Source organism: Pseudonocardia sp. TMWB2A, assembly GCF_017312135.1.
Genome location: NZ_QKQY01000002.1, coordinates 3,064,831 through 3,122,501 on the forward strand (window position 1 = coordinate 3,064,831; position 57,671 = coordinate 3,122,501).

Here is a 57,671-nt window from a genome sequence, read left to right on the forward strand (position 1 = left end):
ACCAGGCCGATGCCCATGCCCGCGGTGAAGAGCATCGCGAACCAGGACACGTTGCCGTACTCCGGCGTCGAGTCCGACGGGCCGAGCTTCACCCGGCCGTACCGCGAGGCCATCAGCACGATCACGAAGACCAGGAAGCCGGTCGCGGAGAAGATGTAGAGCCAGCCGAGCGTGCCGGTGATCCAGGCGTTCACCGACTCCGCGACCGCCCCGAGCGATGCCGGGGAGACGACCCCCCACAGCACGAACGCCACCGCCAGCAGGGCCGAGGTGACGAAGACGGGAGGACTGGTGTGCTCCCGTAGGTATCGGACGATCACTGTTTCCCCCTCGACGTGGATGTGCGACGCCGACACCTATCACGATCCGTGCTTTCCGGTCATATCGGACGAGTGCACGACGAAGGCCCGGACCCGCACGACGGCGGGACCGGGCCTCGGGGGCCGAACGGCCGGGTGGATCAGCGCGCGGCGTCGGCCGCGCCCGCCTCACCCGTGTTGCCCTGCGTGTTCAGCGAACCGTCGGCGTTCTCCAGGTGCGCCCGGACGAACCACTGGTACTGCTCCAGCTCGCCGGCCTGGGCGATGAGCATGTCCTCGGTCACCGGGTCGAGCGCGCCGACCTTCTCGATCTGGGTGCGGTGGTCGGAGATGACCCCGGTGTAGACCACGTCGAGCGCGCCGAGGTGGGCGATCGCCTGGTCGCGGCCGATCGAGTAGTCGTCCCAGGTGCGGTCCTTGACCAGCGCGCCGGGGGTGCCGTTGGGTGAGCCGCCCAGGGTCGCGATGCGCTCGGCGACGTCGTCGACGAACCCGCGGACCGCGTCCACCTGCGGGTCGAGCATCTCGTGCACCGCGATGAAGTTCGGGCCGATGACGTTCCAGTGCACGTGCTTGAGCGTGAGCTGGAGGTCGTTCAGGGCGTGCAGGCGGTGCTGCAGGATGTCGACGACCTGCTCGGCGTCTCCGCGCTCGAGGCCGGGGACGGTGTAACGGATCGTGGCCATGGTTCTGTGCAGTCCTTCCGTGACGGGTGCGTGGCTCAGGACGCCGCAGTGCGCGGGTCGTCGTCCTCGACGGGCTGGGCGGCGAGGTGGACGCCGTCGCCGTCGGGGGTCTCGTCGACCGGGGTGTCGCTCTGCTCGGTCGGGACCGGGCCCTCGTCTCGCTGGTCCTTCTCGGGCGTCGTCATGACATCCGGGTACCCGGTCCGGGGGATTTCATGTCCGGCGTCGGCGGCCCCGGGAACGGGTAGCCGGTGGCGAGCCGCCACCCCGAGGAGCGATGCGATGACCCCCGGAACGACCGTCACCCCGCACGGGCTGCACCACGTCACGGCGATCGCCGGGGACCCGCAGCGCAACGTGGACTTCTACACCACCGTGCTCGGCCTGCGGCTGGTGAAGCGGACGGTGAACTTCGACGCGCCCGAGGTCCACCACCTCTACTACGGCGACGAGGCGGGCCGCCCCGCCACCGTCCTCACGTTCTTCCCGTGGCCCGACGTCGAGCCCGGCCGCCAGGGCGCCGGCCTGACGACCGCCACCGCGTTCGGCGTGCCGCCGGAGTCGCTGGGCTGGTGGCAGACCCACCTCGCCGCGCTCGGCGTCGACGCCGACGACCCCCGCACCCGGGACGCGTCGTCGGGCGCCGAGGAGGTCCTGACCCTGCGCGACCCCGACGGGCTGGTGATCGACCTCGTCGCCGCGCCCGGCGACACCCGCTCGGGCTGGGACGGCGCCGGGAACGTGCCCGCCGAGCACGCGGTGCGCGGCCTGCACGCGGTCACGCTGTCCGAGTCGGACCTCGAACCGACCCAGCGGATGCTCGCCGACCTCGGCATGACCCACACCGGCGACGACGGCGCCCGCAGCCGCTTCCGCACCACCGGGGACGCCGCGACGGCCGTGGACGTGCTCGGCGGCGTCGACGGGCACGGGGTGCAGGCCGGCGGCACGGTGCACCACATCGCGTTCCGGGTGGCGGACCGGGCGACCCAGGAGCAGTGGCGCACCGAGCTGGTGGCCCGCGGCCTGGAGGTCACCGAGATCCTCGACCGGCAGTACTTCACCTCGATCTACTTCCGCGAGCCCGGCGGTGTGCTGTTCGAGATCGCCACCGACGAGCCCGGCTTCACCGTCGACGAGCCGCTGCTCGAGCTCGGCCGCGCGCTGAAGCTGCCGCCGTGGCTGGAGCCGGACCGGGCGACGATCGAGGCGAACCTCCCCGCGCTGCGCGACCGGGGGTGACCGCCGGCCGGCCGCTCAGGTGTCGAGCCGCTGCTCGCGGGCCGGTCCGTCGGCCCCGGTGAGGTGCTCCAGGGTGTTGGTGACGCGCAGCAGCCGCTCCAGCGCACCGGCCCGGTTGTCCAGGTGCAGCTCGACGCCCGCGGCCCGGGTCCGCCTGCGGATCATCAGCAGCGACGACAGGCCGTAGGAGTCGCAGTACTCGATCCCGGCGCAGTCGATCCGCAGCTCGCGCAGGCCGGGCCGGTCCGCCAGCAGCGCGGCGACGGCGTCGGTGAGCGCGTCGGAGGTGGCGTAGTCGAGGTCACCGGCCGGCGCGACCGTCGCGAGGTCCGGCGCGGGGCTGGTCCAGGTGAGGGTCAGCTCTCGCGGGTCGCTCATGCGGGCCTTCCGGTTCGGTGCAGTGTCGTGGAGTCGGCGCCCTCGGCGACGGCGCCGGCCGGGACGGGGGTGTCCGCGCCTCCGGTGAGCGCCGGGGACGTCGTCGCGCGCCGCAGCAGCTCCGACGCCCGGGTGAAGTCGCGCAGCTCGTCGCCGAGCAGGTCCAGGACCGGCCGCAGGACGGCCACCGGCACCGACCGGGCCTCGAGCACCTCGGCGGTCCAGCCGAGGAACTGCTCGAACAGCTCGGCGTCGCCGGTGTAGAGCGCCACGGACAGGAAATCGACGATGTGCCGGACGTCCTCGGCGGTGTGCTGGCGCTGGGCGTCGTCGTAGTCGGCCATCGCCGGGACGCGCTCGGGCAGACGGTCCAGCACCGTCGCGACCAGCCGCGGGGCACTGCGGGTGACCAGCGTGTACTCCTGGTCGGACAGGTGCGGCAGGTCGTCCATCGGCTGGGCGTGCGGGTGCGCCGGGGCGGGCAGCCCGTCGGCGAGCGTCCGCGCGGCGGCCCGCGCGTCCGGGGCCCAGGCGTCGGCGCCGAGCAGGCGGGCGTAGCGGCCGTCCGTACCGAACGCCCGGCCGCCGACGATCACCGGGACACCCGCGGCCTGGCAGGCCGTGATCGTCGCGTGCGCGGTCGGGAGCCGGGTCGCGATCGACGACGACAGCGCCACCGCGTCCGGACCGGTCCGGTGCAGGTGGGTGATCAGGTGCGCCGCGGGGACCTGCGCGCCCAGGTAGTCGACGGTGAACCCGCGCAGCCGCAGCACCTCGGCCAGCAGCCGGGCGGGCAGCGCGTGCCACTCGCCGTCGACGCAGGCCACGGTCACCCGGCCGCGCCCGCCGCCGTGCCGGCCGCTGGTCAGCGACAGCGTGCTGATCACGCGCTCGTTGATCGCGGTGGCGGCGTGCTCCTGGGCCACGGAGATGCGGTTGGCCGCCCACTCGAGCCCGACGCGCTGCTGCACCGCGCCGATCACCTCGAGCAGCACGGCCTCGGGCTCCAGGCCGTCCCGCAGCGCGTCGACGACGACGTCGACCGCGCTGTACTCGTCGCCGCGCAACACCGCGTCCCACAGCAGGTCGGTGTAGTGCCCGGCCGTCATGCGGTGTACCTGCCCCGGCCCGACCCACCCACCGCGGTGAGGTGCCGGCCGCGCGGAGCGGTGACCGCGAGGACGGCCATGTCGTCGTGGGAGTTGCGCCCCACCCACTCGGTGGCGAGCATCTGTACCCGTTCGACGACGGCCTCGGCCGGCATCCCGGCGCACTCGGCGGCCGCGCGGCGCAGGCGCTCCTCGCCGAACTGGTCGCGCCCGAGCGGGCCGCCCTGGGCCTCGGTGATGCCGTCGGTGAACATCAGGCAGGTCTCGCCGGGCCCGAGCCGGGTCTCCCAGGTCGACGCGTGGATCTCGGGCAACGCCCCGATCAGCGTGCCGAGCGTCGCCGCCTCCTCGACGCGGCCGTCGGCGCGGATGATCAGCGGCGGCGGGTGGCCCGCGCAGGTGATCCGCACGCGCACGTCCGCCCCGCTGCGCGACACCGAGGCCAGCACCAGCGTCACGAAGCGGGCGTGGTCGTCGGAGAGCAGCGCGTTGTTGAGCAGGTGCAGCAGCCGCAGGTGGTCGTCGGCCATCGGCAGCAGCGCGTGCACCGCGCTGCGGATCTTGCCGGTGAGCACGGCGGCCTCCAGACCCTTGCCGCACACGTCCCCGAGCACGGCGAGGGTCTCGTCGGAGCCCTCCGCGCCGGGGTGCACGTCGTAGAAGTCGCCGCCGACCCGCTCGGAGTCCTGCGCGGGCCGGTAGCCGCCGGCGAACTCGACCCCGGAGACGTGCTGCAGCGACGGCGGCAGCAGGTCGCGCATCAGGGTCTCGGTGATCGAGGCCTGCTGGGCGAACATGCGGGCCGCGGACATCGCAAGACCGGACCGGGCGGCGAACTCGCGGGCGGTCGCCTCCTCGCCCTCGCTGAACGGCCCGGTGTCGGCGCGGCGCAGCAGCACGATGGCGCCGGCCGGGATGCCGTGCCCCGGCAGCGGGGTCACGACGATCGAGCCGACCTCGCCGAACCCGTCCGGTGTCACCCAGGCGGGGGCGACGGCGGGGTCGATCCAGCGCGAGGGGACCGGCGGGAAGCCCTGCAGGGCCTCGGCCAGGCCGGGGACCTCGTCCGGGTCGATGCGCAGTGCCCGGTGCCGGACGGGGCCGTCGGTGACGGCGTCGACGACCTGGAACTGCCCGCGGGTGCCCGGGGTCATCACGAGCGCCCCGTCGGCCAGCCTGCTCACGGCCAGCTGCGCGGTGACCTCCATGCAGCGGCCCAGATTCAGCGAGCCCAGGAGCGCGGCCGAGGCCTCGGACAGGAACGCGGCGCGGGCCTGCTCCAGGTGCAGCTCGTCGCGGATGGACCGGACGTCGGTGATGTCGATCAGCCACCAGGTGACCGAGCCGTCCTCGTGCCGGACGGGCTGGGCCTCCAGCGCGCGGCCGTCCACGACGTCGGAGAACGCGGTGGGGACGCCGTCGGCGCCACCCGCGGTGGCCAGCCAGGGCGCCACCCGCGACAGAGGGTCCCCGGGACGGGCCCGGGGCAGCAGCGCGCGGGCGGCGGCGTTCGCCTGGCGCACGGTCCCGTCGGCGTCGACGGTGAGCGCGGCACACGGGGCGTCGGCCCAGCGCCGGTCGACCGTGGGCGACGCGTCCGGAAGGACGGTCGCGTCGCCGGTCGTCGGCTCCAGTTCGGTCACATCAGCTCCTGGCCCGGCTGGGCCGGTCGTCGGCGCCCGGAGAACCGGGGCGCGGAACGCCCCACCGTACCGCGTACGCGACAGGCCCTCATCCGGGGCGCGCGGGGCACGTGTCCTTCACCGGGGGTCGCGCACCCGGCGCCACCCGCCGAACCGGACGGGCAGACCGGGTGAGGTCAGGACGCTGTCCGGCGGCCCCGACGGCGGCGGGGCACCGGCCGCGGCGACCAGGTCCTCGTCGAGGTCGAGCAGCTCGGCGTGGTGCAGCGGCCAGCGCGGGTGGTCGTTGCGCCAGCGCACCGTGCCCAGTGGACGCCGGGTGTGCAGCGCCCAGCGCGCGGTGAGGAAGTGCTCCAGGTCGCCCGGCCCGGTCAGCGGGGCGCCGGTGCGCACCCGGGTCCGGGCGTGGGCACCGCGCGGGCCGGGGAAGCGCCGCACCGAGGAGTACGCGATCTCCTCGCCCTCGGCGACCCGGCCCGACACCGTCGACGGCGACCAGTCGTAGGGCAGCGCCGCGACACCCCGCGCGGCGAGCACGGGCAGCATCCGGTCGGCGTCGAGCGACCGGAACACCACACCGCGGCGGCCCTCGTCGTCCACCGAGTAGAGCCGGACGTTGGTCTCGGCGAAGCTGCCGAGCCAGGGCAGGCCGGGCAGCGGGCCGAAGCTGAGCCGTCGCATCCGGAAGTGGACGAGCCCGATCCAGGTGACGCCGTCGTGGACGTCGGGACGGGTCCGGGGCGGCAGCAGCGGCGCCACCGCGGCGGGATCGGCCCGCCAGTGCAGGAACACCACGTCGGCCCAGTACTGGTGCAGCAGCGGGTGCCGGACCGGTGCGGGCGGGTCCGGGGTGACCGGCTCGGGCGCGACTCCGGCCGGCACCGGCGCGGTGCCCCGGTCCGGTGTCGTCCGGCCCGTGGTCACGCCCCTGTGCCGCCGCGCTCGGTGCGGGCCTTCCACGCGTCGCGGCGATCACCGGTGTCGCGGATCGCGTCGACCTCGGCCAGCATGCGGCGCTGCTCCACGGTGCCACCGCCGTTCGCGACGAGCCGCTCGGCGTCGGCCAGCGAGCGGGCCGCGGCGATGTCGGCGGCGCCGTGCGGCAGCCGCTGGTCGCGGTCGTCGCCGCCCTGCGCGTCGACGTCGTGCTTCTGCTCGGCGGCGTAGGGGCTGTCCGCGGGCAGCCGCCCGCTGAACCGGCCGTAGGCGCCCAACACCAGCATCACCAGGCCCACGAGCAGGCTGAACACGACGTTCGGCATCCGGAACGCCAGCAAATTGTACGGCGTGCCGATGAGCAGCACGTTGACCACGCCGGACAGCAGGAACAGCACGCCGACGGTGACGCTGACCGTCGAGGCGAGCCGGCCGCCCCGGACGGCGGCGCCGACCAGCACCGCGCCGACGACCACCGAGACGGTCGACAGCAGCAGGTTCGTGGACAGCCCCAGCACCGGGGACCCGGTGGTGGAGAAGAAGTCGAGGTTGTTCGTGAAGCCCAGCACCCCGAACACCAGGAGCATGATCCCGACGAGCAGGCTGCTGACCCGGTGCAACCCGTTCAGTCGGCGTGCGTCGGACCCGATCGATGACATGACGTCGTCCTCCGTTCGTCGAGCGAGGCACCCCGGGGATAGCCGGTCGCCTTCCCGGACAAACCGCGCTGACCTGCGAAGGTGTGCCGTGTCTCGAAACCCGGATCCGGGTTGCGGATCAGACCGGGCCGGGGAGCGCGACGGGACCGGGGCCCTCGCCGCGCAGCGGCCGCGCCGAACGCGGGTCCAGCGGGTCGACGGTGCCGGCGTCACGCAGCGTCCCGTCGCCGGGCCGGCGCAGTGAGCGGACACCGGCGTCGGCGAGGGTCACCAGCGGCACCGCGAGCAGGGCCCCGGGCACCCCGCCGACGATCAGTCCGGCACTGATCGGCAGCACCACCGCGAGCGGGTGCAGCCGCACCGACCGGCCCAGCAGCAGCGGCTGCAGGATGTAGCCCTCGACGTTCTGCACGATCAGGAGCAGGCCGATCACGAGCAGCGCGTCCACCCAGCCGCCGGACGCGAGCGCGACGAGCACCGCCACGATCCCGGTGACGACGGCGCCGATGGTCGGGACGAACGCGCCGAAGAAGATCAGCGTGGCCAGCGGGACGACCAGCGGGACCCCGATCACCCACAGGCCGATCGCGGCGGTCACCGCGTCGACCGCGGCGACGACGACCGTCGCCCGGGTGTAGCCGACCAGCGACGCGAACGCCCGCCGACCCGCGACGTCGGCCCGCCGCCGCACGTGCTGCGGCACCGCGCCGAGGACGAACCGCCAGATCCGCGCTCCGTCGTGGATCAGGAAGATCAGCACGAACAGCATGAGCAGGGTCTCGGCGGCCAGCTCGCCCGCGGTCCCCAGGGCGCCGATCACGTTGTTCGCCAGCGCGGCCTGGTTGCGCTGCAGGGTGTCGAGCAGCGACTGGAAGACGGCCGCGAGCTGGGTGTCGTCGAGCCGGAACGGCGGCCCGGCCAGCCGGTCCCGCAGCGCGACGACCGTCTCCCCGATGCTCGCCGACAGGCTCGGCAGCCCGTCGAGGAACGCCGCGACCGCCCACCACAGCACCCCGACCGCCACCGCCAGCCCGCCCGCGACGACGACACCCGTCGCCACACCGCGCGGCACCAGCGGCACCCGGTTCACGATCCGGGCGAGCGGCGCGAGCAGCGCGGTCAGGATCAGCGCGAGCACCACCGGCACGACCAGCACCGCGAGCTGCGCGATCAGCCACAGCACGACGGCGACGGCGGTCGCGACGAGCAGACCGCGCCAGGCCAGGCTCGACGCGATCACCAGACCCCGGGGGATCCGCGGTTCCTCGGTCACCGCGGCCTCCCGGATCGGACGGTGTCGGACTGACGGTTGCGTGACGTCACGACGGTAGTCCGCCGGGGCCGTCCGGGCCCGTCACGGGCAGGGTGAGGACGAAGGTGGCGCCGTCGTCGTCGGGCGGGCAGGTGAGGTCGCCGCCGTGCGCGCGGGCCAGGCCGCGGGCGATCGCGAGGCCGAGCCCGGCGCCGCCGCTGTCCCGGTCGCGGGCGTCCTGGAGCCGGACGAGCCGGTCGAAGACGCGCTCGCGGTCGCCGTCGGCGATCGGGGTACCGGTGTTGCGCACCGAGACCGACACGGTCCCGGCCGCCCGGTCGGTCCGGGTGACGACCTCGATCCGCCCGCCGTCGGGGGTGTGGCGGCGGGCGTTGTCGAGCAGGTTGGCGAGGATGCGCGACACGGCCTGCGGGTCGGCGCGCACCGCGGCGGGCTCCCCGTGACCGTCGACGGTCAGCCCGGGCGCGAGGACCGCGGCCCGGTGGGTCTCGGCGCGGGCGATCCCGGCGACGTCGACCTCCCGTGGCGCCACCGCGGTGCCGCCGTCGATGCGGGCCAGGTCGAGCATGTCGGTGACCAGCCGCCCGGCCCGGCGCGTCTCGCCGAGCAGCAGCTCCAGGCGCCGGGTGCGGCGGGCGGGGTCGGCGTCGGGCCCGGACCGCTCCAGCGTCTCGGCGACGGCGGTGATCCCGGACAGCGGTGTCCGCAGCTCGTGCGCGGCGTCGGCGAGGAACACCCGGGTCCGCTCGGCCTCCTCCCAGGAGCGCCGCTCGGCGTCGGTGAGGGCGTCGAGCATGCCGTCCATCGCCGCCGCCGCGGTGCCGAGATCGGTGTGCGGGCGGTCGGGCCGGAGCCGCGCGTCGCGCTCGCCCGCGGTGATCCGCCCGGCGAGCGCGGTCATCCGGTCCAGGGGGCGCAGCGCCGTCCGCACGACGAACGACACCGCACCGAGCGCGACGAGCAGGGTCACCAGCACCGATCCGGCCAGCACCGCGCGCAGGCCGTTGCGGACCTGGGTGACGTCGGAGGCGTCGGCGACGAGCTCGACCTTCGCACCGTCGCCGGCGTCGAGGGTCACGGTGCGGCTGCCGGTGTCCGGCGGGACGGGTGGGCGTCCGCCCGGGACCGGGGCGGCAGGTGGGCTGCTCGGGTCGTCGGTGCGGTCACCACCGGGGCCGCGGTCCGGCCGACCGGCGGGCGGCGGGGTCCCGGGCGGGTTCAGTCCGGGGTCGCCCATCACCTCCCCGTCGGCGGTGGTCACCTTGATCCGGATCTGCTGGCCGGACAGCCCGGTGACCAGCTCCTCCGGGGTGGCGCCCGCCGCGATCAGCTGCTGGGCCTGCACCACGCGGTCCCGCAGCCGGGAGTCGAGATCGGACTCCAGGCGGGCCCCGAGCAGGACGTCGACGAGCACCACCACCAGGACCAGCAGCACCGCCACCACCCCGAGCACCGCGGCGGTGACCCGGCGGCGCAGCGACGGGGTGGCGGTGCGGGCCTGCGCGGCGGAGCTCACGACGGCCCGCGCAGCGAGTAGCCGAGGCCCCGCACGGTGTGCAGCAGCCGGGGGCCGTGCGCCTCCAGCTTGCGGCGCAGCGCCGACACGTGGACCTCGACGAGGTTGGGGTCGTAGGCGTCGTAGCCCCAGACCGAGCGCAGGATCTGCGCCTTGGACACGGTGCGTCCGCGCTGCTCGGCGAGGTAGGTGAGCAGCCGCAGCTCGGTCGCGGACAGCTCCAGCACCGTCCCCCCGCGGGAGGCGACGGCGGCGTCCGGGTCGAGGACGAGGTCGCCCACCTGCACCGCGGACGGCAGCCTGCCCCGGCGGCGCAGCACCGCCGCGACCCGGGCGACGAGCTCGTCGAGCGCGAACGGCTTGAGGACGTAGTCGTCGGCGCCGGCGTCGAGCCCGCGGAGCCGGTCGGCCAGCGCGTCGCGCGCGGTGAGCATGACGATCCCGGCGTCCCCGTGCCCGCGCACGACGTCGATGAGGTCGAACCCGTCGCGCCCGCCGGGCAGCATCACGTCCAGGACGACGAGGTCCGGCCGGAACGCGGCGAGCCGCTCCTCGAACGCGACGCCGTCGACGACGCCCTCGGTCACGTGCCCGGCGTCGGCCAGCGCGTCCACGACGGACTCGCGGATGGCGTCGGAGTCCTCGAGCACCAGGACCCGGGTCGTGGGGCCGCGGCTGTCGTCGTCCTGGCGTGTGCTCACGGGGACAAGGGTGCGCCGCGAGGCTGAGGGGGAGCTGAAGGACCCGCCGGTTTCAGGTCCGTCTCAGGTACCGCGGGCACTGTCGTGTCAGACACCGAGACGACGGGCCGCCCGGCCCGCGGCGCGGAGAGGAAGAGATGACCCTGCTCGACGTGATCGTCCTGATCATCGTGGTGGCCGCCGCGATCGGCGGGTTCCGCCGCCTCGGCGGCGTGGCCCGGGCCGGGCGCCTGCTCGGCCTCGTGGTCGGTGCCGGCCTCGGCGCGGCCTGGGGCTCGAACCTGGCCCGCTACGGCGACACCCCCGACTCGGCCTGGTTGTGGGGCCTGGTCGGGGTGATCGCCGGTCTGCTGCTGGGCTCGCTGGTCGGCGGGTTCCTCGGCGGACTGGTCAGCCGGGTGCTCGCCCGCGGCAAGCTGTCCTTCCTGGACCGCATCGTCGGCGCCGTCACCGGTGCCGTGACCGCACTGCTGGTGATCTGGCTGGTCTCGTGGGTGGTCCCCGCGGTCGTGAGCGCCGAGGCGCTCGCCCCCGTGACGACGCTCGCGCAGTCCCTGGGCGGCAGCCGGATCGTCGACTCGGTGTCGGAGCTGCTGCCCGCGACGACGTCCGCCGCCCGCGACGTCGTCGACGCCGCGCGGCCTCCCGCCGGCTGATCCCACCCGACCCCCAGCGGTCCGCCGTCCGGCGGTCCGCGACCCGCCGCTGCCCTCTTCCGGGCACGGCACTGTCCGAGGAGAACCATGAACGACGAGAACCGCACCCCCCGCGACGACGACGACCGTCCCACCGACCGGCAGCCCCCGGTCCCCGCCGACGAGACCCCCACCGCCCACACCCCGACCCCGCACGTCCGGGACGGCGTGCACGGCGGGGGGACGGTGGCCGCCGCCTCCGACGCGGGTGACCCTCCGCGACGACGCCGGTTCGCCGCCCTGCGACGCCGGTCCGCGCTGCCCGCGGTCGCGGCCGGCGTGATCGGCCTGGTCGTCGGGGCCACCGCGAGCGGCCTGATCGTCGGGACCGCGTTCGCCGGACCGGGCGACGGCCCCGCCCGCACGGCGGTCGCCGCCGACGGCCGCGGCCCCGGTGGTCCCGGCGGACCCGATGGCTCCGGTGGCCCCGGTGGTGAGGCCGGTGGTCCGGGCCGCGGACCCGACGGTGCCGGTCCCGGTGGCCCCGGTGGCCCCGGTGCCTGCGGTCCGGCCGGTGGTCCGGGTCGTGACGGCGCGACTCCGCCCGCGCCGCCCGCCGGGGCCCCGACGCCGCCCGCTCCGGGCGCCGCCCCGGCCGCCCCGGGTGCCACGGCCCCGGGTGCGACGGCTCCGCGCCAGGGCGGTGCCGCTGCTCCGGCCGCTCCCGCGGCCCCTGCTGCTCCCGCGGCTCCGGGGTCGTCCGCCGCTCCCGCGGCGCCCGCGGCTCCGGCCGCTCCCGCCGCTCCGTGACCCCGTACGCGCGGCGACGCCGACCGGTGTCGCCGCGCGTGGGGGAGGGGAGAAGGGAGTGCTCCTCGTCGGATCGCGTCGCGCATTCGCCCCCGACGCGCTGCAGGACCCGACGAGGAGCACTCGACGGACCAACGCGCCGGAACGGGCACGGATACCCCCCTGATGCGGTGACGACGCGGGCCCGGACACCACCATCGGTCGTCCCCGCAGGTCAGACGGGTCGTCGTCATGTCTTCGTGACAAAAAATCGGTGGGTGGCCCGGGCCGTCGAGTGCCGATCCGGGGGGACACCCGCCGTCCGTGGTGGGCTCCGGGAGCCGGAACGGCGGGACGGAGCCCCCTCGGCCCCGGGACCGTCGGGGCCGGAGGGACGCGGCCGAGCCCCACGCGGCCGGCCCGGGATCGCACGCGGGCGGACCGTTGCGGCGATCGTTCAGCTCGTCCCTGCCGGCGCTCCGCTGTGGACGACCTGCCACGCGACGGCAGAGGACGGGCCGGACCCGACGGTGGGCCGGAACCGGGCACCTGCACCGTGACCACGGGTCGTCGTGCGGGGCGGGGCCCCGGCCGACGGCCGGAACCGGGCCACGGCGGTACCGGACGAGCACGGGGCGGCGCACCACGACCGCACCCTGACTGCGCAGGTCACGGGCCGATTCGAGACCTGAACGGATGGTGGCCCGACCACCGAGAAGACCACGTCGACAACTCATCGCGAAGAGACCGTGGTCGGCGTCACACAGATCGGTGATCGTCCGTATCGCCCGGTGAGAGGGTGTCGGTAACCAGGAGTTCGCCTCCGCCCACGGCGATGACCTGCGACGACGCCTGGTGTTCGCCCCGGGGACCCCCCGGTTTGACGGCCCCGGACACCGTGCCGTAACTTTCTTCCTGTCAGCGAGTGAGCCGGACAGAACGGGCCCTGAGAGGCTCGGTCAACAGGCCCGCGGACAGCGACCCCCGGTGGTTCACCGAGTTTCTCGGTGTGGTTATCTTTGTGGGTCAAGGCGATCCGCCTTCAGGATCCCGCTCTTCTTGGAGAGTCCGGGTGATTGCGGTGCGGGTGTCTTTTGAGAACTCAACAGTGTGTCGAGCTATTTATTCGGTTTGGCGTTTTGTGCCAGATTGTTTGTTTGGTTGCAGCATTCGATCCCGTCGGGTGTTGTGGCCAGTTGTTTGTTGCAAGTCAGGGTTTTGTTGGAGAGTTTGATCCTGGCTCAGGACGAACGCTGGCGGCGTGCTTAACACATGCAAGTCGAGCGGTAAGGCCCTTTCGGGGGTACACGAGCGGCGAACGGGTGAGTAACACGTGGGTGACCTGCCCTCCACTCTGGGATAAGCCTGGGAAACTGGGTCTAATACCGGATAGGACCACTGATCGCATGGTTGGTGGTGGAAAGTTTTTTCGGTGGGGGATGGGCCCGCGGCCTATCAGCTTGTTGGTGGGGTGATGGCCTACCAAGGCGGTGACGGGTAGCCGGCCTGAGAGGGCGACCGGCCACACTGGGACTGAGACACGGCCCAGACTCCTACGGGAGGCAGCAGTGGGGAATATTGCGCAATGGGCGGAAGCCTGACGCAGCGACGCCGCGTGGGGGATGACGGCCTTCGGGTTGTAAACCTCTTTCGCCAGGGACGAAGAGCAATTGACGGTACCTGGAGAAGAAGCACCGGCCAACTACGTGCCAGCAGCCGCGGTAACACGTAGGGTGCGAGCGTTGTCCGGAATTATTGGGCGTAAAGAGCTCGTAGGCGGTGTGTCGCGTCGGCCGTGAAAACTTGGGGCTTAACTCTGAGCGTGCGGTCGATACGGGCATCACTTGAGTTCGGCAGGGGAGACTGGAATTCCTGGTGTAGCGGTGAAATGCGCAGATATCAGGAGGAACACCGGTGGCGAAGGCGGGTCTCTGGGCCGATACTGACGCTGAGGAGCGAAAGCGTGGGGAGCGAACAGGATTAGATACCCTGGTAGTCCACGCCGTAAACGTTGGGCGCTAGGTGTGGGGACCATTCCACGGTTTCTGTGCCGCAGCTAACGCATTAAGCGCCCCGCCTGGGGAGTACGGCCGCAAGGCTAAAACTCAAAGGAATTGACGGGGGCCCGCACAAGCGGCGGAGCATGTGGATTAATTCGATGCAACGCGAAGAACCTTACCTGGGTTTGACATGCACCAGACATCCCTAGAGATAGGGCTTCCCTTGTGGTTGGTGTGCAGGTGGTGCATGGCTGTCGTCAGCTCGTGTCGTGAGATGTTGGGTTAAGTCCCGCAACGAGCGCAACCCTTGTTCCATGTTGCCAGCACGTAATGGTGGGGACTCATGGGAGACTGCCGGGGTCAACTCGGAGGAAGGTGGGGATGACGTCAAGTCATCATGCCCCTTATGTCCAGGGCTTCACACATGCTACAATGGCTCATACAGAGGGCTGCGAGACCGTGAGGTGGAGCGAATCCCTTAAAGTGAGTCTCAGTTCGGATCGGGGTCTGCAACTCGACCCCGTGAAGTTGGAGTCGCTAGTAATCGCAGATCAGCAACGCTGCGGTGAATACGTTCCCGGGCCTTGTACACACCGCCCGTCACGTCACGAAAGTTGGTAACACCCGAAGCCGGCGGCCCAACCCTTGTGGAGGGAGCTGTCGAAGGTGGGACTGGCGATTGGGACGAAGTCGTAACAAGGTAGCCGTACCGGAAGGTGCGGCTGGATCACCTCCTTTCTAAGGAGTCCCATCATGTGATGGGGCACCACACGCTCGTAAGTGAGTTGTGCTCATTTTGGGTGTCTGTGGTTCCTTCATTGAATCGCATCAGCGGCCCCGTTCGTGGGTTGGGTGCGTTGGGTGGAACGCAGCACGTCGGACCGTTTGGCTTGGCACACTGTTGGGTCCTGAGAAGACATCTGCGGTTCTTCGGAACGGTGGTTCTTCTTTGGCCGCTCTGGTCGGGGGCTTCCTAACGCCTGCTTGTGTGTGGGTGGTGGTTGTTTCTTGGTCGGGTGTGGTTGTGGGTTGAGTGTTGCATAGTGGATGCGAGCATCTTGTTGTGGTCAAGTTGTTAAGAGCACATGGTGGATGCCTGGGCATCAGGAGCCGATGAAGGACGTGGGAGGCCGCGATAGGCCTCGGGGAGCTGTCAACCGAGCTGTGATCCGAGGGTGTCCGAATGGGGAAACCCAGCGCCCGTCATGGGGCGTTACCCGTACCTGAATTCATAGGGTGCGTGGAGGGAACGTGGGGAAGTGAAACATCTCAGTACCCACAGGAAGAGAAAACAATAGTGATTCCGTGAGTAGTGGCGAGCGAAAGCGGAAGAGGCTAAACCGTGTCCGTGTCAAGCCGGCAGGCGTTGCGGGTGCGGGGTTGTGAGACGTGTCGTTCATCTTCTGCCGAGGATGGGACAGCAAGAGCCTGTGTTAGCGGAACGACTCTGGGATGGTCGGCCGTAGTGGGTGATAGCCCCGTACGCGAAAACACTGGGTTCTGTTGTGGGCGTGTTCTCGAGTAGCAGCGAGCCCGTGAAATTCGCTGTGAATCTGGCGGGACCACCCGTCAAGCCTAAATACTACCTGATGACCGATAGCGGACAAGTACCGTGAGGGAAAGGTGAAAAGTACCCCGGGAGGGGAGTGAAATAGTACCTGAAACCGTGTGCTTACAAGCCGTCAGAGCCTGCAGTGCTTTTGTGGTACAGGGTGATGGCGTGCCTTTTGAAGAATGAGCCTGCGAGTTATGCTTCGTGGCGAGGTTAACCTGTGTGGGGTAGCCGTAGCGAAAGCGAGTCCGAATAGGGCGCTGTAGTCGCGGGGTGTAGACCCGAAGCGGAGTGATCTACCCATGGCCAGGGTGAAGCGTCGGTAAGACGTCGTGGAGGCCCGAACCCACCAGGGTTGAAAACCTGGGGGATGAGCTGTGGGTAGGGGTGAAAGGCCAATCAAACTTCGTGATAGCTGGTTCTCCCCGAAATGCATTTAGGTGCAGCGTCGTGTGTTTCTCACCGGAGGTAGAGCACTGGATGGCCTAGGGGGCCGACAAGCTTACCGAAGTCAGCCAAACTCCGAATGCCGGTGAGTGAGAGCGCGGCAGTGAGACTGCGGGGGATAAGCTTCGTGGTCGAGAGGGAAACAGCCCAGATCACCGGCTAAGGCCCCTAAGCGTGCGCTAAGTGGGAAAGGATGTGGGATCGCCCGGACAACCAGGAGGTTGGCTTAGAAGCAGCCACCCTTGAAAGAGTGCGTAATAGCTCACTGGTCAAGTGGTCCTGCGCCGACAATGTAGCGGGGCTCAAGCGCACCGCCGAAGCCGTGGCAATGACACTTATGGTGTTGTTGGGTAGGGGAGCGTCCTGCATCTGGTGAAGCCCGGGAGTGATTTACGGGTGGAGGGTGTGGGAGTGAGAATGCAGGCATGAGTAGCGAATGCAGAGTGAGAATCTCTGCCGCCGGATGACCAAGGGTTCCTGGGCCAGGTTGTTCCGCCCAGGGTGAGCCGGGACCTAAGGCGAGGCCGTCAGGCGTAGTCGATGGACAACGGGTTGATATTCCCGTGCTCGTGACAGTGCGTCCATGCCAAGGCCGGTGATGCTAACCATCCGAACCCACCTCGGCTCCTTCGGGAGTTGTGTTTGTGGGGGAGCGTGGGATCCGATCTGGTAGTAGGCAAGTGATGGGGTGACGCAGGAGGGTAGCTCCGCCACGCGGTGGTTGTCGTGGTGTAAGCCTGTAGCCCGAGTCCTAGGTAAATCCGGGGCTCATATAAGGGTGAGAGGTGATGCGTAGCCGATTGAGGCGAAGAGGGTGATCCCATGCTGTCGAGAAAAGCCTCTAGCGAGTGCTGTTGCGGCCCGTACCCCAAACCGACACAGGTGGTCAGGTAGAGAATACCGAGGCGATCGAGCGAACTGTGGTTAAGGAATTCGGCAAAATACCTCCGTAACTTCGGGAGAAGGAGGGCCGGTTGTCTTGAGGCTCCTTGCGGGCTAGGGACGGCCGGTCGCAGAGACCAGGCCCAAGCGACTGTTTACTAAAAACACAGGTCCGTGCGAAGTCGCAAGACGATGTATACGGACTGACGCCTGCCCGGTGCTGGAACGTTAAGAGGACCTGTTAGCTCTTCGGGGCGAAGCGGAGAATTTAAGCGCCAGTAAACGGCGGTGGTAACTATAACCATCCTAAGGTAGCGAAATTCCTTGTCGGGTAAGTTCCGACCTGCACGAATGGCGTAACGACTTGGGCGCTGTCTCGACCACAGACTCGGCGAAATTGCACTACGAGTAAAGATGCTCGTTACGCGCGGCAGGACGGAAAGACCCCGGGACCTTTACTATAGCTTGGTATTGGTGCTCGGTTCGGCTTGTGTAGGATAGGTGGGAGACTGTGAAATCGCCACGCCAGTGGTGGTGGAGTCGTTGTTGAAATACCACTCTGGTCGAATTGGGTGTCTTAACCTCGGGCCATGATCTGGTTCAGGGACAGTGCCTGGTGGGTAGTTTAACTGGGGCGGTTGCCTCCCAAAGAGTAACGGAGGCGCCCAAAGGTTCCCTCAGCCTGGTTGGCAATCAGGTGTTGAGTGTAAGTGCACAAGGGAGCTTGACTGTGAGACTGACGGGTCGAGCAGGGACGAAAGTCGGGACTAGTGATCCGGCACCACCTTGTGGAAGGGGTGTCGCTCAACGGATAAAAGGTACCCCGGGGATAACAGGCTGATCTTGCCCAAGAGTCCATATCGACGGCATGGTTTGGCACCTCGATGTCGGCTCGTCGCATCCTGGGGCTGGAGTAGGTCCCAAGGGTTGGGCTGTTCGCCCATTAAAGCGGTACGCGAGCTGGGTTTAGAACGTCGTGAGACAGTTCGGTCCCTATCCGCCGCGCGCGTTGGAGACTTGAGGAAGGCTGTCCCTAGTACGAGAGGACCGGGACGGACGAACCTCTGGTGTGCCAGTTGTCCCGCCAGGGGCACGGCTGGTTGGCTATGTTCGGGAGGGATAACCGCTGAAGGCATCTAAGCGGGAAGCCTGTTCCAAGATGAGGTCTCCCACCACCTTCGAGTGGGTAAGGCTCCCAGTAGATGACTGGGTTGATAGGCCGGAGATGGAAGCCCTGTGAGGGGTGGAGTTGACCGGTACTAATAGGCCGAGGGCTTGCCACAACGAGTTGTTCGCATCCACTGTGTGACCCTGAGTCCACAACCATCCACATCCCCTGGTTGACACCGGGGGTTGTGGGGTGGTGTGTGTGCTCGACCCCTGCCCCTAGGTTTTTGGGGGTGGGGTGATAGTTGGATAGTGTTGTCGGTGGTCATTGCGGTAGGGAAACGCCCGGTCCCATTCCGAACCCGGTAGCTAAGCCTTCCAGCGCCGATGGTACTGCACTCGCCAGGGTGTGGGAGAGTAGGTCGCCGCCGACATTCAACCTCTGAAAGGGGAGTCCGCAACGGTGTAGAAGCCGCTGTGGACTCCCCTTTTTTCGTATGTCTGCAGCCGTGTCCGCCTCGCTGCGCGGACCGGTTCGCCCAGTGCGGTCGCCGACCGCGGAAGTGACGGTGTTCGTTTGTACCCTGACCACGTGACGGACGGGGAACGTCCCGGCAACGGCCGGGCAGGCGAGGAGCGCGGCTCGCGCAGCGGGTCGGGATGGTCGCGCGGCGATGACCAGCGGGGACGGCGCCGCGACGGCGCCGACCGCACGCGTCGTGACGACCGGGGCAACCGCAGCGGCGGCGACCGTGCGCGCGACGACCGGGGACGTCCGGGCGAGCGCCGCACCGAGGGCCGCTCCTGGTCCGACCGGGGCGGACGCGACACCGGCCGGCGCGACAGCGGCTTCCGCGGCGACGACCGCTCCGACCGCGGGCCGCGTCGCGACGACGACCGTCGCCCCGCCCGTGACGACGACCGCCGTTCCGGTGGCACCGGCCGGCGTGACTCGTTCCGGGGTGGACGCGAGGACCGCGGTGGCCGGCCCTCCGCGGGCCGTGACGACCGCCGTCCCTACCGTGACCGCGACGACCGTGGCCCCCGTCCGCAGCGCGACGACGACCGCGGCGGACGCTCGTTCCGGGACCGCGACGACCGCGCCGGTCGTCCCTCCTCCGGCCGTGACGACCGAGGTGGCCGATCGTTCTCCGGTCGCGACGACCGTGGCGGTCATTCCTTCCCCGGTCGCGACGACCGCGGGGGACGTCCGTCAGGGGACCGCGACGACCGTGGCGGCCGTTCCTTCGGCGGCCGTGACGACCGACGGCCCGCCCGTGACCGTGACGACCGTGGCGGGCCGTCCGTTCCGCGGCGGTGACGACCGCGGCGGTCGCCCCTCCGGGGACCGTGACGACCGCGGTGCCCGCTCCTTCCGCGACCGCGACGACCGCGGCGGCCGTTCCTTCGGCGGCCGGGACGACCGTGCCCCTCGTCCGCAGCGCGACGACGACCGCGGTGGCCGTTCGTTCCGCGACCGTGACGACCGCGGTGGCCGCCCGTCCGGTGACCGCGGTGCCCGCTCCTTCCGGGACCGTGACGACCGTGGCGCCCGTCCGCAGCGCGACGACGACCGTGGCGGCCGTTCGTTCCGTGATCGCGACGACCGGGCCGGCCGCCCGTCCCGGGACCGTGACGACCGCGGCGGCCGTTCCTCGGGCAGCCGCGACGACCGTGGTGCCCGTCCCTACCGCGATCGCGACGACCGTGCGCCGCGCGGCCGGGACGACCGCGGTGACGACCGGCGCGGCTCGTTCCGGGACCGTGACGACCGTGGGCCCCGTCCCCAGCGCGACGACGATCGTGGTGCCCGTCCCCACCGGGACCGTGACGACCGCGCGCCCCGCGGTCGCGACGACCGCGGCGACGACCGGCGCAGCCCGTCCCGGGACCGTGACGACCGCCCGTACCGTGCCCGGGAGGAGCGCCCGTCGCACGACCGCCCGTCCGAGCGGTCCGCGGCCGTCGAGCCCGAGGACGTCGCGCAGTCGGACGCTGTGCGGGCCGAGCCGGCCGGTGACGCGCCTGCCGTGACGCCGTCGACGACCGACACGCCGGAGTCGGCCGCCGCGACCGGCGGCACCGCCTCCGACACCCGGGTTCCGGAGACCTCGCCCGCGGAGGCGGCCGGCGCGCCGGTCACCCGCGACGAGCGCACCGACGACGCGGGCAGCACGGACAGCACCGCGCCCGACGCCCCCCGGACCGACAGCGGGGACCGGACCGGCACCCCCGTGACCGACTCCCGTGGGGCCGGTACCGAGGCCGACGCCGTCGACCACGCCGGGACCGCCCCGGGCACGACCGGGTCCGACGGCGACACCGCCGACGGTCCGCGCACGGACCGTGCCGAGCGTCCCGTCGGGCGCGACGAGCGTCGCCCGCTCCGTGACCGTGACGACCGTGGCCCGCGCCGGGAGCGCGACGACCGTGGCCCGCGCGGCGGCGGCCGGGACGACCGGGGCCCGCGCTCCGGCCGTGACGACCGCAGGCGCGACGACCGGGGCCGGAACGACCGTGGGCGCGACGACCGTGGGCGCGACGACCGCCGTGACCCCGACGCCCGTCCGCGACGGGCGATCCCGGAGTCGGCCGAGCGGACCTTCGTCGCCGAGCCGGACCTGCCGGACTCGGTGACGGCCGCCGAGCTCGACCCGAGCGTGCGCCGGGACCTGCGCGGCCTCCAGAAGGAGACCGCCGAGGTCGTGGCGCGGCACCTCGTCGCCGCGGGGCTCCTCGTCGACGAGGACGCCGTGCAGGCGCTCGAGCACGTGCGCTACGCGCGGCGCCGGGCGTCCCGGATCGCCGTCGTCCGGGAGGCCGCCGGCATCGTCGCCTACCACGCGGGGGAGTGGAACGAGGCCCTCGGCGAGTTCCGCGCCGCCCGCCGGATGGGCGGCGGACCGGGGCACGTGCACGTCATGGCCGACATCGAGCGCGCCCTCGGCCGTCCCGAGCGTGCACTCGACCTGGCCCGCAGCCCGGAGGCCCGCGACCTCGGCCACGAGGAGCGGATCGAGCTGCTCATCGTCGCCGCGGGAGCCCGGCGCGACCTGGGTGAGGCCGACGCCGCCGTCGTCGGGCTCCAGGTCCCCGAGCTCGACGCGGTCCGCCGCGACCCGTGGAGCGCGCGGCTGTTCTACGCCTACGCCGACAACCTGCTCGCCGCCGGCCGGGAGTCGGAGGCCGTGCAGTGGTTCGTGCACGCCCACGACGCCGACCAGCACCGGGAGACCGACGCCGCCGCGCGGATCGCCGAGCTGACCGGTGACGAGCTCGAGGGCGCCGACGACGAGCTCTCCGTCGGCTGGGAGGACGAGCCCCCGGCCGCCGACGACCACGCCGGGGCGTCGTACACCGACGCCCCGGCACCGTCCGCTCGGATCGACGCCGACGCCGACGCCGACGCCGACGACGCAGCCGACGTCGACCACGCAACCGACGCCGCAACCGACGCCGCAACCGACGCCGCAACCGACGCTGCTGTCGACGCCGCCGGCGACCCCGGCGCCGACGACGCGTCCGGGACCGAGGCCCCGGGCGTCGACGGGACCGACGAGGGCGGGACGGGCGACGTCCGCGGCGACACCGACGGGGACGCCGTGGCCGAGGAGCCGGACGCCTCCGGGGCAGCTCCCTCCGCGGACCACCGGCAGGGCCCGGACACCGGGGCCGGCGACCGGTGACCGACGACCTGCTCTCCCGCCACGACGTCCTCCTGGCCGACCTCGACGGCACCCTGTACCGGGGCCCCGAGGTCGTCCCGGGGGCCGTCGAGGCGGTGCGTGGGGCGGCGGACCGCGGCGTGCCCACGGTGTACGTCACCAACAACGCCTCGCGCAGCCCCGCCGACGTCGCGGCGCACCTCGCCGAGCTCGGCTTCCCGGCGCGCGTCGAGGACGTCCGCACCAGCTCGCAGGCCGCGGCCGCGATGCTCGCCGAGCAGCTCCCGCCGGGCGCGCGGGTGCTGGTCGTCGGCACGTCGGCGCTGGCCGACGAGGTCCGGGCCCGCGGGCTCGCCGTCGTCGGTGACGCCGAGGGCGCGGACGCCGTCGTCCAGGGGCACTCGCCCGACACCGGGTGGCGGATCCTGGCCGAGGCGGTCGTCGCCGTCCGGGCCGGAGCGCTGTGGGTCGCCTCCAACGTCGACCCCACCCTGCCGACCGAACGCGGGCCGCTGCCCGGCAACGGCTCGATGGTCCAGGTCGTGCGCACGGCGACCGGCGCACGGCCGCAGGTGGCGGGCAAGCCCGCCGACCGGCTGCTCCGCGAGGGGTGCGGCGACGCGCAGGCCCCGCTCGTCATCGGGGACCGGCTCGACACCGACATCGAGGGTGCCAACGCCATGGGTGCCCCGTCGCTGATGGTCCTGACCGGGGTCAGCGGCGCGGCGGAGCTGCTCGCCGCCGCCCCGGAGCTGCGGCCCACCCACATCGGCGCCGACCTCGCCGCGCTCACCCGCCCACCGGACGAGCTGGCCCCCGGGCCGCGGCCCGGCTGGGACGTCCGCGCCGACGGCGGCACGCTCGTGCTGTCCGGCGACGGCGACGGCCCCGAACCCACGGTGGACGCGCTGCGTGCCCTGTGTGCGGTGGCCTGGGAGCAGGGCGTCCAGGACGTCCGTGCCGACGGTGCGGCCGCGGCCGCGGCGCTGGCGGACCTCGGCCTGGCGGAGCGGCCAGGGCGGTGACGCCGCGTCGCGGCCGCAGTCGGGACCGTCGGCTACCGTGGCGTCAGAACCCCGTCCCCGGAGATCATCCATGAGCGTTCCCGCACCCGGACCCCGTCCGGGCGACCCGCGGCCCCAGCAGGACCGCCCGGTCGCGGCCCTGCGTGCCGAGGTCGACGCGGCCGTCGCGGCGCTCGACGCGCTGGACGACCGTCCGGTCTCCGAGCACCCGGCCGCGTTCGAGCGGGTGCACGCCGCGCTCGGCCGCGCGCTGAGCGCCGGCTCGGAACGGGAGTGACGATGGGTCCCACCCGTGCCCGGCTGGACGCCGAGCTCGTCCGCCGCAAGCTCGCCCGCTCCCGCGGCCAGGCCGCCGAGCTGATCGCCGCGGGCCGGGTCGTCGTCAACGGCATGCCGGCGGCGAAGCCCGCCACCGTGGTGGACCGGGACGCACCCGTCCTCGTCCGCCCGGACGACGACGGCGAACCCGACTGGGCCTCCCGCGGCGCCAAGAAGCTGCTCGGCGCCCTCGACGCGTTCACCGGCGTCGACCCCGCCGGGCGGCGCTGCCTCGACGCGGGCGCCTCCACCGGCGGCTTCACCGACGTGCTGCTCACCCGCGGGGCGGCCGAGGTCGTCGCCGTCGACGTCGGGTACGGCCAGCTGGTGTGGCGGCTGCAGTCCGACGAGCGCGTCCACGTGCACGACCGCACCAACGTCCGGGCCCTCGAACCGGAGCAGATCGGCGGGACGGTCGACCTGACCGTCGCCGACCTGTCGTTCATCTCGCTGCGCACCGTGCTGCCGGCCCTCGCCGCCTGCACCGCGCCCGGAGGCGACCTGCTGCCCATGGTGAAACCACAGTTCGAGGTCGGGAAGGACCGGCTCGGCTCCGGCGGGGTCGTGCGGGACCCGGGCCTGCGCACCGAGGCGCTGCACGGGGTCGCGACCGCCGCCGCCGCGGCCGGGCTGCACGTCCTCGGCGCGACCGCGAGCCCGCTGCCCGGCCCGTCGGGCAACGTCGAGTACTTCCTGCACCTGCGCCGGCCCGCCGACGGCCCGGCCGGCGTCGCCCCCGAGCAGCCCGAGCTCGCGCCGATGCTGGCCACCGCGGTCGCGGACGGCCCCGCATGAGGGACATCCTGCTGGTCCTGCACACCGGGCGGCCCACCAACCGCAAGACCGCGCTGCACGTGATGGGCGAGCTCGGGCGCCTCGGCCTGCGCACCCGGGTGCTCGCCGACGAGTGGGCCGAGCTCGCCGCGGACCCCGATGTCCCTGTCGGCTACGAGCCCGTCCCGGTCCCCGGTAGCCCCGAGTGCGCCCGCGGCGCCGAGGCGGTCCTGGTCCTCGGCGGTGACGGCACCCTGCTGCGCGCCGCCGACCTCGCCCGCCACGCCGGCGTACCGCTGCTGGGCGTCAACCTCGGCCACGTCGGCTTCCTCGCCGAGGCCGAGGAGGACACCCTGCCCGAGGCGCTGCAGAAGCTCGCCGACGGCGACTACGAGGTCGAGGAACGCACCACCCTCGAGGCCGTCGTCACCGCCGCCGGACAGGTGCTCGGCCGGGCCTGGGCGCTGAACGAGGCCGTCGTCGAGAAGACCACCCGCGGCCGCATCCTCGAGGTCGTCCTCGAGGTCGACGGCCGCCCGGTGTCCTCCTTCGGCTGCGACGGGGTGCTCTGCTCCACCCCGACCGGCTCCACCGCCTACGCCTTCTCCGCGGGCGGGCCGCTCATCTGGCCGCAGGTGCAGGCGTTGCTGGTGGTCCCCAGCAACGCACACGCCCTGTTCGCCCGGCCGATGGTGATCGCGCCGGAGAGCACCGTCGCGATCGAGGTGTCCGCCGACGGCCCGTCCGCCGTGCTGGACTGCGACGGCCGTCGCACCGTCGCGGTGCCGCCCGGGGCCCGGGTGGAGCTGCGGCGCGCGTCGGAGCCCGTGCGGATGGTGCGCCTGGCCGCGCAGCCCTTCGCCGACCGGCTCGTCCGCAAGTTCGACCTGCCCGTCCGGGGCTGGCGCGGGGCCCGGACCCAGCCCCCGGGTTCGAACACCTGATCGACCGTTCGGCGCACGGGAACATCCGTTCGGTGCCGTTCGCGTGTCGGGGCTCGAACGCTGTCGGTGTTCGAACGTATGGTCCCACGCATGTTGTCCGAGATGCGGATCCAGGGCCTCGGCGTGATCGACGACGCGACCCTGGAGCTCGACCCGGGCCTGACCGTGCTGACCGGCGAGACCGGCGCCGGGAAGACCATGGTCGTGACCGGGCTGAACCTCCTCGGCGGTGGCCGCGCGGAGTCCTCGCGGGTGTCGGCCGGGGCGAAGCGCGCCGTCGTCGAGGGCCGGTTCGCGGCCTCGCCGGGGGCGCTGGAGCTGGCCGAGGAGGTGGGCGCCGAGGCCGACGACGACGGGTCGCTGATCGCGGCCCGCACCGTGTCGGCCGACGGGCGCTCCCGGGCCCACCTGGGCGGGCGGTCGGTGCCCAACGGGGTGCTGGGCAGGCTCGCCGAGACCCAGCTCGCCGTGCACGGCCAGAACGACCAGCTGCGGCTGCTGCGCGGCTCCGACCAGCGGGCCCTGCTCGACCGCTTCGCCGGGGACCCCGTCGCGGTCCCGCTGGCCGCCTACCGGGCGGTGCGCACCGAGTGGCTGCAGGTGGTCACCGAGCTCGCCGAGCGGCGGGACAACGCCCGCCGGCTCGCCCAGGAGGCGGACCTGCTGCGCCACGGTCTGGCCGAGATCGAGGCCGCCGACCCGCAGCCCGGTGAGGACCGCGAGCTCGTCGAACAGGCCCGCCGGATGGCCGAGGCCGACGACCTGCGGGCCGCCGCCGAGAGCGCACACCTCGCACTGTCCGGCTCGGACGACGGCGAGGCCCCCGGCGCCGTCGGGCTCGCCGGGCAGGCCAAGGGGCTCGCCGAGGGCAGTGGTGACCCCGCGCTGGAGGAGCTCGGCCCGCGCCTGACCGAGGCCATCGCGGTGCTCGCCGACGCCGCGGCCGAGCTGTCCGGCTACCTCGACCGGCTCGACGCCGACCCCGAGCTGCTGTCGCGCGTCCTGACCCGCCAGGCCGAGCTCAAGGCACTCACCCGCAAGTACGCCGCGGACACCGACGGCGTGCTGGCCTGGGCCGCCACCGCCCGCGACCGGCTGTCCGGGCTCGACACCTCCGACGAGGCGCTCGCCGAGCTGTCGGCCCGCCGTGACGCGCTCGCCGGTGAGCTGGCCGGTCACGCCGCCGCGATCACCGCGGCGCGCACCGCCGCCGCGTCCCGGCTGGCCGAGGCGACCACGGCGGAGCTCGCCGGGCTCGCCATGAAGGACGCGACGTTGCAGGTCGGCGTGCAGCCGCGGCCCGCCGCCGACACCGGGCCGGTGCTCGAGGTCGGCGGGCGGCGCTGCCAGGCCGGGTCGAGCGGCGTCGACGAGGTCGAGATCCGGCTCGTCCCGCACGCCGGGGCGGTGGCCCAGCCGCTGCACAAGGGCGCCTCCGGCGGCGAGCTGTCCCGGGTCATGCTGGCCCTGGAGGTCGCGCTCGCCGGTGCCGACCCGGTGCCGACCATGGTGTTCGACGAGGTCGACGCCGGCGTCGGCGGCCGGGCCGCGGTGGAGATCGGCCGCCGGCTCGCGCAGCTGGCGGCCCGCCACCAGGTCATCGTCGTCACGCACCTGCCGCAGGTCGCGGCGTACGCCGACCGGCACCTCGTGGTGCAGAAGGCGTCCGGGGCGGGGGTCACCCGCTCCAGCGTGCGTCGGCTCACCGAGGAGGAGCGCACCGGGGAGCTGGCACGGATGCTGGCCGGGATGGACGACACCGACACCGGCCGCGCGCACGCCGAGGAGCTGCTCAGCGCCGCGACCGCGCACCGGGAGGCCGACCGCGCGGCGACCCGGCCCGCGGACCTGGCCGAGGCCCGGTCGCGTCGCGCGCAGTCCCGGCGCGGCCGGACCGCGCAGGACACGGAGACCGGCGTCGCGACCGCGGCGGCGGAGGGGGCGGTCCCCGGGCCGCGCGGCACCGACTCCCGCGGCACCGAGTCCCACAGCGCCGACCCGGACGGCGCCGCGGACCGTCCCGCCGCCGCGTCGCGGCGCCGCCGGGTCGCCCGGGCCGGCTGAGCGGGCCCGGCCGACGGCCGCCCGGGCGGCGTGTCGTCGCTGTGGGTGAGCGGCGCGGTGCTCCGGTCGCCGCCACCCGGGGTGCGACGGGGGATCGTCCGGGCCGGTGACGTCGCGGTCTCGCGCGGCGTGCCTGCGTGGTCACGGACGCCCCACCTGTCACAGTGCGCCACATGAAGCTGTCCGGCCTGCTGCACCGTTCCCGACCGGAGCTGCCGGGCCTGACCGGCCCGGCCCGCGCCGACCGCCGTATCGAGTCGGTGCTCCGGCGCCTGCGCCCCGGCGACATCGCCGTGATCGACCAGGTCGACCTGGACCGGGCGACCGCGGACGCGCTCGTCGCCGCCCGGGTCGCCGCGGTCGTCAACGCCGCCCCGTCGATCTCCGGCCGGTTCCCGAACCTCGGCCCGCAGGTGCTCGTGGAGGCGGGCATCCCGCTCGTCGACGACTGCGGTCCCGACACCCTGCGCGCGGTCAAGGACGGCATCCGGGTGCGGCTGCACGACGGCGTCCTCTACACCGGCGAGCAGCCGCTGTGCGAGGGCCGCGAGCAGACCGAGGACACCGTCGCCGACGCCCTGGACGAGGCCAAGCAGGGCCTGACCCACCAGCTCGAGGCGTTCGCCGCGAACACCATCGAGTTCATGCGCCGCGAGCGCTCGCTGCTCCTCGACGGGCACGGCGTCCCCGAGGTCGACGTCGCCCTCGACGGGCGGCCGGTGCTCGTCGTCGCCGCCGGGTTCGAGCACCTCGCCGTGCTGAAGCGGCTCAAGGCCTACATCAAGGAGTACCGGCCGGTGCTCGTCGGCGTCGGGGCGGGAGCGGACGCGCTGCTCAACGCGCGCCACCGCCCGGACCTCATCGTCGCCGACCCGTCCGAGGTGTCGAACCAGGCGCTGACCAGCGGCGCCGACGTCGTCGTCCCGGCCTTCCCCGACGGGCACGCCCCGGGGCTGCACCGGGTGCAGGACCTGGGTGCCAGCGCCGTCACGTTCCCGTCGATGGCCAACCCCGAGGACCTCGCCCTGCTGCTCGCCCACCACCGCGGCGCCTCGATGATCGTCACGGTCGGGCTGTCGGCGTCGATGGGGGAGTTCCTCGACCGCGGGCGGTCCGGCAGCAACGCCTCGACGTTCCTGACCCGGCTGCAGGCCGGGGGCAGCGTCGTCGACGGCGCGATGATCGCCCAGATGTACCGGAGCCGGACCTCGTTCGCGCCGCTGCTGCTGCTCATCGCGGCCGCGGTGGTCGCGGTCGTCGTCGCCGTGCTCGTGTCCGGCGGCGGCCCCGCGGTGCTGGAGTGGATGCGTGGCGTGCTGGAGAGCGTGCGGGCCCTGGTCGCCGGATGGTTCCCGGCGTGATCTCGCGGCGCCACCACCGCATCGCCCTGGTCGCGGTGTTCGTGCTGGCCCTCGCGGCCGGGTTCGTCCTCGCCGTCGTCGGTCTGCCGCAGCGCATCGCCGACGTCGCGGCCTCGGGGACGGACACGGGCGAGACCGCCCGGCTGAGCGTCGAACGCGACACCCTGGCCGCGCAGCTGCACGCCAGTGACGAGTTCGCGGGCCGCGTCGGGCCGGACCTGGTGCGCGGGGCGCTCACCGGGGTGCCCGTGACCGTCGTCGCGCTCGGTGCCGACCCGGCCGACACGCGCGCGGTCGCCGAGCTCGTCGTCGCCGCGGGGGGCAGCGTCGCGGGGGAGGTCGTGCTCACCCCGGCCGTCACCGACCCGGCCCGCGCCGACCAGCTGCGCGACCTGTCCGCGCGGCTGCTGCCGTCGGGGGCGCAGCTCCCCACGGCCACCGACGCCGGTGCGCTCGCCGGGGGGCTGCTCGGCTCCGCGCTGCTGGCCCCGCCCGACGGCCCCGCACCCGACCCGGACGGGGCCGGCGCGGTGCTCGCCGGGCTCGCCGGTGGCGGCTTCGCCGAGGCCCCGCAGGGCAGGCCCGCGGCCGGACGGGTGGCCGTCGTCGTCACCGGGGCCGCGTACTCCGGTGTGGACGCCGGCGCCTCGGCGTCCACCGCCGCGGCACTGGCCGCCGAGCTGGACCGTCGTGGTGCGGGGGCCGTGCTGGCCGGGCGGGACGCCGCGGACGGTTCGGCCGTCGCCGCCGCCCGCGCGGCCGGGGCCGGTCCGGTGGGCCGGCTCGCCACCGTCGACGGCGTCGGCACCGGTGCCGGGCGGGTCGCGACCGTGCTCGCGCTCGCCGAACGACAGGCAGGAGGCACCGGCCGCTACGGTTCCGGGGCCGGAACGGTGGGGCCGGTTCCCGCCGCCCCTTGACCGATCGGTAGGCTGAAACTCCGTGCAGACTCGCGCCACCCGTCATCTCTTCGTCACCGGTGGGGTCGCGTCCTCGCTGGGTAAGGGCCTGACCGCCTCCAGTCTCGGTCAGTTGCTCACCGCGCGCGGGCTTCGCGTCACCATGCAGAAGCTCGACCCCTACTTGAACGTCGACCCCGGGACGATGAACCCGTTCCAGCACGGCGAGGTCTTCGTCACCGAGGACGGTGCCGAGACCGACCTCGACGTCGGCCACTACGAGCGGTTCCTGGACCGCGACCTCGCCGGGCGGGCCAACGTCACCACCGGCCAGGTCTACTCCGAGGTCATCGCCAAGGAGCGCCGCGGCGAGTACCTCGGTGACACCGTCCAGGTCATCCCGCACATCACCAACGAGATCAAGGACCGCGTCCTCGCGATGGCCGAGCCCGACGCCGAGGGCCTGGCCCCCGACGTCGTCATCACCGAGGTCGGCGGCACCATCGGCGACATCGAGTCGCTGCCGTTCGTCGAGGCCGCCCGCCAGGTCCGCCACGAGGTCGGCCGGGACAACTGCTTCTTCCTGCACGTGTCGCTGGTGCCGTACCTGGCGCCGTCGGGCGAGCTGAAGACCAAGCCGACCCAGCACTCCGTCGCGGCGCTGCGCAACATCGGCATCCAGCCCGACGCGGTGGTCCTGCGTGCCGACCGGGAGATCCCCGAGGGCATGAAGCGCAAGATCTCGCTGATGTGCGACATCGAGCTCGACGGCGTCGCCGCGTGCCCGGACGCCCCGTCGATCTACGACATCCCGAAGGTGCTGCACGGCGAGGGCCTCGACGCCTACGTCGTGCGCCGGCTCGGGCTGCCGTTCCGCGACGTCGACTGGACCGTGTGGGGTGACCTGCTCGACCGCGTCCACCACCCGCGGGAGACCGCGACGATCGCGCTGGTCGGCAAGTACGTCGACCTGCCCGACGCCTACCTCTCGGTCACCGAGGCGCTGCGGGCCGGCGGCTTCGCCCACCACGCCAAGGTCGCGATCCGCTGGGTGCCCTCGGACTCCTGCGAGACCCCGGCCGGTGCGGCCGAGGCGCTCGACGGCGTCGACGGAGTGCTCATCCCCGGCGGCTTCGGCATCCGCGGCATCGAGGGCAAGCTCGGCGCGATCACCCACGCCCGCACCCGGCGCATCCCCACCCTGGGGCTGTGCCTGGGCCTGCAGTGCATGGTCATCGAGACCGCGCGCACCGTCGCCGGCCTGGAGGACGCCAGCTCGACCGAGTTCGACCCGGAGACCGCGCACCCGGTGATCTCGACGATGGCGACCCAGCGCGACGTCGTCGCGGGCGAGCGGGACATGGGCGGCACCATGCGCCTGGGTGCCTACCCGGCGGTGCTGCAGCCCGGCTCGGTCGCGGCGAAGGCCTACGGGTCGCGCGAGATCTCCGAGCGGCACCGGCACCGCTTCGAGGTCAACAACGCCTACCGCCAGCAGCTCACCGAGGCGGGCCTGGTGTTCGGGACCTCCCCGGACGGGACGCTGGTCGAGTTCGTGGAGCTGCCGTCGTCGCAGCACCCGTTCTTCGTCGGGACCCAGGCGCACCCCGAGCTCAAGAGCCGCCCGACCCGGCCGCACCCGCTGTTCGCGGCGTTCGTGAAGGCGGCGCTGCGCTACCGGGCCGAGGACCGGCTGCCGGTGCACCTGCCCGGCCGGGACAACACCGACGCCGACGACGCCGAGACGGTCGAGGGCGACGACGTCGCCGTCGCTGCGGGCGGCAACGGCGTGGCCCGGGCCGAGAGCACCTCCGCCCGCTGACCCCGACCGGACCGGGCCGCCGACGGTGGCCCGGTCCGGCACGGCGGCCCGGGGCCCTGCCGCCGGGCGCGGCACGCGGCCCGCACGGCCCGCGCGCCCCGCACGGGCCGGGCCCGGCGACTACTGTCCGACGGGTGATCGAACTGCGCACCCGCCGGGCGGTGACCCGGTGACCCGCCCCGGTGAGCACGACTTCCCGGTCCGCTCGGCCACCGACATCTACTCCGGCCGCGTCATGGCGCTGCGGTCGGACCGCGTCGTCATGCCCGGCGGCCGGGTCGCGACCCGCGAGATCCTGGAGCACCCGGGGGCGGTCGCCGTCGTCGCGGTGGACGAGGCCGGGCGGGTCCGGATGCTGCACCAGTACCGCCACGCCGTCCGGCGACGGCTGTGGGAGCTCCCCGCCGGCCTGCTCGACGTGGCGGGGGAGGACCCCGCGGTCACCGCCGACCGGGAGCTGACCGAGGAGGCCGGGCTGTCCGCGTCGGACTGGTCGGTGCTGCTCGACGTCGTGCCCTCACCCGGGTTCTCCGACGAGTCGGTCCGCATCTTCCTGGCGCGCGAGCTCGTCGAGAAGCCCCGCCCCGACCTGGGCGACGACGAGGAGGCCGACCTGGAGCTGCGCTGGATCCCGATCGCCGAGGCCGTCGGGATGGTGTTCTCCGGCGAGATCGTCAACGCGGTGTCCTGCGCCGGGCTGCTCGCGGCCCGCGCGGTGCTGGCCGGGGAGTTCGACCCGCGCCCGGTCGACGCCGAGTGGGCCGACCGCCCGTTCCGCTTCGCCCGCCGCGCCGACGAGTGATCCTCCGCCGCGGCGACGGGTGACCGCGGGCGGCGGCGACGGGTGACCGCGCCGGGTCGCCGGGAGACGGTCCGCCGGGCCGACGGGTGTCCGCCCGGCCGCGCCGACGGGCGACCGCGCCGGGCGGTGGTCAGGGCCGCAGCGGGCGTCCCTCCGGGTCCCGGGGCGACCCGGCGAGCACCACGATCCCGTCGACGAACGACCAGATCGCACCGATCCCGAAGGTCAGGAACGTGACCAGCAGCTGCGCGACGGCCAGACCGGTGTGGCCCGAGTAGAACCGGCCGATGCCGAACGGCAGGAACAGCTGCAGCAACCCCGCGACGATCTTCTGCTTGTCCGAGTACGGCAGCCCCGAGTAGGGCTCGCGGCCGTACGGCGCGGACGGGTCGTAGCCGTAGGGCCCGTAGGACGGGGGCCCGGGGTGCGGCGGGTAGGCCGCGCCCGGGTGCTGCTGCCCGGACGCCCAGCTCGGCGCCCCGGCGGCCCACGCCGGCCCGCCGGGGAACCCGCCGCCGGGGGACATGCCCGCGGGGCCGACGTCCGGGTACGGCCCGGACGGGTACGTCCCGCCGGGGTACCCCGCGCCCGGGTAGCCGGGCGTCCCGGGGGCCGGCCACGGCGGGCGGGGCCCCGCGGTCGTCGGCGACGGGTCCGGGTAGGGGCCCGCCGCGGGGTGACCCGACGGATCCGGGTACGGGGTGGCCCGGGTCGGGCCGGGGACCGCGAAGCGCGCGGTGCGCTCGGCGTCACCGTCGTGCCCGTCGTCGTGGGCGCCCGGGGAGCCGGTGCCGGTGGACGTCCCGGTGCGCGCGGTCGCGCCGGTGGTGGCCGGACCTGGGGCGGCGGCATCCGCCGCGGTCGGACCGGTGGCGGTGGGACCGGTGGTCGCGGGATCCGCACCGGCGGGACCACCGCTCGGGTCGTCGCCGGCGGCGGACGGGTCCGTCGGCACCCCGGTGAGCGACGCCGGGTGCGGCTCGGGCAGGTCGGTGAACAGGGCCGCCAGCTCCGACCGCGTCGTCGCCGCCCGGGCCCGGCGCACCCGCGCGTCGAACGCGTCGACGTCCAGCGCCCCGCCCGTGTAGTGGCGGGACAGCGCCCGCACCGTCTCCTCCTGCTCGGCGTAGCCGATCGGGTCCGCGCTCATACCCCGACCGTAGCCGCGTTCAGCTGTGGAACAGCACGCTGCGACACGCGAGATGCAGGGCGAGGCGCTCGTCCGGGTCGGCGAGGTCGACGCCGAGCACGTGGCGTACCCGTTCGATCCGGGTCGCGACGGTGTTGCGGTGCACCCCGAGCACCGCCGCGGTCTCGGTCAGCGACGACTCGGCGTCCAGGTAGGCGGTCAGCGTCGTCAGCAGGTCCCCGGGCCTGCCCTGCAACGGTTCCAGCATCGACCGGGCGGCGGGCAGGAACGTGTCGGTACGGGTCCAGGCCAGCAGCAGCGCCCCCAGGCCGAGCCGGTCGACGTGGACGAACCGGCCGCTGGTGGTGCGTTCGGCCGCCAGCCGGGCCGCGTCCCCGGCCTCGCCGAGGGTGCGGGCCAGCCCGCCCGCACCGCGGTGCACCCGGCCCACCCCGGTCGAGGTCGGCAGGGACTCGCGCAGCAGCCACTGGGTGCGCCGCGCGGCCGTCGCGTGCTGCTGCAGCTCACCGGCGGTGGGCTCGTGGTCGAACGTCGTCCAGGCGCTCCACCCCGGCCCCTGCTCGACGACGACCGCCCGCAGCCGCGCCGTCTCCACCGCCCGCAGCACCTGCTCCCGGGCGGCGACGACGTCCACCGAGGACGGCACGTCGATCCGCAGGCCAGCGTGCCAGCCGTCCAGCGACCAGCCCGCGTCGAGCGCGCGCCGCCGCAGCCCGGCGGGGAGCGGGTCCCCGGCCTGCAGGATCTCGGCGAGCAGCGCCGTGCGCAGCCGCGCGTCGCGCTCCACGGTGAGCCGCTGCTCGGCGAGGCGCTGCCGCACCGAGTTCGCGGCGACCGCCAGCGCCGCCCGCAGCGCGGCGGTCTCGGCGGGCACACCCTCCGGCTCCGCGACGGCCAGGCGGCCGTCCGGCGGGCCCGGCCCGAACGTCACCTCCAGCAGTGCCGCCCCGGGAACGGGCGGCGGGGTCGCCGAGCCCGTCGCGTCCGCACCCGCGACGACCGAGCCGCCCGGGTCGAGCAGCCACACCGGGCGTCGCCAGGTCCGGGCGAGGTCCGCGACGAGGTCGTCGACGCCGCCGTGCGGGACCCCGCACACGGTCGCCGTCCGCCCGACGAGTGCCGCGACCACCTGGTCGGGTTCCTGCAGCAGCCGGGTCGCGGTCAGCGCGGCGGCCAGCGCGTCCGGGGCGCCGAGCACCGGCAGCCCGATCCGCCCGGCGAGCAGCCGGCTCGCCGGGTGCAGCGGATCGTCCCCGGCGAGCAGCACCGCGGCGGCCCCGGCCGCGACGGCGCGGCGCAGCAGCACGTCCAGGTGCCAGTCCTCGCGCGGCGCGGACACCGCGACCGTCAGCAGCGCCGCCCGTGCGTCGCCCGGGTCGGCGTGCAGGTCGGCGACGGTCACCACCCGCTCGATGCCCGCCGCGTCCGGTGCGGGCCCGCCCAGGGTGGTCACCGCGGCCCAGTCGGGGTGGGCGAGCAGCCCGGACAGCCGCAGCCCGCCGGTCACCGTCGTGCCTCCGGTCCGGGGTGGGCCGCCGCGGGGCTGGACGGCGCGGGGACGGACGGCGCCGCGTGTGGAGCCGTCGCAGCCGGTCCCAGGCCGAACGCCTGCGGGCCGACGTGGACGGCGGCGTCGGGACGGGACGCCCACCACGGCGGGGCGGGCAGCACCAGGACCAGCACGTCGTCGCCGGAGCGGACGGCGTCGGCGGCGATCGGCGCGGCCGAGCGACGGTCCAGCAGCACGATCACCTCCGGCGACGCGGCCACCGGCTCCCCGTCGGCGAGCACCAGCAGGTACTCGTTCTCCGCCTCGATCCGCAGGACCCCGGTGCCGGGCGCGTCGACGGTGACCGCGGCCCGCCCGAACCGGCCGACGGGGGAGCGGCGCACGTCCACCACCCGGCCGCCGCCGACCGGGTGCCCGCCGAGCGCGTCGGCGACCCGGGCCGGTGCCGGGGTGTCACCGAGCCCGGCGTGCGCGCGGCCCAGCCCCAGCGCGCGGCCCAGCGTGCCCAGGCAGGCGTCGCCGAGCGCGGCCGAGGCCGGTGCCGGCGCCATCACGGCCCCGGCCCAGCCGCCCGCCTGGGCGACGAACGCCCGCACGGTCAGCTCGGTCGACACCGGGTCCCCACCGTCGACGACGACGGTCTGCCCGGCCGGCTCGGCCAGCGCCATCGGCGTCACCGCACCCCCGGCGACGACCCGGGTCAGCTGGTCGACCCGGGGCAGCGCGCGCCCCATCAGGTCGGCGTCGACCAGCGGCAGCCCCAGCTGGTGGGCCAGCGGCAGCGGCAGCACCCCGTTCAGGCCGGCCGCCTCGAACGGCATGACCGCGGCCGGCTCGACCCCGGTCCAGCGGACCAGCGCGCGCACGGCCGCGGGCAGCTCGTCGCCCGAGGGCAGCTTCTCGCCCAGCACCCGGGTGCCGCCGAGCATCCCGACCGGCAGCACCGGGGCGTCGCCGAGCTCGGCGGGGGAGCGCAGCCGGACCGGGCCCGCCGCCAGCACCGAGCGCAGCACGTGGGCGTACACCCGGGCGTCGCCACCCCCGCCGGAGCCCAGCAGCAGCACCCCCGTGACGAGGGCGTCGACGTCGCCTGCGGTCACCTCCACGACGGGGATGCTGCCAGGTCAGACCCGGTCCGCGGCGCCCGCTCCCCGCGGGACGGCGGTCTCCAGCGGCACGAACGGCACGTCCAGCCCGAAGCAGGCCGGCCCGAACACCGCGAGGGCCTCCGGCGTGCGCATCATGTCCGGCGTCGAGATCCCGACCACGACGACGCGCTGGCCGTAGCGCAGCGCCTCGGTGGTGATCGGCTCCCCGGACTCGGCCTCCAGCACGCAGATGAGGTCCGGGACGACCGCGACGGTGGTGTCGTCGACGGTCGCGACCAGGGTCTCGTTCTGGAAGACGGTGCGGAGCTCGGAGCCGCCGTCGAACGCGGTGAACCGCGCGGTGCCGCGGGCGAACCCGTCGACGGTGCGCCGCTCGACGTCGGAGACCTTGCCGGCGAACAGCACCCGCAGGTGCCGGTACAGGGTCGGGGCGAGGGTGTCGGCGATCGCCCCGACCGGGTCGCCCAGCTGCTCGCGGGCCTCCCGGATCGCCCGGCCCAGCCGCAGCGCCAGGGTGAGGGTGTGCGGGATCGCGGTGCGGCGCACGTCCGCGCCGGACATCGGGTACTCCGCGATCAGCGCCGACCCGCCCATCCGGATGGCGGCGCCGCGCGCCAGGTGCTCCATGCGGTGGTTGTCGGTGCCGGTGTCGATGAGCACCGACTCGCCGTGGTCCCCGGCGACGACCATCGGGGACCCGGACACGCCGTACACCCCGAAGGTCTCCATCTGCAGCTCCGGGAACGCCCGGCCCATCCCGTCGCCGTCGATCACCGGAAGCCCGGTCCGGGCCGCGACGAGCAGCGGGATCATCGAGTTGATGCCGCCGCACTCCATCGGGATGGTCGCGTCGGCGGTGCGCCCGAGGTGCTGCTCCAGGCGGCGCAGGGCGAGCACCGGCTCGTCGCCGCGGGGGATCTTCTCGATCATCACCGTGGGCGCGCCCATCATCGCCGTCGCGATGACGAACAGGTCGTCGGGCAGGTCGGCGGGGTCGGCCGGGTCGAGCACGGTGACCGGTCCGTGATCGCGCATCGCCTGCTCCACCATGAGCCGCCCGATGTAGGGGTCCCCGCCGCCGCCGGTGCCGAGCAGCGCGGCGCCGCGGGCGAGGTCGGGCAGGTCGTCCGGGGTCAGGGTCCAGCTCATACCGGCGCTCCGTCCGTCACGGTGTCGTGGACCCGCACGGGGTCGGTGTCGTAGCCGAAGTACCGCGGTCCGACGACGGCGATCGCCTCCGGGGTGTGCCAGCGCGGGTCCGCGGGGGCGGCCAGCACGCTGACCCGGTGCCCGAAGCGCAGCGCCTCGGTGGTCACCGGCTCCCCCGTCGCGGTGTCCAGCACCATGATCAGGTCCGGGGTGGTGACGACGGTCGTGCCGTCGACCTCGGTGATCAGGTGCTCGTTCTGGAACCGCAGGACGCAGCCGCCGGACAGCGTCGCCGTCCCACGGGCGAACCCGGTGGTGGTGCGCCGCTCGACGTCGACGACCTTCCCGGTGTGCACGACGCGTCCGCCGACCTCGGCGGCGGCCGCCGCGACCGGGTCGGTGAACCCGGCCCGGGCACCGGCGATGGCGCGCCCGATCCGCACGCAGAGCCCGAGGGTGCCGCGGATCATCGTCTCCCGCGCCCGGGCGCCGTTCATCGGGTAGTTCGAGATGATCGCGGTGCAGCCCATGGTGATGGTCATGCAGCGGGCGAGGTCCTCGGCCCACTTCGCGGTCGGGCAGTCCAGGATGCCGGTGTTGCCCTGCTCGTCGGTGATCGACATCGGGGTGGCGGGGACGCCGGCGATGCCGGGCAGCACCATCTGCAGCTCGGGGAACGCGCGGCCCATGCCGTCGCCGTCGACCAGGGGCAGCCCGAGCATCGCCGCACCGGCCACCGGGATCGTGGAGTTGATGCCACCGGCCTCGATGCACGCCACGTGGGTGGGCGTGACCCCCAGGTGCGCGGCGAGCGCGGTGACCGCGCGACCGATCTCGTCGTAGGCGGGCAGCTTCTCCACGCTCACCGTCGGCGCCCCCATCTGCGCGACGACGAACACGGCGGCGTCGTCGGGCAGGTCGGCGGGGTCGACGAGCGGCACCGGTCCGTGCTCGCGCAGCGCCCGCTCGGCCAGCAGCCGTCCCAGGTAGGGGTCGCCGCCACCACCGGTCCCCAGCAGCGCCGCGCCGCGGGCCAGTGCGGGCAGGTCGTCGGCGGTCAGCATCGCCGTCACCGGGCCACCGTCCGCTCCAGGCGCAGGTCGCCGACCGCCTTCGCGCGGATGCGGGTCGCGTTGCCGGGCAGGTAGGGGATGGGGACCTCGTCGAAGTCGACGAGCGCGACCGAGTCGGGGTCCGCGCCGGAGGCGACCGCACGGTCCACGGCCTCCTGCTTGGCGGCGTCGACGACGGCGTCGCGGCGGCCGGGCTCGATCGCGTACACCCGGTCGACCTCGCCGCCGACCTGCGCGATCGCCGCGCCGATGGCGTTGGCGACGGCGAAGTTCTCCGGGCGGTGCACCGCGCCCAGCCCGGGGAACGCCTCGGGCAGCAGCACCGACCCACCGCCGACGGCGACCACCGGCAGCGGGTCGGCGGAGATCCGCATCCGGTCCACGACGTCGGCGACGTCGGAGGCGATCCGGTCCAGCGCCGCGGTCACCAGCTCCCGGGACAGCCCGGCGACCAGGGAGCCGTCGCCGATGTCGGCCCGGCCCGCCGCGACGGCGATGTCGGTCGCGGTCAGGGTGTCGCCGCCGAACACCAGCGCCCGCTCGGTGAGCCGGTAGCCGACCGAGTCCGGGCCGACGGTGGGCCCGCCGGACCGCTCGGGGGAGCCGGTGCGGACCAGGGAGCCGCCGCCGATGCCGACGCTGAGCACGTCGGGCATCCGGAAGTTGGTGCGCACCCCGGCCACGCTGACCTCGACGGCGGCCTCGCGCGGGAAGCCCGCGGTCAGCACGCCCACGTCGGAGGTGGTGCCGCCGACGTCGACGACCGCGCAGGTGCCCAGCCCGGACAGCACGGCGGCGCCGCGCATCGAGTTCGTCGGACCGGAGGCGAACGTCGCCACCGGGTAGCGACGGGTGTAGCCGACGTCCATCAGGGTGCCGTCGTTCTGCGACAGGTACAGCGGCGCGGTGATGCCCTGGCCCTGCACCGCCCCGGCGAGCGCGTCGACGATGTGCGCGGCGAGCTCGCGCAGCGCGGCGTTGACGATCGTCGCGTTCTCCCGTTCCAGCAGCCCGACCCGCCCGATCTCGTGGGACAGCGAGATCGGCACGTCCGGGCCCAGCTCCTCGGCGATGATCTCCGCGGCGGCCAGCTCGCACTCGCTGGTCACCGGGGAGAACACCGAGGAGATCGCGACCGAGCGGACGCCGTGGGCGGCCATGTCCGCGGCGTGGCGGCGCAGCTCGTCCGGGTCGAGCGGGGAGATGCGGCGGCCGTCGAACTCGTGGCCGCCGTGGGCGAGGTAGCCGCGCCCGGCGATCGCGTCGACCAGCCGCTGCGGCCAGTCGACCATCGGCGGCAGCGCCGCGGTGGCGGGCAGGCCTAGGCGCAGCGCGGCGGTGGGGGCGAGCCGGCGGGCCTCGACCAGGGCGTTGACGAAGTGCGTCGTCCCGATCATCACGGCGTCGACGTCGGCGGGGGAGAACGGGTGGTCGGCCTGCAGCCCGGTGAGCGCGCCGACGATGCCGGAGGTGACGTCGTCGGTGGTCGCGGACTTGACGGCGGCCAGCACCCGGACACCGCCGGACGGGGCGTCGTCGAGCAGGACGGCGTCGGTGTTGGTGCCGCCGACGTCGATGCCGATGCGCATGGAGTGCTCCTTCGGTGGTGCCGCGCCGCCCGCCCGTGACGTGACGGGCGGGCGGCGCGGAGTGCGGGTCAGGACGTGACGGCGGGGGCCGCGGCCCGGTCCGGCTGCTCGGTGCGGCTGACGCCGATCCCGCGGAGCAGCCCGAGCCGCCCGGCGACGACGTAGAGCACGAAGGCCGCCACGATCGAGTTCACGCTGGGCAGACCGGCGTCGACGAGACCGCCGAGCAGGGCCGACGCGGCCCAGATGACCAGCGTCGCCGGGACCCAGGTCGGCGAGGTGGCGGGCAGCGCACCGGTGGCCCGCGCCGCCTCCAGGTCACCGCGCCAGCGCTTCACCACGAAGTACTCGGCGACCATGATCCCGGCGATCGGCGGGAACACCACGCCCAGCACCGACAGGAACCCGGTGAACAGGTCGAGGATGCCGCCCGCGGCCAGCAGCGAGCCGACCACGCCGAGCGCGAGGGTGACCATCGGGCGGCTCACGGTGCGCCCGAGCACGGTGCCCGCGAAGTTCACCACGCCCAGCCCGGACGAGTAGAGGTTCCAATCGTTGATCTTGAGGGTGCCGAGGATGATGATCAGCGTCCCGACCCAGCCGACCGACGACGTGACGATGGTGATGATGTCGTCGGAGCGGATGGCGTGCGCCAGCAGCACACCGGACATGCCGATCACGTACTCGCCGAGGGTGAACCCGACGACGGTCTGCTTGACCACGTCGGCGGAGGTCCGGTTGAACCGGGTCATGTCCGGGGTGATGATCGCCCCGACGATGAAGCCGCCCGCGACCAGCGTCGTGCCCTCGACCAGCGAGATCGACGGCCCCGGCGGCGGGCTCGCCATGAGCGCGCCGACGTCGTGGCCGAGCAGGGCGCTGCCGATCGACCAGCCGACCAGCACCAGGAACGCCGGCACGGTGATGTAGGCGACCCACTGCATCGAGCCGAAGCCCCACAGCACGATCATGGTGACGACCAGGCCGAACACCAGCGACCACGCCCAGACCGGCAGCCCGCCGATCAGCGTGACCAGGCCCTCGGCCGAGACCCCGGACTGCACGCCGAACCAGCCGACGAGGCTCACCCCGATCGCGACGCCGATCAGCGCGCTGCCGCCGTGGCCGAAGCCGGTCCAGCGGGCCAGCAGCGAGGTGTTCAGCCCCTCCTTGCAGCCGATGATCCCGACGCCGATCGAGACCAGCTCCAGGATCACCGCGCCGAGGGTGAAGGCGAGGAAGGCGTCCCAGAACCCCATCCCGAACCCGAGTGTCGAGCCGAGCAGGAACTGGCTCAGGGCCGACACCTGCCCGAACCGCTGTACCGCCACGCTCCACCACGAGTACCGGGCGTGCTCCGGAACCCTGGTCAGGGCGTAGTCGTCCGTACCGACCCCACCGCTCATCTCGGTCTCCTCTCGGCTGGTTGCGGGAACGGTAGGTGCAGGTCAGAGCCCGGTCACGGGGCGATGTGCCCGGTCCGGGGCCGACCACTGTGCAGACTGCCCTTACGGGCCACCGCGCGACGGCCGTCCTAGGCTCGGCGCATGCGTTTCGGACTCTTCGTGCCCCAGGGCTGGCGTCTCGACCTCGTCGGCATCGACCCCGCCGCCCAGTGGGACGTGATGCGCGGCCTCGCCGAGCACGCCGACCGCGGCGACGTCTGGGAGTCGGTCTGGGTCTACGACCACTTCCACACCGTCCCCGCGCCCACCGACGAGGCCTGCCACGAGGCGTGGAGCCTGATGGCCGCCTTCGCCGCGACGACCGAGCGGGTGCGGCTGGGCCAGATGTGCACCTGCATGGCCTACCGCAACCCCGCGTACCTGGCGAAGGTCGCCGCCACCACCGACGTCATCTCCAAGGGCCGCGTCGAGATGGGCATCGGCGGCGGCTGGTACGAGCACGAGTGGCGCGCCTACGGCTACGGCTTCCCCCGGCCCGGCGAGCGGCTCGGCATGCTCGACGAGGGCGTGCAGATCTTCGCCCAGGCCTGGCGCGAGGGCCGGGCCACCCTGCACGGGAAGCACTACACCGTCGACGACGCCATCGTCGCGCCCCGCCCGCTCCAGGACGGCGGCATCCCGCTGTGGATCGCCGGCGGCGGCGAGAAGGTGACCCTCAAGATCGCCGCGAAGTACGCGCAGTACACCAACTTCGACGGCACCCTCGACGGCTTCCGGCACAAGTCGGCGCTGCTCGCCGACCACTGCCGCGACGTCGGCACCGACTACGACGCCATCGTCCGCTCGGCCAACTACAACGTCGCGATCGGGCACACCGAGGCCGAGGTGGAGGAGCGGCTCGCCCGGCTCGTCGCCCGGCTGGAGCCGATCGTCGGTGCGGAGAAGGCCCAGCGCGCGCTGGGTGCGTTCCGCGGGATGCCCGGTGTCGGGACCCCGGAGCAGATCGTGGAGAAGCTCTCCGCGCTGCAGGCCGTCGGCATGGGCTACGGCATCTTCTACTTCCCCGAGGCCGCCTACGACCGGTCGGGCATCGAGCTGTTCGAGCGCGAGGTCGTCCCGGCCCTGCGGGACTGACGGTGCCTACCGTGCGCCGGGTGGCCGAGGACTACCTGGACCACCTGGCCGTCGAGCGGGGGCGGGCGCAGAACACCCTGCGCTCCTACCGGCTCGACCTCGGGCGCTACCTCGACCACCTCGACCACCTGGGACGCGCGGAGCTGACCCAGGTGGCCGAGGCCGACGTCGCCGCGTTCGTCACGGCGCTGCGCACGGGGGAGCGCCCACTGGCCGCGTCCTCGGCGGCGCGGGCGCTGGCCGCGGTGCGCGGGCTGCACCGGTTCGCGCTGCACGAGGGACTCACCCCGACCGACGTCGCGGCCGGTGTGGCGCCGCCGGCACTGGGCTCGCGGCTGCCGTCCGCGCTGTCGGTCGACCAGGTCGACCAGCTCCTCGCCGGCTGCGTGTCCGACGGCCCGGTCGGGCTGCGCGACCGGGCCCTGCTGGAGCTGCTGTACTCCACCGGCGCCCGGATCTCCGAGGTCGTCGGCGCCGACCTCGACGACCTGGACCCGGACGCGCGGACGATCCTGCTGCACGGCAAGGGGAACAAGCAGCGGATCGTGCCGGTCGGGCGCCCCGCGCTGGCCGCCGTCGACGCCTACCGGGTCCGGGCCCGGCCCGACCTCGCCGGACGGGGCACGGGCAGCCCGGCGCTGCTGCTCAACGCCCGCGGCAACCGGCTGTCCCGGCAGAGCGCCTGGCACGTCCTGCGCGCCGCCGCCGAGGCGTCCGGGCTGCCCGGCGACGTCGTCGCCGCGGTCTCCCCGCACACCCTGCGGCACTGCTTCGCCACCCACCTGCTCTCCGGCGGCGCCGACGTGCGGGTGGTGCAGGAGCTGCTCGGGCACGCGAGCGTCGCGACCACGCAGATCTACACCCACGTCACCGTCGACACGCTGCGCGAGGTCTACGCCACCGCGCACCCCCGCGCCCGGCGGTGATCACGGGGGCGGCGCTCGGCGTGGGACGACGAACGACTACGTTCCGGGGCCCATGCGGTACGGAGCGTGGGTGACGGCGGTCGTGGCGGGACTCCTCCTGGCCGGATGCGGTGGTGTCGCCGCCGGGCAGGAGCAGCAGCAGGCGGTGAACGAGCCCGTCGACGGGGCGGTCACCCGGGTCGAGGTCGACTCCGACGCCGGGGCGCTGCGCCTCGTCGCGGGGGAGAAGGCGTCGGTCGAGCAGGACCTGCGGTGGACCGGCGACGCCCGCCCGCAGGTCGAGCAGAAGGTCGACGGCGGCGTCCTGCGGGTCACCGTCCGCTGCCCGGACCAGGGCAGCGACCGCTGCCAGGCCGGTCTCGTGGTGACCGCGCCCGCCGCGTCGTCGGCGCTGGTCGACCTGCGTGCGGGCGGCATCGAGGTCCAGGGACTGACCGGGGCACTGGACCTGACGTCGTCGGCGGGCGAGGTCAGCGTCACCGGTGCCGGACCGGGCGACGTGCGGGCGAAGTCCAGCGCCGGCGCGGTCGAGCTGACCTTCGCCGCGGCGGCCGCGGACGTGACCGCGGAGTCCAGCGCCGGCGGCATCGAGATCCGGGTCCCGGTGGGTCCGGCCTACGAGGTGAACGCCCAGACCTCCGCCGGATCGACCGAGGTCGGGGTCCCCGACCAGCCCGGTGCCGACCACCGGATCACCGCGAAGAGCAGCGCGGGCGGGGTCTCGGTCCTGCCCGCCGGCTGAGGCGCGACACGCCGGGGCGCACCGTCGGCCGGACGGCGCCCGCCCGCAGGTAGGGTGACCTGGAAATCCATACCGCGACGTGGCCCGACGGGGACGTCGCCGCACGTGGGGACATCTCCTGCAGTGCGGTCTCAGGCCCTGACCGGGACCCGAGACCCGGCACGGTACCCGCGACGAGACCGGAGACCGCATGAACCCGACGCGGCCGGAGGCCCAGGGCAGGCTCGACGACCCGAGCGACGAGCCGGCGCCGGATCACGGGCGAGGCACCCAGACCACCAGCGCGCGCGCTCCCGAGCCCGCGCCGCTGTCGGTGCACGGCCCGGCGCGCGTGATCGCGGTGGCGAACCAGAAGGGCGGCGTCGGGAAGACGACGTCGACGATCAACCTCGGGGCCGCGCTCGCCGAGTACGGCCGCAGGGTCCTGCTCGTCGACTTCGACCCGCAGGGCGCGCTGTCGGTGGGGCTCGGCGTGCAGCCCCACCAGCTGGAGTCCACCGTCTACAACCTGCTGATGGAACGCGGCGTCGAGGCCGACGAGGTGCTCCAGGACACCGGCGTCGAGAACCTCGACCTGCTGCCGTCGAACATCGACCTGTCGGCGGCCGAGGTCCAGCTCGTCACCGAGGTCGGCCGGGAGCAGGCACTCGGCCGCGCCCTCAAGCGGTTCCTGCCCGACTACGACATCGTCCTCATCGACTGCCAGCCGTCGCTGGGCCTGCTGACGATCAACGCGCTCGCCTGCGCCGACGAGGTCCTCATCCCGCTGGCCTGCGAGTTCTTCTCGCTGCGCGGCGTGGCGCTGCTGATGGACACCATCGACAAGGTCACCGAGCGGCTCAACCCGGACCTGCGCCTGCTCGGCGTGCTCCCGACGATGTTCGACACCCGCACGCTGCACACCCGTGAGGTCCACGACCGCGTGGTGGAGGCGTTCGGGGACAAGGTGTTCGACGCCGTCATCAACCGGACGATCAAGTTCCCGGAGACCACGGTCGCCGGGGAGCCGATCACGACGTGGGCGCCCACGTCGTACGCCGCGGAGGCCTACCGGATGCTCGCCCGCGAGGTCATCGCCCGGTGACGCTGCTCGCCGACGGTGCACCCGAAGGTCTGGGCGACGGTCTCGACGACAACGACGTCGCCGCGCCGCGGACCCGGCGCTTCACCGTCCGGCTGTACAACTTCGAGGGCCCGTTCGACCTGCTGCTGCAGCTGATCGGCAAGCACGAGCTCGACCTCACCGAGATGGCCCTGCACAAGGTCACCGACGACTTCATCGCCCATCTCACCGACCTCGGCGACGATGCCGACCTCGACGAGATCACCGAGTTCCTGGTCGTCGCGGCGACCCTGCTGGACCTGAAGGCCGCGCGGCTCGTGCCCGGCGCCGAGGTCGACGACGAGGACGACCTCGCCCTGCTCGAGGCCCGTGACCTGCTGTTCGCCCGGCTGCTGCAGTACCGCGCCTACAAGGAGGCCGCGGCGCTGTTCGTCGAGCTGGAGAACGGTGCGATGCGCCGCTTCCCGCGCTCGGTCGCGATCGAGGACCGCTACGCCGACCTGCTGCCCGAGGTGCTGCTCGGCGTCGACGCGCAGGCCTTCGCCGAGCTCGCCGCCGCGGTGTTCCGGCCCCGCCCGCCCGACGAGGTCGGCGTCGACCACCTGCACGCGGTGCACGTGTCGGTGCCCGAGCACGCGGCGATCCTGCGGGAGCGCCTCGCGCTCGCCGGGACGGCCACCTTCGCCGACCTGACCGCCGACTGCGTCGCGACGCTGGAGGTCATCGCCCGGTTCATGGCGCTGCTGGAGCTGTACCGGGAGCGCTCGGTGGCACTGGAGCAGCCGGAGGCGTTCGCCGACCTGACGGTCACCTGGACCGCGGACCGCGAGGACGACCCGGTCGCCTACGCCGCCGCGCTGGAGGACGAGGCCGCCGCCGCCGAGGAGGCGGTCCGGGCGCGCAACCGGCGCCGCCGGAAGAGGAACCGCGTCGACGAGTCGGTCGCGTCCGGCCCCGGCTCCGCCCCTGACCCCGCCGCCGACTCCGATCCCGCCGCCGACTCCGATCCCGACTCCGATTCCGGAGCGGCGCAGGAGGCTCGGGACGCGGACCTGGACGACCCGGATACCGACCTGGACGATCCGGATACGGACCTGGACGACCCGGACGCGGACCTCGACGACCTCGGCGGTCCGGACTCCGACCTCGACCGCCCGGACGACCCGGACCTGGATCCGGTCGGCCCGGACGCGGACCTCGACGGTCTGCACGTGCTCCATCCCGACCCCGACGACGAGAGGACCGGAACCACCGGTGACTGAGCCGGACGACCGGCCGGGCTCCGACGACCCGGAGGACCCGTCCGAGCTGCTGCGCCTGATCGGCCGCACGGTGCCGCGCAGCCCGCACGCCACCGCGTCGCCGCAGGTCGCGCCGGGCGCGGAGGACCGAGCCGCCCCGGAGCCGCAGGGCCCGCCCGCGGCGGCCGACGAGGACGCGACCACCGCCGACGCCGAGCTCGCCCGGACCGCGGAGCCCGCCGACGACATGGACCCGTCGGCCGACAGCGATGGCGCCGCGGCGGATGGCGTCGTTGCCGATGGCGTCGTTGCCGATCGCGCGGCTGCCGACGGCGTCGCTGTTGATCGAGCCGGGGCGCATCACACCGATACCGGCGCCGAGCCCTCTGCGGGTGCCGAGCCCGCCGCCGACGCCGGTCCCGCAGCCGACGCCGAGCCTGGGGCGGCCGACCCGGCCCGCACGGAGTCGGCGGCCACCGGGGCGACCGAGCCGCACACCTCGGAGCAGCCCGAGCCCGCCACCGCCACACCGGTGGCGCCCCGCCCGGGCCATCGAGACGCACGTTCCGGCCCTGCCGAGGGCGGAAACGTGCATCTCGATGGGATCGGAGACCCCGCCGTCGGCGATGCCGCGACCGCCGACACGTCGGCGGACCATCGAGCGCTGCGAAACGGTGCTCGCGACGACGCATTCGCAACGCTCGCCGCCCAGGACGACCGGTCCGAGCGCCCCGGCGGGCGCGGCTCCGGCCACCTCGACCCGGCGACCGAGCCTCCGGGGCCGGGGACCGGTGACACGGCGGCAGCCGGGAGGACCGGAACGACCGGCGCCGCGGTCGGGCCGGAGAACGTGGCCGAGGCGGAGAACGCAGCCGAGCCGGAGGGCCCGGCCGGCCTGAAGGCCCGCGGAGTCGAGGACCCCCGAGCCGAGGACCCCCCAGCGGAGGAACCTGGAACAGAGGAACCCGGAACCCAGGACGAGCCGGAACCCGAGGAGCCCGAGTTCCACGAGCTCGCCGACGACACCGAGCTCGAGCACGCCCTGGAGGCGCTGCTGCTCGTCGTCGACGCCCCCGTCGACGAGCCGTCCCTGGCCACGGCGCTGCACCAGACGCCGTCGCGGATCCGGCAGACGCTGCACCGGATGTCGCTGGCCTACACCGCCGACCGGCGCGGCATCGACCTGCGCCGCGCGGGGGAGGGCTGGCGGTTCTACACCCGCGACCGCTACGCCCCCTACGTCGAGAAGATGCTGATGGACGGCCAGCGCGCCCGGCTGACCCGGGCCGCGCTGGAGACCCTCGCCGTCGTCGCCTACCGCCAGCCGGTCACCCGTGCACGGGTCTCCGCGGTCCGCGGCGTCAACTGCGACGGCGTGCTCCGCACCCTGCTCACCCGGGGACTGGTGGAGGAGGCCGGCACCGAGGAACACACAGGGGGGACACTGTTCCGGACGACCGAGCTGTTCCTCGAACGGCTCGGGATCTCCTCCGTGGCCGAGCTGCCCCCGCTGGCACCGCTGCTGCCCGACATCGACGCGATCGACGACCTGGAAAGCTAGGCACCATGAGCAACACACACGACCCCGACGGCGTCCGGCTCCAGAAGGTGCTGGCCCGCGCGGGCGTCGCCTCCCGGCGCGCGGCCGAGGACCTCATCGCGCAGGGACGCGTGCAGGTCGACGGCGAGACCGTCCGCGAGCAGGGCCGCCGGATCGACCCGGACACCGCGGTCGTCCACGTCGACGGCGCCCGGGTCACCCTGCGCGACGACCAGGTCTACCTGGCGCTGAACAAGCCGTTCGGGCTGCACTCCACGATGTCCGACGACCTGGGCCGGCCCTGCGTCGGGGACCTGCTCGCCGACCGCGTCGAGATCATGAACACCGCGCAGCGGCTGTTCCACGTCGGCCGGCTCGACGCCGAGACCGAGGGGCTGCTGCTGCTCACCAACGACGGCGAGCTCGGCCACCGGCTGATGCACCCGTCCTACGAGGTGCCCAAGACCTACCTCGCCGAGATCGAGGGCAAGATCGCCCGCGACCTCGGGCGACGGCTGCGCGACGGCATCGAGCTGGAGGACGGCCTCGCCCGCGTCGACTCGTTCAAGCTCGTCGACGCCCTCCCCGGCCGGGCCACGGTGGAACTGGTCCTGCACGAGGGCCGCAAGCACATCGTGCGCCGGATGCTCGCCGAGGTCGGCCACCCGGTGCAGCGCCTGGTCCGGACCCACGTCGGGACCGTGGCCCTGGGCAACCAGCGTCCCGGCAAGCTGCGTCCCCTCGACCGCGTCGAGGTGGGCTCCCTCTACAAGGCGGTGGGTCTCTGATGGCCGTACGGGCCCTGCGGGGCGCGACCCAGGTCGACGCCGACGACCGCCAGCAGATCCTCGACCGCTCCGCCGAGCTGGTCACCGCGGTGCTGGAGCGCAACGAGCTGGTGTCCGACGACATCATCTCGATCTGGTTCACCGCCACCCCGGACCTCACCGCCGAGTTCCCGGCGTACGCGGCACGGCTGCTCGGGCTGACCGACGTGCCGCTGATGTGCGCCACCGAGATGTCGGTGCCCGGCGCGCTGCCGCGGGTGCTGCGGCTGCTCGCCCACGTCGACACCCCGAAGCCGCGCTCGGCGATGCGGCACGTCTACCTGCACGGGGCGCGGGCGCTGCGCACCGATCTGCCCCAGTAGGACACCCCGCCCCGTCGTGGCGGGGGCCGACCGGCGACAATGCCGGACGCAGCAACTCGAACACGGTGGGGGAACAAGGTGGCCTTGCGGGGCGTCGTCGCGATGGACGGTCCGTCCGGGACGGGCAAGTCGACCGTCTCCCGACGGCTGGCGCAGGCCTGCTCGGCGGCCTATCTGGACACCGGTGCCATGTACCGCGCCGCGACGCTGGCCGCGCTGCGCGCCGGCCTGGGCGAGGGGGCGGCGGAGGACGAGATCGCCCGCGCCGCCGTCGGGGCCCGTCTGGAGTCGGGCACCGACCCGGCCGCCCCGACGATCACCCTGGACGGCGAGGACGTCTCCGGCCCGATCCGCGGCCCCGAGGTGACCGGGTTCGTCTCGGCCGTCTCCGCGGTGCCGCAGGTCCGGGCCGAGATGGTCGCCCGCCAGCACGCCCTGATCCGCGCGGCCGTCGAGAGCGGCGGCGGGATGGTCGTCGAGGGGCGCGACATCGGTACCGTGGTGGTGCCGGACGCGCCGCTCAAGGTCTACCTGACGGCGTCGCCGGAGGTCCGCGCGGCGCGGCGCGGGCGGCAAGACGAGAAGGCGGGCCGCAAGGCCGACCTGCACGTCACCCTCGCCGACGTCGAACGTCGGGACCGGCTCGACTCGTCGCGGCGGGTCTCCCCGCTCTACGCGGCGGCGGACGCGCTGGTGCTCGACACCGACCACCTGTCGGCGGACGCGGTGCTGGCGAAGCTGCGCGAGCTCGTCGCCGCGCGGGGGCTGGACGGGTGAGCCGGGCGCGTGCGCTGCCGGAGCACGCTCTCGGGTGGCTGCACGACCTCGGCCGCTGGATCGGCACCTGGCTGTGGGTCCCGTTCTTCCGGGTGCGGATCCGGCACCGGGAGCGGATCCCGGCGACCGGTCCGGTGGTGCTCGTCGCGAACCACAGCGCGTTCGTCGACGGACCTCTGCTGTTCGGCATGTTCGGGCGCCGTGTGGTGTTCCTGGTGAAGGCGGAGATGTTCTCCGGGATCGTGGGGACGCTGCTGCGGTGGTTGGGGCAGGTGCCGGTGCGGCGTGACGTCGTCGACCGGCGGCCGCTGACGACCCTGCTGGAGGTCCTGCGCGACGGCGGCATGGTCGCCGTCTTCCCGGAGGGCACCCGCGGCACCGGCGAGATCACCGCGGCCCGGCAGGGCGCGGCCTGGCTGGCCCGCTCGGCATCGGCGCCGCTGCTCCCGGTGGCGGTGCGCGGCACGCACCGCCCGGCGGGTGCGGCCCGCCGCCTCCGCCCCCGGGTGGACGTGCTGGTCGGCGACCCGCTGCCGGCGCCGACGGCGCCGGGACGGGACGGCCTGGCCGCCGCGACCACCGAGGTCACGGAGGCCCTGCGGACACTGGTCCGCGAACTGGACAACGAACACAGGCAAGTGACACGGCCCGACGCGGCCGGGGACGTGAGAGAGCAGTGAGCGAGTACAACAGCGGCGTCGAGATCGGTGACGCGGCCGACCGGGCCGAGATGGACCGGCTCGGGCTGGACCCGACCGAGTTCGTCGCCGTCGACGAGGACGGTGTCGTCACCGCCGGGATCGACCCCGACGAGATCCTGGCGACCCCGACCCTGGCCGTCGTCGGCCGCCCGAACGTCGGCAAGTCCACCCTGGTCAACCGGATGCTGGGCCGCCGCGAGGCGGTCGTGCAGGACGTGCCGGGGGTGACCCGCGACCGCGTCGTCTACGACGCGCTGTGGAACGGCCGCCGGTTCAAGCTGATGGACACCGGTGGCTGGGAGCCCGACGCCGCCGGCCTGCAGGGCTTCGTCGCCCGCCAGGCCGAGACCGCGATGCGCATCGCCGACGCGGTGCTGCTCGTCGTCGACGCCTCGGTCGGCGCCACCGCGACCGACCAGGCCGTCGCGCGGGTCCTGCGCCGCGCCGACGTGCCGGTGATGCTGTGCGCCACCAAGGTCGACGACGACCGGCTCACCTCCGACACCGCCGACCTGTGGCGGCTCGGGCTCGGCGAGCCGCACCCGGTGTCCGGCCTGCACGGCCGCGGCTCCGGTGACCTGCTCGACGCGATCCTGGAGATCCTCCCCGAGACCCCGCGCGACGACTTCGGTGCCTCCGGGGGCGGCCCGCGCCGCGTCGCGCTCGTCGGTAAGCCGAACGTCGGCAAGTCCAGCCTGCTGAACAAGCTGGCGGGCGAGGAGCGGTCGGTCGTCCACGACGTCGCGGGCACCACCGTCGACCCGGTCGACTCCCTCGTCGAGCTCGACGGCCAGGTGTTCCGTTTCGTCGACACCGCCGGCCTGCGCAAGCGGGTCAAGATGGCCTCGGGCATGGAGTACTACGCCTCGCTGCGGACCAGCTCCGCGATCGAGTCCGCCGAGGTCGCACTGGTGCTGATCGACGCCTCCGAGCCGATCGCCGAGCAGGACCAGCGGGTCCTGACGATGGTGGTGGAGTCCGGGCGCGCCCTGGTCATCCTGTTCAACAAGTGGGACAAGGTCGACGAGGAGCGCCGCCACCAGCTCACCCGTGAGCTGGAGCGCGACCTGATCAGCGTGCGCTGGGCGGAGCGGGTCAACGTCTCCGCGCTGACCGGGCGGTCGACCCAGCGGATCGCGCCCGCGCTGAACCGCGCGCTGGAGTCCTGGGACACCCGGGTGCCGACCGGGCGGCTCAACCAGTGGCTCAACGACCTCGTCGCCGCGACCCCGCCGCCGGTCCGCGGCGGCAAGCAGCCGAAGATCATGTTCGCGACGCAGGCGCAGACCCGCCCGCCGACGTTCGTGCTGTTCACCAGCGGCTTCCTCGAGGCGGGCTACCGGCGCTTCGTCGAGCGCCGGCTGCGCGAGGAGTTCGGGTTCGGCGGCACGCCGATCCGCGTCTCGGTCCGGGTCCGCGAGAAGCGCTCCCGGAAGAAGTGATGCGGGCCCTGCGCGGCCGTCCCGGTGCCCGGACCTGGGAGGTCGACGAGATCGACACCCCGGTCCCGGGCCCGGGGGAGCTGCTCGTGCGGGTCCGGGCGGCCGGGGTGAACCGGGCCGACCTGCTCGCGCTGGGTGGCGGCTATCCCGTCCCGCACGCCGACGACGACGGTTCCTTCACCGCGGGCATGGAGCTCGCCGGTGAGGTCGTCGCCGCCGGTCCGGGCGTCACCGGCGCCCCGGGCCGCGGGCCGGGGGACCCGGTGTTCGCGTCCGCGCCCGCCGCGTTCGCCGAGTACGCCGTCGTCGACGCCCGCCGCGTTCGCCGAGTACGCCGTCGTCGACGCCCGCCGCGCACTGCCCGTCCCGTCCGGGCTGACCTGGACCGACGCCGCCGCGCTGCCGGTCGCGCTGGAGACCGCGCACGACGCGCTGGTCACCCAGGCCGGGTTCGGCGCCGACGGCGGCGCCGTCCTCGTGCTCGGGGGCAGCACCGGGGTCGGCCAGGTCGCGATCCGGCTCGCCGCCGCGCTGGGCGCCTCGCCGGTCCTCGCGACGACGACCTCGCCCGCCAAGCGCGCCGCGCTCATCGACGCCGGGGCGGTCCCGCTCGTCGGGGTCGACGCGCTGGGCGACCTCGACAGGCCCGTCGACGTCGTGCTGGACCTCGTCGGCGGCGACCACCTGGCCGCCGCCCTGCCCGCCGTGCGGATCGGCGGGACCGTCGTGCAGATCGGCCGGCTCGCCGGGCCGACGGCGACACTGGACCTGAACACCCTGTCCTTCCGCAGGCTCCGCCTGATCGGCACCACCTTCAGCGTCCGCACCGCCGACGAGCGGGCCGCCGTCGCCGCCGCGCTGACGCCGGTCCTCGGCCTGGTCGGCGACGGCCGGGTGCGTGCCACCGTCGACCGGGTCGTGTCGCTGGACGACGCCCCCGGCGCCGTCGCGCACCTGCGCTCCGGCGGGGCCGTCGGCAAGGTCGTGATCGAGGTCGCCGGATCGTGACGCCGCGTCTGTAACCACCGGCGCCGCCCCGACGAGTGCCCGGGCGTGACGGTGTCGAGGTGACGGTGTTCGAGCGGCTCTGGGTGTGGCGTGTGCGCGCCGCCTGCGAGATGGCGCTGGCCCTGTGCGGCGGCGACGAGCTCGTCGACGACGCCCGCACCGAGGCCTCCTGGTACGCCGACCTACTGCACCCGTGGGACGGCCGGGGCTGCGAACCCGACGCCCGCATCCACGCCTGGCTGTCGATCCTGCTCGCCCGGCGCACCGTCGCCGCGGGACCCCTGGAACGGTGACGACACCGTCACTATCGTGGCCGGGCGTGAGGGAGACCCCGGCCGAGGTGTTCCACGGCCGAGTCGCGGAGCTGGACCTGCTCGCCGACGCGCTGCGTGACGCCGTCGCCGGCGGGGCCTCGGCCGTGCTCCTCGGCGGCGACGCGGGGGTCGGCAAGACCCGGCTGGTGTCGGAGTTCGGCCGCACCGCGACGAGCGGCGGCGCGGTCGTGCTGTCCGGCCGCGCGTTGGACATCGCCGACGCCCCGCCGTTCTGGCCGGTCGTGTCCGCGCTGCGCGAGCAGTCCCGCACCCGCGGCGCGCTGGGCCGGGAGTGCGCGGCCGCGCTGTCCCGGCTGGACCGCGCCGACGGGCCGGCCGGGCGGGTCGAGATGCTGGGCGAGCTGGCCGCCGTCGTCGAGCGGGCGGCCCGCCGGGCACCGGTGGTGCTCGTCGTCGACGACCTGCACCGCGCCGACCGCTCCACCCGCGACCTGTTCGCCTACCTGCTGGCGGCGCTGTCGTCGTCGCCGGTGCTGCTGGTCGGCACCTACCGCGACGACCCGGCCGGTGGCGTCCCGATCGACCTGCTCGGGCTCACCGGGGAGCTGCGCCGGCACCGCGGCGTGCGCTTCGCCCGGGTGGAGCCGCTGCCCCGGCACGAGCTGGCCGAGCTGGTCGCGCAGTGGGCACCGGAGCGCCACGACGTCGAGGACCTGGTGTGGCGGCACTCCGGCGGGAACGTGTTCTTGGCCCGCGAGACCGTCCGTGCCGTGCTCGACGGGGACCCGCGCGGCGTGCCGCAGACCGTCCGCGAGCTGGTGCGCGCGGGCGCCGCCGGGCTGTCGACGGGGGCGGTGGAGGTCGTGCGGGCCGTGGCGGCCGGGGTCGGGGAGGTCGAGCACACGCTGCTGGCCGCCGTCGTCGACGTCGACGGGCCGGAGCTGGCCGCGGCCGTGCGGGAGGCGGCCGACGCCGGGTTCGTCGTCGTCGCCGGTGCCGACGGCTACACGCTGCGGCACGGCCTGATGACCGAGGTCGTCTCCGCGGACCTGCTCCCCGCCGAGCGGGTCGAGCTGCACGGCCGCTACGCCACCGCGCTGCACGGCGGCCATCGTGTCCCCGGGTCGGCGGCCCGCCTCGCGCACCACTGGCAGCTCGCCGGGCGCCCGGACGAGGCGCTGGAGGCGACCCTCGACGCCGCGCAGGAGGCCGAACGGCTGCGCGGCTACGCCGAGGCGCACCGGCACTGGCTGCGCGCGGCGACGCTGCCGGTCCCCGACGCCGTCCGCGACCGCAGCCGCTACCTGGAGCAGGCCGCGTCCGCGGCGGCCCTGGCGGGCGACCACGGCTCGGCCGTGGCGCTGCTCGCCGAACGGCTCGGCGAGCCCGACGCGCCCCCCGGCACGGAGCAGGCGGTGCTGCGTTCCCGGCTCGGGCGCTACCTCGGCGCGGCGGGCCAGCTGGCCGAGGCCGAGGAGGCCTACCGGCGCGCCGTCGCCACCCTGCCCGCCGGCGACGACCCGGCCGACACCGCCGTCGCCGCCCGCGCCGAGGTCCTCGCCGGGTACGCGGCCGCGCTGCTCGACCGGGCCGACTACGCCGGTGCCCGCGCCGTCGCCGAGGACGCGCTGGTCGCGGCGCGCCGGGTGGGGGAGCCGCGGGCACTGGCGTCGGTGCTGGCGACGCTCGGGTTCGGTGCCGCGCACTCCCGCGACGGCGCCGCCGGGCTCGACGCGCTGACCGAGGCCGTCGCCGTCGCCGAGGCCGACGGCGACCCGGAGACGCTGGGGGAGTGCCTGGCCCGGCGCGCGGAGCTGCTGACCGGCCCGCTCAACGCCCTCGACGACGGCGTCGCCGCGGCCCGGGCGGGCGCCGAGCGGATGGCCGGGCTGGGGCTGGGCCGGACCGCGTCGGTGTCGCTGCGGGTGGTGGCAGCGAACGGGATGTTCCGCGCCGGTGCCTGGGACGAGGCCGAGCGGGAGGTGGCGACGGCGTGGTCGGCCGCCCCGTCCGGGGCGCAGATGCTGGAGCTGCGCCTGGCCCGCGCCCGGCTGCGGATGGGCCGCGGCGACCTCGACGGGTCCGACGTCGACCTCACCGCGGCCGAGCTCGTCGCCGGGTCGACGGGCCTGCCCAAGCAGCGGCTGCCGCTGCTGATCCTGCGGGCCGGGCTGGAGATGTGGCGGGGCAACCCGGAGCTGGCGTTCGCCCACGTCGGGAAGGGGCTCGACGTCGTCGAGTCCGGCATCGACGACGTCTTCGCGGTCGCGCCGCTGCTCTGGCACGGTGCCCGCGCGCACGCCCAGGCCGTCCTCGCCGGACGTCCCCCCGACGCCAGCGGGCTGCGACGGCTGCGCCGCCACCGGCGCGACCTCGTCGACCGCGGGGACCGCTCCGCCCCCGCGCTGCGCGGGGTGATCGCAAGCTACGAGGCCATGTGCTCCGCCGAGGACGCCCGGATCACCGCCGGGTCCGACCCGGGCACCTGGCGGGGCGTCGCCGACCTGCTCGACGGCCTCGGCCAGCCCTACCCGGGCTCCTACGCCCGGCTGCGCAGCGCCGAGGCGCTGCTGGCGGGCCGGCGCACCGAGGACGGCACCGCGGACCTGCGCCGCGCCGCCGAGCTCGCCGCGGGCCTGCGGGCCGGTCCGCTGCTCACCGAGATCGCCGAGGTCGCCCACCGGGCCCGGATCGAGGTGCCCGAGCTCGCCGCGGTCGCGACGGACGGTCATGCCCCGGTCGCCGTGGACGGCCCGCTGGCCCGGCTCACCGACCGGGAGCGGGAGGTGCTGGAGGTCCTCGCCGACGGCGCCACCAACAAGCAGATCGCGGCCCGGCTGTTCATCACCCCGAAGACGGTCGGCGCCCACCTCGCCTCGGTCTTCGCCAAGCTCGACGTCACCAACCGCACCAGCGCCGCGGCGGTCCTCCGCGAGCACCGCACCGATATCTAGGTCATTCGCCCTATACCTTCGCCGGGCCCGCTCGACCAGGCTGATCACCGGATCGAGCGACACGGAGGCAACGATGACGGCCACCATCGAGACGCCCTCCGGTGAGGGCACGGCCCCGGCGGGCCGGGCGCGCGTCGCTGCGCTGCTCGCGACGCCACCGGAGACGATCGACGGCGTCGTCGCGCACCTGGAGCACCTCCAGGAGATCCTCGAGTGCGAGTACGGCCCCGGCGACGGCGTCGCCTCGTTCAACCGGCTCTACCTGCGCATCACCCGCGGCATCCGTGACCAGCTCGACGACGACCTGTTCGCCGACCGGGACTTCCTGGTCCGGCTCGACGTCGAGTTCGCCCGCCGCTACTTCCGGGCCCTGCACGCCGAGGCGACCGGGGGGACCCCGCCGCGGTCCTGGGGGGTGCTGCTGGAGCGCCGCCACCACGAGCGGATCTCCCCGGCGGAGTACGCGGTGGTCGGGGTGAACGCGCACGTCAACTTCGATCTGGCGCCCGCGGTCGTGCGTACCTGCACGGTCCTCGGGCGCAGTACCCCCGGCCCGGCCGAGCGGGCCGACTACCGGGCCGTGAACGACGTGTTCTCCCTGCACATGGTCCGCCTGCTCGACGGCTTCGACCGGAAGGAGCCCGGCGAGATCTCGCTGTCCGAGCAGCTGCTCGGCTGCGTCGCCGACGTGCCGGTGGTGCTGGCCCGCGACGTCGCCTGGCGGCAGGCCCTCGAGCTGTGGGAGCTCCGCTCGCGGCCGATGGAGTACGAGAACGAGGTCGCGGCGCTCGACCGCCGGACCGCGCTCCTGGGGCGTGGCCTGCTCACGCTGGGAGCCCTGACGTGACACCCGCCCGAGTGGGGGGCGGGCGGGTGTCACACCCCCGGCCGGTGGCGGTCGCGCCGCTCGGGACGGTGCTGATCATCGACGACCACGAGCTCGTCGGGTCGTCGCTGGCGCTGGCCCTGCGCGCCGAGGGCGAACCGGCCTCGTTCCGCCCCGCCCACTCGCACGTCGACGTGCACCGCGCGATCGCCGGGGTCGAGCCCGGACTGCTGGTCCTCGACCTCGATCTCGGCCGCGACGCCGAGGGCCGCCGGATCGACACCATCCCGCTCATCCCGGGGCTGCGCGCCCAAGGGTGGCGGGTTCTCGTGCTCTCGGGCAGCTCCAGCCCCACCCGCATCGGCGCGGCCCTGCACCAGGGCGGCTTCACCTGGGTGTCGAAGACGGCCTCGATGCCCGCACTGGTCGTCGCGATCCGGGAGGCCCGCGTCGGGCGGTCGCTGCTGCACGCCTCCCACCGCGACGAGCTCGTGCAGCGCTACGTCGAGTGGGACCGCCGTCAGCGCGCCGTCCGCGGACGCATCGCGACCCTGACCCGCCGCGAGCGGGAGGTCCTCGAACTGCTCGCCGGTGGGGTGCGGGCGCACGCCATCGCCGAGCACTTCGTCGTGTCGCTCCCGACGGTCCGCACGCAGGTCAGGGCGGTGCTCGCGAAGCTCGACGTCGGGTCGCAGCTGGAGGCCGTCGCGCTCGTGCGCAGCGTCGACGCCACGGACGACACCCCCGGTGGGGTGCTGCCGTGGGTACGGTAAGGTTCTACGTGCCCCGCGAGGGGTGGCCGGGACGTGGCGCAGCTTGGTAGCGCACTTGACTGGGGGTCAAGGGGTCGCAGGTTCAAATCCTGTCGTCCCGACAGGCCGGAGGCCGGTATCCGAGAGCATCGGGTACCGGCCTTTACTCGTGTGACCTGCTGATTCTCGTTCGGGCAAGGCCTTAGGTCGATGCTGTCGCGTCTCGCCGTCGTCGCGGGCGTTGGGCGCATGGCGCCGGGTGAGTGACTAAGTGAGTGACTAACGGCATGGGGAGCCGAAGTACACCCGGGGCCGACTCTTGCGCACAGTTGCGGGAACCTCCGAACGTTTGCGACGGCTTTCCCCTAGCATCAGCGCTACGTCTCCGCTGGGGAGCGTTGAGCAAGCTGATCGCCGCTGTGCCTTGGGCGTCGTCCGACGCCTCACCCCTGGGCCCACTCAGACGCAGGAGCAGCGGAGTACACGGTCGCTCGTTGAGCGTGGCCCACCCCTCTCGGCGAGACGACCTGCATGGACTCACGGAGGTGGGCTCATGGGTTCCGTCACGATCACGATCGACGGGGCTGCACTGTTCTGGATCGCGC

At 74.0% G+C, this 57,671-nt stretch carries 48 protein-coding genes, 1 tRNA gene, 3 rRNA genes and 2 pseudogenes (2 of these 54 only partly in view); 36 read left to right on the top strand and 18 right to left on the bottom strand.

Features of this window, described 5'->3' with window-relative positions; all coding sequences use genetic code 11:
* The 3 genes from DMP17_RS29355 to DMP17_RS29365 form a co-directional block, all read right to left on the bottom strand.
* Positions 1-320 carry the 5' end (the start) of a BCCT family transporter gene (locus tag DMP17_RS29355; protein ID WP_337831185.1) on the bottom strand. 1,432 nt of this gene lie to the left of the window's left edge, so the window shows 320 of its 1,752 coding nt (coding positions 1-320); its start codon is at positions 318-320; the stop codon falls past the left edge of the window.
* Positions 321-460: 140 nt separating this feature from the next.
* The gene (locus tag DMP17_RS29360) at positions 461-1,006 is read right to left on the bottom strand and encodes a Dps family protein (RefSeq protein WP_178374752.1); all 546 of its coding nucleotides are present in this window, start codon (positions 1,004-1,006) and stop codon (positions 461-463) included.
* Positions 1,007-1,041: 35 nt separating this feature from the next.
* Positions 1,042-1,191: a hypothetical protein gene (locus DMP17_RS29365; protein ID WP_337831186.1), complete on the bottom strand. Its 150-nt coding sequence runs from the start codon at positions 1,189-1,191 to the stop codon at positions 1,042-1,044.
* 97 nt (positions 1,192-1,288) lie between these two features.
* Here DMP17_RS29365 and DMP17_RS29370 point away from each other — a divergent pair, with 97 nt between their 5' ends.
* Positions 1,289-2,248, top strand: coding sequence for a ring-cleaving dioxygenase (locus tag DMP17_RS29370; RefSeq protein WP_337831187.1), 960 nt, complete (start codon positions 1,289-1,291; stop codon positions 2,246-2,248).
* Positions 2,249-2,263: 15 nt separating this feature from the next.
* Here the strand turns inward: DMP17_RS29370 and DMP17_RS29375 are convergent, their stop codons facing one another.
* From DMP17_RS29375 to DMP17_RS29410, 8 genes are all read right to left on the bottom strand, one after another.
* Complete coding sequence (locus DMP17_RS29375; protein WP_337831188.1) at positions 2,264-2,626, bottom strand: STAS domain-containing protein; 363 nt, start codon at positions 2,624-2,626, stop codon at positions 2,264-2,266.
* Positions 2,623-3,735, bottom strand: coding sequence for a cobalamin B12-binding domain-containing protein (locus tag DMP17_RS29380; protein WP_337831189.1), 1,113 nt, complete (start codon positions 3,733-3,735; stop codon positions 2,623-2,625). The genes DMP17_RS29375 and DMP17_RS29380 overlap by 4 nt, the downstream gene beginning before the upstream one ends.
* Positions 3,732-5,378 (bottom strand): PP2C family protein-serine/threonine phosphatase, encoded by a 1,647-nt coding sequence (locus DMP17_RS29385; RefSeq protein ID WP_337831190.1) that lies wholly within the window; start codon positions 5,376-5,378, stop codon positions 3,732-3,734. Before DMP17_RS29385 ends, DMP17_RS29380 begins: the two co-directional genes overlap by 4 nt.
* A 117-nt stretch (positions 5,379-5,495) precedes the next feature.
* A complete protein-coding gene (locus DMP17_RS29390) occupies positions 5,496-6,302 on the bottom strand; it encodes a YqjF family protein (protein ID WP_337831191.1) in 807 nt (268 codons plus the stop codon).
* Positions 6,299-6,973 carry a DUF4383 domain-containing protein gene (locus DMP17_RS29395; protein ID WP_337831192.1) on the bottom strand — a complete coding sequence of 225 codons (675 nt, stop codon included), beginning with the start codon at positions 6,971-6,973 and terminating at the stop codon, positions 6,299-6,301. Before DMP17_RS29395 ends, DMP17_RS29390 begins: the two co-directional genes overlap by 4 nt.
* A gap of 118 nt (positions 6,974-7,091) precedes the next feature.
* The gene (locus DMP17_RS29400) at positions 7,092-8,246 is read right to left on the bottom strand and encodes an AI-2E family transporter (RefSeq protein WP_337831193.1); all 1,155 of its coding nucleotides are present in this window, start codon (positions 8,244-8,246) and stop codon (positions 7,092-7,094) included.
* A gap of 46 nt (positions 8,247-8,292) precedes the next feature.
* Positions 8,293-9,762 (bottom strand): sensor histidine kinase, encoded by a 1,470-nt coding sequence (locus DMP17_RS29405; protein WP_337831194.1) that lies wholly within the window; start codon positions 9,760-9,762, stop codon positions 8,293-8,295.
* A complete protein-coding gene (locus DMP17_RS29410; protein ID WP_226354883.1) occupies positions 9,759-10,463 on the bottom strand; it encodes a response regulator transcription factor in 705 nt (234 codons plus the stop codon). The genes DMP17_RS29405 and DMP17_RS29410 overlap by 4 nt, the downstream gene beginning before the upstream one ends.
* 137 nt (positions 10,464-10,600) lie before the next feature.
* Here DMP17_RS29410 and DMP17_RS29415 point away from each other — a divergent pair, with 137 nt between their 5' ends.
* From DMP17_RS29415 to DMP17_RS29490, 16 genes are all read left to right on the top strand, one after another.
* Positions 10,601-11,119 (top strand): CvpA family protein, encoded by a 519-nt coding sequence (locus DMP17_RS29415; protein WP_226364660.1) that lies wholly within the window; start codon positions 10,601-10,603, stop codon positions 11,117-11,119.
* An 87-nt stretch (positions 11,120-11,206) separates the two neighbouring features.
* The gene (locus tag DMP17_RS29420) at positions 11,207-11,908 is read left to right on the top strand and encodes a hypothetical protein (RefSeq protein WP_226354885.1); all 702 of its coding nucleotides are present in this window, start codon (positions 11,207-11,209) and stop codon (positions 11,906-11,908) included.
* Positions 11,909-13,105: 1,197 nt separating this feature from the next.
* A 16S ribosomal RNA gene (locus tag DMP17_RS29425) occupies positions 13,106-14,625 on the top strand.
* A gap of 327 nt (positions 14,626-14,952) precedes the next feature.
* Positions 14,953-18,051: ribosomal RNA gene (locus DMP17_RS29430) — 23S ribosomal RNA — on the top strand.
* A 141-nt stretch (positions 18,052-18,192) separates the two neighbouring features.
* A 5S ribosomal RNA gene (rrf, locus tag DMP17_RS29435) occupies positions 18,193-18,309 on the top strand.
* The 16S, 23S and 5S rRNA genes sit together here, the layout of an rRNA operon.
* A 158-nt stretch (positions 18,310-18,467) precedes the next feature.
* Positions 18,468-19,196: a hypothetical protein gene (locus tag DMP17_RS29440; RefSeq protein WP_337831195.1), complete on the top strand. Its 729-nt coding sequence runs from the start codon at positions 18,468-18,470 to the stop codon at positions 19,194-19,196.
* Positions 19,153-21,561 carry a hypothetical protein gene (locus DMP17_RS29445; RefSeq protein ID WP_337831196.1) on the top strand — a complete coding sequence of 803 codons (2,409 nt, stop codon included), beginning with the start codon at positions 19,153-19,155 and terminating at the stop codon, positions 21,559-21,561. The genes DMP17_RS29440 and DMP17_RS29445 overlap by 44 nt, the downstream gene beginning before the upstream one ends.
* Positions 21,558-22,565, top strand: a complete 1,008-nt coding sequence (locus DMP17_RS29450; protein ID WP_226356513.1) for an HAD-IIA family hydrolase — start codon at positions 21,558-21,560, stop codon at positions 22,563-22,565. Before DMP17_RS29445 ends, DMP17_RS29450 begins: the two co-directional genes overlap by 4 nt.
* Before the next feature lie 70 nt (positions 22,566-22,635).
* Entirely contained in the window at positions 22,636-22,842 is a 207-nt protein-coding gene (locus DMP17_RS29455) for a hypothetical protein (protein ID WP_337831197.1), read from the top strand.
* A 2-nt stretch (positions 22,843-22,844) separates the two neighbouring features.
* Positions 22,845-23,678, top strand: coding sequence for a TlyA family RNA methyltransferase (locus DMP17_RS29460; protein WP_226356514.1), 834 nt, complete (start codon positions 22,845-22,847; stop codon positions 23,676-23,678).
* The gene (locus DMP17_RS29465; protein ID WP_226356515.1) at positions 23,675-24,601 is read left to right on the top strand and encodes an NAD kinase; all 927 of its coding nucleotides are present in this window, start codon (positions 23,675-23,677) and stop codon (positions 24,599-24,601) included. Before DMP17_RS29460 ends, DMP17_RS29465 begins: the two co-directional genes overlap by 4 nt.
* 90 nt (positions 24,602-24,691) lie before the next feature.
* Complete coding sequence (recN, locus tag DMP17_RS29470; protein ID WP_337831198.1) at positions 24,692-26,665, top strand: DNA repair protein RecN; 1,974 nt, start codon at positions 24,692-24,694, stop codon at positions 26,663-26,665.
* A 173-nt stretch (positions 26,666-26,838) separates the two neighbouring features.
* A complete protein-coding gene (gene steA, locus DMP17_RS29475) occupies positions 26,839-28,026 on the top strand; it encodes a putative cytokinetic ring protein SteA (RefSeq protein WP_337831199.1) in 1,188 nt (395 codons plus the stop codon).
* A complete protein-coding gene (locus DMP17_RS29480; RefSeq protein ID WP_337831200.1) occupies positions 28,023-28,946 on the top strand; it encodes a copper transporter in 924 nt (307 codons plus the stop codon). Before steA ends, DMP17_RS29480 begins: the two co-directional genes overlap by 4 nt.
* Before the next feature lie 22 nt (positions 28,947-28,968).
* Positions 28,969-30,747 carry a CTP synthase gene (locus DMP17_RS29485; RefSeq protein ID WP_226356519.1) on the top strand — a complete coding sequence of 593 codons (1,779 nt, stop codon included), beginning with the start codon at positions 28,969-28,971 and terminating at the stop codon, positions 30,745-30,747.
* A gap of 169 nt (positions 30,748-30,916) precedes the next feature.
* Positions 30,917-31,549 (top strand): NUDIX domain-containing protein, encoded by a 633-nt coding sequence (locus DMP17_RS29490; protein ID WP_073575225.1) that lies wholly within the window; start codon positions 30,917-30,919, stop codon positions 31,547-31,549.
* A gap of 130 nt (positions 31,550-31,679) precedes the next feature.
* Here DMP17_RS29490 and DMP17_RS29495 read toward each other — a convergent pair whose 3' ends face one another.
* The 7 genes from DMP17_RS29495 to DMP17_RS29525 all read right to left on the bottom strand — a co-directional run bounded on the left by DMP17_RS29495 (position 31,680) and on the right by DMP17_RS29525 (position 40,535).
* Entirely contained in the window at positions 31,680-32,699 is a 1,020-nt protein-coding gene (locus DMP17_RS29495; RefSeq protein WP_337831201.1) for a DUF1707 domain-containing protein, read from the bottom strand.
* Between the two features lie 19 nt (positions 32,700-32,718).
* Positions 32,719-34,206: a PucR family transcriptional regulator gene (locus tag DMP17_RS29500; protein ID WP_337831202.1), complete on the bottom strand. Its 1,488-nt coding sequence runs from the start codon at positions 34,204-34,206 to the stop codon at positions 32,719-32,721.
* Positions 34,203-35,315 carry a DUF917 domain-containing protein gene (locus tag DMP17_RS29505; protein WP_337831203.1) on the bottom strand — a complete coding sequence of 371 codons (1,113 nt, stop codon included), beginning with the start codon at positions 35,313-35,315 and terminating at the stop codon, positions 34,203-34,205. Before DMP17_RS29505 ends, DMP17_RS29500 begins: the two co-directional genes overlap by 4 nt.
* A gap of 18 nt (positions 35,316-35,333) precedes the next feature.
* Positions 35,334-36,467, bottom strand: coding sequence for a DUF917 domain-containing protein (locus DMP17_RS29510; protein WP_337831204.1), 1,134 nt, complete (start codon positions 36,465-36,467; stop codon positions 35,334-35,336).
* On the bottom strand, positions 36,464-37,531 hold the full coding sequence (locus DMP17_RS29515) for a DUF917 domain-containing protein (RefSeq protein ID WP_337832747.1): 1,068 nt from the start codon (positions 37,529-37,531) through the stop codon (positions 36,464-36,466). The genes DMP17_RS29510 and DMP17_RS29515 overlap by 4 nt, the downstream gene beginning before the upstream one ends.
* Positions 37,532-37,536: 5 nt before the next feature.
* Positions 37,537-39,129 (bottom strand): hydantoinase/oxoprolinase family protein, encoded by a 1,593-nt coding sequence (locus DMP17_RS29520; protein WP_337831205.1) that lies wholly within the window; start codon positions 39,127-39,129, stop codon positions 37,537-37,539.
* A 68-nt stretch (positions 39,130-39,197) separates the two neighbouring features.
* Positions 39,198-40,535 (bottom strand): purine-cytosine permease family protein, encoded by a 1,338-nt coding sequence (locus DMP17_RS29525; protein ID WP_337831206.1) that lies wholly within the window; start codon positions 40,533-40,535, stop codon positions 39,198-39,200.
* Between the two features lie 141 nt (positions 40,536-40,676).
* Between DMP17_RS29525 and DMP17_RS29530 the strand changes: the two genes are divergently transcribed.
* From DMP17_RS29530 to DMP17_RS29615, 19 genes and pseudogenes are all read left to right on the top strand, one after another.
* A complete protein-coding gene (locus DMP17_RS29530) occupies positions 40,677-41,669 on the top strand; it encodes an LLM class F420-dependent oxidoreductase (protein ID WP_337831207.1) in 993 nt (330 codons plus the stop codon).
* An 11-nt stretch (positions 41,670-41,680) separates the two neighbouring features.
* A complete protein-coding gene (locus tag DMP17_RS29535; RefSeq protein WP_443217980.1) occupies positions 41,681-42,595 on the top strand; it encodes a site-specific tyrosine recombinase XerD in 915 nt (304 codons plus the stop codon).
* Positions 42,596-42,665: 70 nt separating this feature from the next.
* On the top strand, positions 42,666-43,337 hold the full coding sequence (locus DMP17_RS29540) for a DUF4097 family beta strand repeat-containing protein (protein WP_226356528.1): 672 nt from the start codon (positions 42,666-42,668) through the stop codon (positions 43,335-43,337).
* Between the two features lie 190 nt (positions 43,338-43,527).
* Positions 43,528-44,421 (top strand): ParA family protein, encoded by an 894-nt coding sequence (locus tag DMP17_RS29545; RefSeq protein ID WP_226356529.1) that lies wholly within the window; start codon positions 43,528-43,530, stop codon positions 44,419-44,421.
* A 2-nt stretch (positions 44,422-44,423) separates the two neighbouring features.
* A pseudogene (locus DMP17_RS29550) lies at positions 44,424-45,287 on the top strand (segregation and condensation protein A); the annotation flags it as partial.
* A 367-nt stretch (positions 45,288-45,654) separates the two neighbouring features.
* The gene (gene scpB / locus DMP17_RS46490) at positions 45,655-47,202 is read left to right on the top strand and encodes an SMC-Scp complex subunit ScpB (protein WP_443217919.1); all 1,548 of its coding nucleotides are present in this window, start codon (positions 45,655-45,657) and stop codon (positions 47,200-47,202) included.
* 5 nt (positions 47,203-47,207) lie between these two features.
* On the top strand, positions 47,208-47,969 hold the full coding sequence (locus DMP17_RS29560) for a pseudouridine synthase (protein ID WP_226356530.1): 762 nt from the start codon (positions 47,208-47,210) through the stop codon (positions 47,967-47,969).
* Positions 47,969-48,331, top strand: coding sequence for a chorismate mutase (gene aroH / locus DMP17_RS29565; protein WP_020622138.1), 363 nt, complete (start codon positions 47,969-47,971; stop codon positions 48,329-48,331). The genes DMP17_RS29560 and aroH overlap by 1 nt, the downstream gene beginning before the upstream one ends.
* A gap of 39 nt (positions 48,332-48,370) precedes the next feature.
* On the top strand, positions 48,371-49,108 hold the full coding sequence (cmk, locus tag DMP17_RS29570; RefSeq protein WP_226356531.1) for a (d)CMP kinase: 738 nt from the start codon (positions 48,371-48,373) through the stop codon (positions 49,106-49,108).
* Positions 49,105-49,788: a lysophospholipid acyltransferase family protein gene (locus DMP17_RS29575; RefSeq protein ID WP_226356532.1), complete on the top strand. Its 684-nt coding sequence runs from the start codon at positions 49,105-49,107 to the stop codon at positions 49,786-49,788. Before cmk ends, DMP17_RS29575 begins: the two co-directional genes overlap by 4 nt.
* A gap of 50 nt (positions 49,789-49,838) precedes the next feature.
* The gene (der, locus tag DMP17_RS29580) at positions 49,839-51,251 is read left to right on the top strand and encodes a ribosome biogenesis GTPase Der (protein WP_226356727.1); all 1,413 of its coding nucleotides are present in this window, start codon (positions 49,839-49,841) and stop codon (positions 51,249-51,251) included.
* Positions 51,251-51,514: pseudogene (locus DMP17_RS46495) on the top strand (alcohol dehydrogenase catalytic domain-containing protein); the annotation flags it as partial. The gene der and the pseudogene DMP17_RS46495, both read left to right, overlap by 1 nt.
* A gap of 214 nt (positions 51,515-51,728) precedes the next feature.
* Positions 51,729-52,259 carry a zinc-binding dehydrogenase gene (locus DMP17_RS29585; protein ID WP_443217981.1) on the top strand — a complete coding sequence of 177 codons (531 nt, stop codon included), beginning with the start codon at positions 51,729-51,731 and terminating at the stop codon, positions 52,257-52,259.
* Between the two features lie 59 nt (positions 52,260-52,318).
* A complete protein-coding gene (locus tag DMP17_RS29590; protein ID WP_226356534.1) occupies positions 52,319-52,552 on the top strand; it encodes a hypothetical protein in 234 nt (77 codons plus the stop codon).
* 26 nt (positions 52,553-52,578) lie between these two features.
* Entirely contained in the window at positions 52,579-55,488 is a 2,910-nt protein-coding gene (locus tag DMP17_RS29595) for a helix-turn-helix transcriptional regulator (protein ID WP_337831210.1), read from the top strand.
* Between the two features lie 73 nt (positions 55,489-55,561).
* Positions 55,562-56,335 carry a DUF5995 family protein gene (locus tag DMP17_RS29600; RefSeq protein ID WP_226356536.1) on the top strand — a complete coding sequence of 258 codons (774 nt, stop codon included), beginning with the start codon at positions 55,562-55,564 and terminating at the stop codon, positions 56,333-56,335.
* Between the two features lie 44 nt (positions 56,336-56,379).
* Positions 56,380-57,087: a LuxR C-terminal-related transcriptional regulator gene (locus DMP17_RS29605; protein ID WP_226356537.1), complete on the top strand. Its 708-nt coding sequence runs from the start codon at positions 56,380-56,382 to the stop codon at positions 57,085-57,087.
* Between the two features lie 27 nt (positions 57,088-57,114).
* Positions 57,115-57,188, top strand: a tRNA-Pro gene (locus DMP17_RS29610).
* Between the two features lie 431 nt (positions 57,189-57,619).
* Positions 57,620-57,671 carry the beginning of a hypothetical protein gene (locus DMP17_RS29615; RefSeq protein ID WP_337831211.1) on the top strand. Its footprint extends 89 nt past the window's final position, so 52 of the gene's 141 nt are visible here — the first part of the coding sequence; it begins with the start codon at positions 57,620-57,622; its stop codon lies off the right edge, out of view.

What these genes read in the sequence shown, in the direction of transcription:
- DMP17_RS29360 (WP_178374752.1), bottom strand. Translation starts at nt 1,006, where the DNA reads ATGGCCACGATCCGTTACACCGTCCCCGGCCTCGAGCGCGGAGACGCC.
- DMP17_RS29365 (WP_337831186.1), bottom strand. Translation starts at nt 1,191, where the DNA reads ATGACGACGCCCGAGAAGGACCAGCGAGACGAGGGCCCGGTCCCGACC.
- DMP17_RS29370 (WP_337831187.1), top strand. Translation starts at nt 1,289, where the DNA reads ATGACCCCCGGAACGACCGTCACCCCGCACGGGCTGCACCACGTCACG.
- DMP17_RS29375 (WP_337831188.1), bottom strand. Translation starts at nt 2,626, where the DNA reads ATGAGCGACCCGCGAGAGCTGACCCTCACCTGGACCAGCCCCGCGCCG.
- DMP17_RS29380 (WP_337831189.1), bottom strand. Translation starts at nt 3,735, where the DNA reads ATGACGGCCGGGCACTACACCGACCTGCTGTGGGACGCGGTGTTGCGC.
- DMP17_RS29395 (WP_337831192.1), bottom strand. Translation starts at nt 6,973, where the DNA reads ATGTCATCGATCGGGTCCGACGCACGCCGACTGAACGGGTTGCACCGG.
- DMP17_RS29415 (WP_226364660.1), top strand. Translation starts at nt 10,601, where the DNA reads ATGACCCTGCTCGACGTGATCGTCCTGATCATCGTGGTGGCCGCCGCG.
- DMP17_RS29420 (WP_226354885.1), top strand. Translation starts at nt 11,207, where the DNA reads ATGAACGACGAGAACCGCACCCCCCGCGACGACGACGACCGTCCCACC.
- DMP17_RS29455 (WP_337831197.1), top strand. Translation starts at nt 22,636, where the DNA reads ATGAGCGTTCCCGCACCCGGACCCCGTCCGGGCGACCCGCGGCCCCAG.
- DMP17_RS29460 (WP_226356514.1), top strand. Translation starts at nt 22,845, where the DNA reads ATGGGTCCCACCCGTGCCCGGCTGGACGCCGAGCTCGTCCGCCGCAAG.
- DMP17_RS29465 (WP_226356515.1), top strand. Translation starts at nt 23,675, where the DNA reads ATGAGGGACATCCTGCTGGTCCTGCACACCGGGCGGCCCACCAACCGC.
- recN (WP_337831198.1), top strand. Translation starts at nt 24,692, where the DNA reads ATGTTGTCCGAGATGCGGATCCAGGGCCTCGGCGTGATCGACGACGCG.
- steA (WP_337831199.1), top strand. Translation starts at nt 26,839, where the DNA reads ATGAAGCTGTCCGGCCTGCTGCACCGTTCCCGACCGGAGCTGCCGGGC.
- DMP17_RS29495 (WP_337831201.1), bottom strand. Translation starts at nt 32,699, where the DNA reads ATGAGCGCGGACCCGATCGGCTACGCCGAGCAGGAGGAGACGGTGCGG.
- DMP17_RS29510 (WP_337831204.1), bottom strand. Translation starts at nt 36,467, where the DNA reads ATGAGCTGGACCCTGACCCCGGACGACCTGCCCGACCTCGCCCGCGGC.
- DMP17_RS29515 (WP_337832747.1), bottom strand. Translation starts at nt 37,531, where the DNA reads ATGCTGACCGCCGACGACCTGCCCGCACTGGCCCGCGGCGCGGCGCTG.
- DMP17_RS29520 (WP_337831205.1), bottom strand. Translation starts at nt 39,129, where the DNA reads ATGCGCATCGGCATCGACGTCGGCGGCACCAACACCGACGCCGTCCTG.
- DMP17_RS29525 (WP_337831206.1), bottom strand. Translation starts at nt 40,535, where the DNA reads ATGAGCGGTGGGGTCGGTACGGACGACTACGCCCTGACCAGGGTTCCG.
- DMP17_RS29530 (WP_337831207.1), top strand. Translation starts at nt 40,677, where the DNA reads ATGCGTTTCGGACTCTTCGTGCCCCAGGGCTGGCGTCTCGACCTCGTC.
- DMP17_RS29545 (WP_226356529.1), top strand. Translation starts at nt 43,528, where the DNA reads ATGAACCCGACGCGGCCGGAGGCCCAGGGCAGGCTCGACGACCCGAGC.
- DMP17_RS29560 (WP_226356530.1), top strand. Translation starts at nt 47,208, where the DNA reads ATGAGCAACACACACGACCCCGACGGCGTCCGGCTCCAGAAGGTGCTG.
- aroH (WP_020622138.1), top strand. Translation starts at nt 47,969, where the DNA reads ATGGCCGTACGGGCCCTGCGGGGCGCGACCCAGGTCGACGCCGACGAC.
- cmk (WP_226356531.1), top strand. Translation starts at nt 48,371, where the DNA reads ATGCCGGACGCAGCAACTCGAACACGGTGGGGGAACAAGGTGGCCTTG.
- der (WP_226356727.1), top strand. Translation starts at nt 49,839, where the DNA reads ATGGACCGGCTCGGGCTGGACCCGACCGAGTTCGTCGCCGTCGACGAG.
- DMP17_RS29600 (WP_226356536.1), top strand. Translation starts at nt 55,562, where the DNA reads ATGACGGCCACCATCGAGACGCCCTCCGGTGAGGGCACGGCCCCGGCG.